Source organism: Sporosarcina ureae DSM 2281, from assembly GCF_000425545.1.
In the GTDB taxonomy this organism is placed as follows: domain Bacteria; phylum Bacillota; class Bacilli; order Bacillales_A; family Planococcaceae; genus Sporosarcina; species Sporosarcina ureae.
On record NZ_AUDQ01000003.1, the window covers coordinates 1 to 57,671 of the forward strand.

57 protein-coding genes and 1 other RNA gene (1 of these 58 running past the window's edge) are annotated in these 57,671 nt (G+C 41.4%); 12 read left to right on the plus strand and 46 right to left on the minus strand.

The window, feature by feature from the left end; all coding sequences use genetic code 11:
• The coding region (locus H605_RS0103815) for an ATP-binding protein (protein WP_029052301.1) at positions 1-261 on the plus strand (261 nt) is incomplete at its 5' end.
• Between the two features lie 59 nt (positions 262-320).
• On the opposite strand, the gene H605_RS17350 is transcribed toward H605_RS0103815, so the two are convergent.
• From H605_RS17350 to H605_RS17355, 6 genes are all read right to left on the minus strand, one after another.
• Positions 321-566, minus strand: a complete 246-nt coding sequence (locus tag H605_RS17350) for a hypothetical protein (RefSeq protein WP_155979468.1) — start codon at positions 564-566, stop codon at positions 321-323.
• 53 nt (positions 567-619) lie between these two features.
• Positions 620-814, minus strand: a complete 195-nt coding sequence (locus H605_RS0103825; RefSeq protein ID WP_029052987.1) for a hypothetical protein — start codon at positions 812-814, stop codon at positions 620-622.
• A 185-nt stretch (positions 815-999) separates the two neighbouring features.
• On the minus strand, positions 1,000-1,599 hold the full coding sequence (locus H605_RS0103830; protein ID WP_029052988.1) for a metallophosphoesterase family protein: 600 nt from the start codon (positions 1,597-1,599) through the stop codon (positions 1,000-1,002).
• Positions 1,600-1,605: 6 nt separating this feature from the next.
• Positions 1,606-2,430: a sulfurtransferase gene (locus H605_RS0103835; RefSeq protein ID WP_029052989.1), complete on the minus strand. Its 825-nt coding sequence runs from the start codon at positions 2,428-2,430 to the stop codon at positions 1,606-1,608.
• The gene (locus H605_RS19355; RefSeq protein WP_232321219.1) at positions 2,427-3,101 is read right to left on the minus strand and encodes a hypothetical protein; all 675 of its coding nucleotides are present in this window, start codon (positions 3,099-3,101) and stop codon (positions 2,427-2,429) included. The genes H605_RS0103835 and H605_RS19355 overlap by 4 nt, the downstream gene beginning before the upstream one ends.
• Positions 3,082-6,045: a dynamin family protein gene (locus tag H605_RS17355; RefSeq protein WP_232321218.1), complete on the minus strand. Its 2,964-nt coding sequence runs from the start codon at positions 6,043-6,045 to the stop codon at positions 3,082-3,084. Before H605_RS17355 ends, H605_RS19355 begins: the two co-directional genes overlap by 20 nt.
• A gap of 258 nt (positions 6,046-6,303) precedes the next feature.
• On the opposite strand from H605_RS17355, the gene H605_RS0103845 reads away from it, so the two are divergent.
• Entirely contained in the window at positions 6,304-6,762 is a 459-nt protein-coding gene (locus H605_RS0103845; protein WP_029052990.1) for a chemotaxis protein CheX, read from the plus strand.
• A 59-nt stretch (positions 6,763-6,821) separates the two neighbouring features.
• On the opposite strand, the gene H605_RS0103850 is transcribed toward H605_RS0103845, so the two are convergent.
• The 3 genes from H605_RS0103850 to rnpB form a co-directional block, all read right to left on the minus strand.
• The gene (locus H605_RS0103850) at positions 6,822-8,723 is read right to left on the minus strand and encodes an ATP-dependent DNA helicase (protein WP_029052991.1); all 1,902 of its coding nucleotides are present in this window, start codon (positions 8,721-8,723) and stop codon (positions 6,822-6,824) included.
• A 62-nt stretch (positions 8,724-8,785) separates the two neighbouring features.
• Positions 8,786-9,913, minus strand: a complete 1,128-nt coding sequence (locus H605_RS0103855; RefSeq protein ID WP_029052992.1) for a THUMP domain-containing class I SAM-dependent RNA methyltransferase — start codon at positions 9,911-9,913, stop codon at positions 8,786-8,788.
• Positions 9,914-10,054: 141 nt separating this feature from the next.
• Positions 10,055-10,430: RNase P RNA component class B (gene rnpB / locus H605_RS18575), an RNA gene on the minus strand.
• Positions 10,431-10,989: 559 nt separating this feature from the next.
• On the opposite strand from rnpB, the gene H605_RS0103860 reads away from it, so the two are divergent.
• Both H605_RS0103860 and H605_RS17360 read left to right on the plus strand, forming a co-directional pair.
• A complete protein-coding gene (locus tag H605_RS0103860) occupies positions 10,990-13,254 on the plus strand; it encodes an ATP-binding cassette domain-containing protein (protein WP_029052993.1) in 2,265 nt (754 codons plus the stop codon).
• Positions 13,255-13,297: 43 nt separating this feature from the next.
• A complete protein-coding gene (locus tag H605_RS17360) occupies positions 13,298-13,966 on the plus strand; it encodes a DNA-3-methyladenine glycosylase family protein (protein WP_037561599.1) in 669 nt (222 codons plus the stop codon).
• Between the two features lie 59 nt (positions 13,967-14,025).
• Here the strand turns inward: H605_RS17360 and gpsB are convergent, their stop codons facing one another.
• From gpsB to H605_RS0103885, 3 genes are all read right to left on the minus strand, one after another.
• Entirely contained in the window at positions 14,026-14,355 is a 330-nt protein-coding gene (gpsB, locus tag H605_RS0103870) for a cell division regulator GpsB (protein WP_232321217.1), read from the minus strand.
• A 47-nt stretch (positions 14,356-14,402) separates the two neighbouring features.
• Complete coding sequence (locus H605_RS0103875) at positions 14,403-15,677, minus strand: ribonuclease H-like domain-containing protein (RefSeq protein ID WP_029052995.1); 1,275 nt, start codon at positions 15,675-15,677, stop codon at positions 14,403-14,405.
• A gap of 281 nt (positions 15,678-15,958) precedes the next feature.
• Positions 15,959-16,180 (minus strand): hypothetical protein, encoded by a 222-nt coding sequence (locus H605_RS0103885; RefSeq protein WP_029052996.1) that lies wholly within the window; start codon positions 16,178-16,180, stop codon positions 15,959-15,961.
• Between the two features lie 125 nt (positions 16,181-16,305).
• On the opposite strand from H605_RS0103885, the gene H605_RS0103890 reads away from it, so the two are divergent.
• Positions 16,306-16,752, plus strand: a complete 447-nt coding sequence (locus H605_RS0103890) for a DUF4385 domain-containing protein (RefSeq protein ID WP_029052997.1) — start codon at positions 16,306-16,308, stop codon at positions 16,750-16,752.
• 48 nt (positions 16,753-16,800) lie between these two features.
• On the opposite strand, the gene H605_RS0103895 is transcribed toward H605_RS0103890, so the two are convergent.
• Positions 16,801-18,090 (minus strand): DUF2254 domain-containing protein, encoded by a 1,290-nt coding sequence (locus H605_RS0103895; RefSeq protein ID WP_029052998.1) that lies wholly within the window; start codon positions 18,088-18,090, stop codon positions 16,801-16,803.
• 184 nt (positions 18,091-18,274) lie between these two features.
• Between H605_RS0103895 and H605_RS0103900 the strand changes: the two genes are divergently transcribed.
• On the plus strand, positions 18,275-18,478 hold the full coding sequence (locus H605_RS0103900) for a helix-turn-helix transcriptional regulator (RefSeq protein ID WP_029052999.1): 204 nt from the start codon (positions 18,275-18,277) through the stop codon (positions 18,476-18,478).
• A complete protein-coding gene (locus H605_RS0103905; protein ID WP_029053000.1) occupies positions 18,478-19,158 on the plus strand; it encodes a DUF3169 family protein in 681 nt (226 codons plus the stop codon). The genes H605_RS0103900 and H605_RS0103905 overlap by 1 nt, the downstream gene beginning before the upstream one ends.
• Positions 19,159-19,231: 73 nt before the next feature.
• Here H605_RS0103905 and H605_RS0103910 read toward each other — a convergent pair whose 3' ends face one another.
• Positions 19,232-19,600: a DUF488 domain-containing protein gene (locus tag H605_RS0103910; protein ID WP_029053001.1), complete on the minus strand. Its 369-nt coding sequence runs from the start codon at positions 19,598-19,600 to the stop codon at positions 19,232-19,234.
• A 231-nt stretch (positions 19,601-19,831) separates the two neighbouring features.
• The gene (locus H605_RS17365; protein WP_051210460.1) at positions 19,832-20,185 is read right to left on the minus strand and encodes a hypothetical protein; all 354 of its coding nucleotides are present in this window, start codon (positions 20,183-20,185) and stop codon (positions 19,832-19,834) included.
• Between the two features lie 262 nt (positions 20,186-20,447).
• On the opposite strand from H605_RS17365, the gene H605_RS0103920 reads away from it, so the two are divergent.
• Both H605_RS0103920 and H605_RS0103925 read left to right on the plus strand, forming a co-directional pair.
• Positions 20,448-21,023, plus strand: coding sequence for a TMEM175 family protein (locus H605_RS0103920; RefSeq protein WP_029053002.1), 576 nt, complete (start codon positions 20,448-20,450; stop codon positions 21,021-21,023).
• A 75-nt stretch (positions 21,024-21,098) separates the two neighbouring features.
• Positions 21,099-21,647: a hypothetical protein gene (locus tag H605_RS0103925; RefSeq protein WP_029053003.1), complete on the plus strand. Its 549-nt coding sequence runs from the start codon at positions 21,099-21,101 to the stop codon at positions 21,645-21,647.
• Positions 21,648-21,847: 200 nt separating this feature from the next.
• Here the strand turns inward: H605_RS0103925 and H605_RS17370 are convergent, their stop codons facing one another.
• From H605_RS17370 to H605_RS0103950, 4 genes are all read right to left on the minus strand, one after another.
• Positions 21,848-23,149, minus strand: a complete 1,302-nt coding sequence (locus H605_RS17370) for an alpha/beta hydrolase (protein ID WP_037561575.1) — start codon at positions 23,147-23,149, stop codon at positions 21,848-21,850.
• Between the two features lie 1,232 nt (positions 23,150-24,381).
• Positions 24,382-26,577 (minus strand): 5'-nucleotidase C-terminal domain-containing protein, encoded by a 2,196-nt coding sequence (locus H605_RS0103940; protein ID WP_029053006.1) that lies wholly within the window; start codon positions 26,575-26,577, stop codon positions 24,382-24,384.
• Between the two features lie 171 nt (positions 26,578-26,748).
• A complete protein-coding gene (locus tag H605_RS0103945; RefSeq protein WP_029053007.1) occupies positions 26,749-29,013 on the minus strand; it encodes a DEAD/DEAH box helicase in 2,265 nt (754 codons plus the stop codon).
• Entirely contained in the window at positions 29,006-29,383 is a 378-nt protein-coding gene (locus H605_RS0103950; RefSeq protein WP_029053008.1) for a YppE family protein, read from the minus strand. Before H605_RS0103950 ends, H605_RS0103945 begins: the two co-directional genes overlap by 8 nt.
• A gap of 202 nt (positions 29,384-29,585) precedes the next feature.
• On the opposite strand from H605_RS0103950, the gene recU reads away from it, so the two are divergent.
• Both recU and H605_RS0103960 read left to right on the plus strand, forming a co-directional pair.
• On the plus strand, positions 29,586-30,197 hold the full coding sequence (gene recU / locus H605_RS0103955; protein WP_029053009.1) for a Holliday junction resolvase RecU: 612 nt from the start codon (positions 29,586-29,588) through the stop codon (positions 30,195-30,197).
• 24 nt (positions 30,198-30,221) lie between these two features.
• Positions 30,222-32,906 (plus strand): transglycosylase domain-containing protein, encoded by a 2,685-nt coding sequence (locus H605_RS0103960; protein WP_029053010.1) that lies wholly within the window; start codon positions 30,222-30,224, stop codon positions 32,904-32,906.
• A gap of 48 nt (positions 32,907-32,954) precedes the next feature.
• On the opposite strand, the gene H605_RS0103965 is transcribed toward H605_RS0103960, so the two are convergent.
• The 14 genes from H605_RS0103965 to H605_RS0104035 form a co-directional block, all read right to left on the minus strand.
• Complete coding sequence (locus H605_RS0103965; protein WP_029053011.1) at positions 32,955-33,290, minus strand: YpoC family protein; 336 nt, start codon at positions 33,288-33,290, stop codon at positions 32,955-32,957.
• Positions 33,287-33,934, minus strand: coding sequence for an endonuclease III (nth, locus tag H605_RS0103970; protein ID WP_029053012.1), 648 nt, complete (start codon positions 33,932-33,934; stop codon positions 33,287-33,289). The genes H605_RS0103965 and nth overlap by 4 nt, the downstream gene beginning before the upstream one ends.
• An 8-nt stretch (positions 33,935-33,942) precedes the next feature.
• On the minus strand, positions 33,943-34,650 hold the full coding sequence (locus tag H605_RS0103975; protein ID WP_029053013.1) for a DnaD domain-containing protein: 708 nt from the start codon (positions 34,648-34,650) through the stop codon (positions 33,943-33,945).
• A gap of 44 nt (positions 34,651-34,694) precedes the next feature.
• Positions 34,695-35,888, minus strand: coding sequence for a pyridoxal phosphate-dependent aminotransferase (locus H605_RS0103980; protein WP_029053014.1), 1,194 nt, complete (start codon positions 35,886-35,888; stop codon positions 34,695-34,697).
• A gap of 38 nt (positions 35,889-35,926) precedes the next feature.
• Positions 35,927-36,406 carry a cell wall elongation regulator TseB-like domain-containing protein gene (locus H605_RS0103985; RefSeq protein ID WP_029053015.1) on the minus strand — a complete coding sequence of 160 codons (480 nt, stop codon included), beginning with the start codon at positions 36,404-36,406 and terminating at the stop codon, positions 35,927-35,929.
• A gap of 72 nt (positions 36,407-36,478) precedes the next feature.
• Positions 36,479-39,304 (minus strand): ATP-dependent DNA helicase DinG, encoded by a 2,826-nt coding sequence (gene dinG / locus H605_RS0103990; protein WP_081657847.1) that lies wholly within the window; start codon positions 39,302-39,304, stop codon positions 36,479-36,481.
• A gap of 394 nt (positions 39,305-39,698) precedes the next feature.
• Positions 39,699-40,082 (minus strand): aspartate 1-decarboxylase, encoded by a 384-nt coding sequence (gene panD / locus H605_RS0104000; protein ID WP_029053018.1) that lies wholly within the window; start codon positions 40,080-40,082, stop codon positions 39,699-39,701.
• The gene (gene panC, locus H605_RS0104005) at positions 40,075-40,956 is read right to left on the minus strand and encodes a pantoate--beta-alanine ligase (RefSeq protein ID WP_335695468.1); all 882 of its coding nucleotides are present in this window, start codon (positions 40,954-40,956) and stop codon (positions 40,075-40,077) included. Before panC ends, panD begins: the two co-directional genes overlap by 8 nt.
• Positions 40,953-41,792 carry a 3-methyl-2-oxobutanoate hydroxymethyltransferase gene (gene panB / locus H605_RS0104010; protein ID WP_029053020.1) on the minus strand — a complete coding sequence of 280 codons (840 nt, stop codon included), beginning with the start codon at positions 41,790-41,792 and terminating at the stop codon, positions 40,953-40,955. The genes panC and panB overlap by 4 nt, the downstream gene beginning before the upstream one ends.
• A 245-nt stretch (positions 41,793-42,037) precedes the next feature.
• A complete protein-coding gene (locus tag H605_RS0104015; RefSeq protein ID WP_029053021.1) occupies positions 42,038-43,021 on the minus strand; it encodes a biotin--[acetyl-CoA-carboxylase] ligase in 984 nt (327 codons plus the stop codon).
• Complete coding sequence (locus H605_RS0104020; protein ID WP_029053022.1) at positions 42,999-44,174, minus strand: CCA tRNA nucleotidyltransferase; 1,176 nt, start codon at positions 44,172-44,174, stop codon at positions 42,999-43,001. Before H605_RS0104020 ends, H605_RS0104015 begins: the two co-directional genes overlap by 23 nt.
• Positions 44,171-45,310, minus strand: a complete 1,140-nt coding sequence (bshA, locus tag H605_RS0104025; RefSeq protein WP_029053023.1) for an N-acetyl-alpha-D-glucosaminyl L-malate synthase BshA — start codon at positions 45,308-45,310, stop codon at positions 44,171-44,173. The genes H605_RS0104020 and bshA overlap by 4 nt, the downstream gene beginning before the upstream one ends.
• A gap of 25 nt (positions 45,311-45,335) precedes the next feature.
• The gene (gene dapB / locus H605_RS0104030) at positions 45,336-46,136 is read right to left on the minus strand and encodes a 4-hydroxy-tetrahydrodipicolinate reductase (RefSeq protein ID WP_029053024.1); all 801 of its coding nucleotides are present in this window, start codon (positions 46,134-46,136) and stop codon (positions 45,336-45,338) included.
• On the minus strand, positions 46,133-46,465 hold the full coding sequence (locus H605_RS0104035) for a nucleotide pyrophosphohydrolase (RefSeq protein ID WP_029053025.1): 333 nt from the start codon (positions 46,463-46,465) through the stop codon (positions 46,133-46,135). The genes dapB and H605_RS0104035 overlap by 4 nt, the downstream gene beginning before the upstream one ends.
• 181 nt (positions 46,466-46,646) lie before the next feature.
• Here H605_RS0104035 and H605_RS0104040 point away from each other — a divergent pair, with 181 nt between their 5' ends.
• Entirely contained in the window at positions 46,647-47,519 is an 873-nt protein-coding gene (locus H605_RS0104040; RefSeq protein WP_029053026.1) for a YitT family protein, read from the plus strand.
• 34 nt (positions 47,520-47,553) lie between these two features.
• Here the strand turns inward: H605_RS0104040 and H605_RS0104045 are convergent, their stop codons facing one another.
• The 13 genes from H605_RS0104045 to aroB all read right to left on the minus strand — a co-directional run.
• On the minus strand, positions 47,554-48,222 hold the full coding sequence (locus tag H605_RS0104045) for a zinc metallopeptidase (RefSeq protein ID WP_029053027.1): 669 nt from the start codon (positions 48,220-48,222) through the stop codon (positions 47,554-47,556).
• 66 nt (positions 48,223-48,288) lie between these two features.
• Entirely contained in the window at positions 48,289-48,888 is a 600-nt protein-coding gene (lhaT, locus tag H605_RS0104050; protein WP_232321216.1) for a lipoprotein heptaprenylglyceryl N-acetyltransferase LhaT, read from the minus strand.
• 104 nt (positions 48,889-48,992) lie between these two features.
• Entirely contained in the window at positions 48,993-49,760 is a 768-nt protein-coding gene (locus tag H605_RS0104055; protein ID WP_029053029.1) for a menaquinol-cytochrome c reductase cytochrome b/c subunit, read from the minus strand.
• A gap of 51 nt (positions 49,761-49,811) precedes the next feature.
• The gene (qcrB, locus tag H605_RS0104060; protein WP_029053030.1) at positions 49,812-50,486 is read right to left on the minus strand and encodes a menaquinol-cytochrome c reductase cytochrome b subunit; all 675 of its coding nucleotides are present in this window, start codon (positions 50,484-50,486) and stop codon (positions 49,812-49,814) included.
• Between the two features lie 22 nt (positions 50,487-50,508).
• On the minus strand, positions 50,509-51,012 hold the full coding sequence (locus tag H605_RS0104065; protein WP_029053031.1) for a Rieske (2Fe-2S) protein: 504 nt from the start codon (positions 51,010-51,012) through the stop codon (positions 50,509-50,511).
• A 342-nt stretch (positions 51,013-51,354) separates the two neighbouring features.
• Positions 51,355-51,804, minus strand: a complete 450-nt coding sequence (locus H605_RS0104070; RefSeq protein WP_029053032.1) for a DUF2487 family protein — start codon at positions 51,802-51,804, stop codon at positions 51,355-51,357.
• 85 nt (positions 51,805-51,889) lie between these two features.
• Positions 51,890-52,450: a ReoY family proteolytic degradation factor gene (locus H605_RS0104075; RefSeq protein WP_029053033.1), complete on the minus strand. Its 561-nt coding sequence runs from the start codon at positions 52,448-52,450 to the stop codon at positions 51,890-51,892.
• Between the two features lies 1 nt (position 52,451).
• The gene (locus tag H605_RS0104080; RefSeq protein ID WP_029053034.1) at positions 52,452-53,714 is read right to left on the minus strand and encodes a tetratricopeptide repeat protein; all 1,263 of its coding nucleotides are present in this window, start codon (positions 53,712-53,714) and stop codon (positions 52,452-52,454) included.
• 27 nt (positions 53,715-53,741) lie between these two features.
• Positions 53,742-55,037, minus strand: coding sequence for a 3-phosphoshikimate 1-carboxyvinyltransferase (gene aroA / locus H605_RS0104085; RefSeq protein WP_029053035.1), 1,296 nt, complete (start codon positions 55,035-55,037; stop codon positions 53,742-53,744).
• Positions 55,038-55,052: 15 nt separating this feature from the next.
• Positions 55,053-56,165, minus strand: coding sequence for a prephenate dehydrogenase (locus H605_RS0104090; RefSeq protein ID WP_029053036.1), 1,113 nt, complete (start codon positions 56,163-56,165; stop codon positions 55,053-55,055).
• 12 nt (positions 56,166-56,177) lie between these two features.
• On the minus strand, positions 56,178-57,269 hold the full coding sequence (gene hisC / locus H605_RS0104095) for a histidinol-phosphate transaminase (protein ID WP_029053037.1): 1,092 nt from the start codon (positions 57,267-57,269) through the stop codon (positions 56,178-56,180).
• 14 nt (positions 57,270-57,283) lie between these two features.
• Positions 57,284-57,655 (minus strand): chorismate mutase, encoded by a 372-nt coding sequence (gene aroH, locus H605_RS0104100; RefSeq protein ID WP_029053038.1) that lies wholly within the window; start codon positions 57,653-57,655, stop codon positions 57,284-57,286.
• Positions 57,652-57,671, minus strand: partial view of a 3-dehydroquinate synthase gene (aroB, locus tag H605_RS0104105; protein WP_029053039.1) — the end only. 1,087 nt of this gene lie beyond the right edge of the window; 20 of the gene's 1,107 nt are visible here — the last part of the coding sequence; its start codon lies off the right edge, out of view — the gene reads right to left on this strand; the stop codon is at positions 57,652-57,654. The genes aroH and aroB overlap by 4 nt, the downstream gene beginning before the upstream one ends.

Below are 57,671 nucleotides of genomic sequence, written 5' to 3' on the forward strand. Positions count from 1 at the left end.
ATCATCGATGATGTCATGTATATGGCTTATGAGCCACAGGAGGCCCATCTATTCTTCCAATTCATTTACGAACTATATGACAGGGCAGCCTTTATTCTGACATCAAATAAGGGGCCAGGTGAATGGGGAAAGTTCTTGGGTGATCCTACTCTGACTACAGCAATCCTTGATCGTCTTCTTCATCGCAGCGAAATTCTTACATTTAGTGAAGAGCAGGATAGCATTCGGATGAAATACAGAAAAACCCTTTTTACAGAATGAAGTGTTGAGTCTTAATTGATGAAAACTGTTGAAAGTTATTTATCGAAAACTGTTGAATTCTACTTGACGGTTACAGTATTCTCTGTCGCTACTTCATCTTCTAACTGTATATGATTCGTATTTATCTTTCTAATAACAAACATATTGCCTTCATACTCGCCTTGGCGAAAGTTATCTAATGAAACAAAATCATATATAAGTTTAAATGTTTCGATGTCCATTATTTCATCATCGATAAACTTGCCAAAGATATTTGATAAAGTTAAATCATCATTACTCATCGCTTCATCACCTCGTATTCTCAATAAAATGGCCCGCTTAAGTATCAATTCAACTTCCACCACTGCACCTATTTACTTTATTCACTCTTCATAGTTGCACTATCATTTTCAATTTCAAAAATCAAAAACTCCTCATCTTCTTCAACTACTGCTTTTTCATATCTAGTCTCTTTGTCCATTATCATTTCAAAATAGTTCGTTTCGTTGTTCAATTCAAAAACTGGGCATTGGTCAAATCTAACATCCCCAATAAAAATTGCTCTTACTTTCATTGGACCTTCCTCCTTAAAGTTTATATAACAAAACGGCGCATGTATTAAACGTCAAAAATTCTTTAACTTCAACACCAGTATACCAAAGATATCCAAATATATTTCAAAAATAAAAAGCACCGCAACATGCGATGCTTTTATTTTCCTATTCACTTCTCAACTAAACGAGTTAGACATAAACCTATTTAGCCTTGTGACGCTTTCATAAATCTAACGGTTTGTTTTTCAGAATCGTATAACACCCATTCTCTAGAGCCCACGACAGCACCCACGTTGACAACAGTTCGTGAATTTCTCACTGACATCTCTTCTCTCCAGCTAATCGATACGGATTGTCCATTGCTTGTGAACGTTGAGCGATGCGTATGTCCGTGAAAGACTAGGTGCGATTCTGGTAGCTGCTCAGCAAGCCACGCCTCTGCTTCGTTATGCGGCCATTGGTGACCGTGAATGATGAATGCATTCTCAATTTTTAAAGTCTCAGGTAAGTCGTTCAAGAAGTCCCGTATAGGTTCCTCTTGCTTTGTCAGCAACAGAATGCGTTCTTCTTGATTGCCGTAGATGGATGGAAAAGTGAATAGCTCATCGATGCCATTCGGATGTTTGATCACTTCTTCGACAGTAGGGTAAATTTGTCCACGAAGGTCTTTTTTACTGACCGTGCATTCATATAAATCGCCTGTTCCAATAAGAGTTGCTTTAGGTGCTTCATCGGCAATTTGCGCCAGGACCGCCTGCAAATCTTCTCTAGATGAATGAATATCTCCCAGTAATGCGTATTGCATCGTGTTTCAACCCCTTATTGCGGTTTCGATCGGTGCGTCGTCTTTGGATATCCAGTCGCTGAAACTGCCGACATATAGTTTTACATTTGGATAGTCCAGTTCTTTAAGTGCTGCGAATAAAGGGGAAGCCGTTACACCGCTGCCACAGTAGACGATTACATGATCTTCAGGTGATATGACTTGTTGTAATTGTTCTTTCGCTTGCTGCACATCATATTGTCCGTCTTGCTTTAATTGTTCCCAATCAAAGTTTCGCGCTGTCGGTATATGGCCTGCTTTATGGTAAAGCGGCTCTTTTTCTCCGCGATAGCGAACTTCAGAACGTGCGTCGACAAGTTGTGACGCTCGATTGCCCGCCACCACTTCTTCGACTTCACTTCTACTTGCGTATAGATGCTCCTGCCACTGCGGTTCCACCGTTGAGCGTGCAGGCGTAGCAGAGTCACTTGTTACATCTACAATTTTGCGTAATTCAGCATACCCTTCTGTTACGACGTGCACATCTGTGAAACCTCCATACTGCAACATCCACCAAGCACGTGTTGCAAAAGGACTCCCACCGTCGTCGTAAATCAAAATCGTATCTGTACATTCCAGTCCACTTTTACGGAATAGCTCAGTCAAGTGTTCAGTAGAAGGCAACGGATGACGTCCACCTTCTAAAGATGTGCCAGATAGATCTTCTGCTAAATCCCAATGAATCGCGCCTTTTACGTGTTCTTTTTGATAATCAAGTTTGCCACGCTCTTCATCTTGCAATGAAAAACGCGCATCGATCCATTTCGCATGACTTGTCTCTATATCGTGAATCGATACGAATACTTGCGTCATTGAACCAACTCCTCTTGACGGATTTTTTCATACGTTTTCTGCCATTGTTCCAGCTGCTCAGAACCGTCAAGCAATGTACGCTCCGATTCGATTTGCACTAGACTTTCCTGTAACAAATGAACGCGTAGTGCTTCTGCTTCATCATCAATCCATAAGTCTGCCCACTTCTCAATACGTTCTTTCTGATCGCCAAGATAGCTGGACGCGTCTTTTTTCAATGTTTCTTCTAGCTTCGCTTTTAAAATATCGCGATCACCGCGCTCAAAGAACGACTTTTGATTTTTGAACGATTTATTGACTGCGCTGTATTTCAAAGGATCTTCATATGGTGTGTCAAATGACAGCATATCTTTGTCGTTCGGCTCATAAGGAGAAGGCACGATCGACTGGTCCATATCAGATAATGAACGAACTTCCATACGTTGACGTTCTAGCAATTGTTTCTTCATGTACTGGAGAATACGCAAATTCGTTACTTTTAATTCCTGTGTCAAATCAAAGCCTACCATATTGACTGTTTCCGCCAATGCGATTTTCAATGCTTTATCTGATGAGTTCTTTGCGAATGTCGACGGACTATATCCTTCTTTAAAGAAATCACCGAAACGCAAGAAGACACGTTGTAAAATATAGTAGACGAGTTCACTCAATTCATCTTGAGTGGAGTTCACTCAATTCATCTTGAGTGGATTTCACTAAGATCTCACTTGCACTCTTTTCGAAGCGTTCTTTAATTGCCTTTTCAGCAGTCGCGAGCTCTTCTAGTCTTTCCGCTTTACGTGAACGGTTCTGGATCGTTCTGTCAATCAATGATGCTAGACGATCGATTGTTTTCGTAGTTTCTTCTTCTAGTGCCTGCACGACTTGTGCACGTAGATCATGCTCTAGGAATGAATAAAACTTCTCTTCAAAATCGACCATTAATGGATTCGGTTGTTGTGTTAACTTGCCTTCCAATGCCTCAAGACTGGAAATACCGTGTACCCGTGGATTGCGGATTCCGAACTTCTGTAACTCACCCGCAACGAAGCCTTTTACTTCTTCGCCTTCTTCTTCATTCGAAGCCAGGTCGATTGCGTTGACGATAAAGAACATTTTATCGAGTTCGAATGCATCTTTTACACGGCCCAGCTGAATAAGGAATTCACGATCTGCACGTGCGAATGCGTGATTATAATACGTAACGAAAAGAATTGCATCGGCATTACGGATATATTCAAATGCTACGTCGGTGTGACGCGCGTTGATGGAATCCGCTCCCGGTGTATCCACCAATGTAATACCGTGGCGCGTTAACGGACAGTCATAGAAGAAGTCGATCGAGTCGACGAAACAGCTACGCTCCTCTTGTGCAACGAATTTCGTAAACTCTTCACGCTCTACCGTCAACGTCGTACCGAGTGCAGGCGTATACAATGGATATCCTCTCTGGAATGCGCTGATGAACGACTTATGGATGTGTAAGTTCTCGTCTTCAAGTGGTTGTTTCATTGCAGCATCCGTTTTATTGAAGGCATCTTCAAGAGAAGAAATATCGATACCGAGTGCACCGAATGACAACGCTACGTCTTCTGTCATCGTGGCTACATCCTTCAAGTGGATATCTGCAGTATTATGCACGTGTGTTTCACTTACTGGACGAATTCGGTTGATCGCAGCCGTTGTTGGATTCGGTGAAACAGGCAATACCTTTTCACCGATTAACGCGTTAGAGAATGAAGATTTCCCCGCACTGAATGCACCAAACAATGCAACTGTGAATTCTTGTCCTTTTAAGCGATCTGCTTTCGTCATCAAATACGATGCCGTTTCTGCAAATCCAGGAATGGCTTCGACTGATTCCGCGATATGCTGTGCATGAACAATCGCTTTTTCTGAATCGACAATTTGACGTTCCTCTTCCACTACTTCTTCTACTTCTTCCGTAGTCGTTTCTTGCTCTTCTACTTTCGCTACATAATCAATTGTTTCGATTTTCTTAGGCTGTTCCCATTCTCTCACGAGTTGGTCGCGCCCCATACGTGTCGGCGCAGACGGATTGGCGATTTCTTTATCGACCCATTCCATACGCTCTTGCCACTTATTCATTTCTTTCAGTGCATCTACTTTTTCTTGCAACACCGCAATGGTTTCAACAAGAGGTCCTGATTGCTCGCCGCCGGATTTTTTCGCGATGACAGACATATCTTGTTTCCATTTATCCGTTTTACGCTTATATACTAAATGAATAGCACGCTTCATTTGCTCTGCGTAATTCAAAATGGTTTCACCGGTGATTACTTCTTGAACATGCAGTTGCTCATCCACTTCGTCAAACGGTAGTGTCAGATCCATATTATCAATCTTAAGCGAACGCTCATCGGTTAAAATTCCTGCTTGTTTCAATGAACTTTTCATCAAAGACTTCATATAAATCTCAATTTGTGTGTGAGCCAGACCTGAAATATTATCATTTAACTTTTGACGACGTTTCTCGCGCTCTTCTGCCGTCTTCTTCGCACCAAATAGTAATCCGACTTTAAATTTCGGTGACTTAGCTTCCAAATGATCTTTCAGTAATTCTCTCGTTTCAAACGGAGCAAGGCCCGCGTTCGACAATAATTCATTGCGTTCTTTCTCGAAATTCACATAGAATTCGTCACCTGAGACTAGTTCTAGACGTTTTTTCGCATCTTTCAAATCTTGATTCAACTCTTCAAACTGATCCCACTCGGATTCGCTAAGGATTTCCGAATGGTTCTCCTTCAAGTCATCTACTTGTTGCTGAAGATATTTCATATGCTCATCTTTTAATTTCAATAAGGATTGCTCAATATTCTGTTCAAAGTTCTCTTCACGGTGTTCAATCGAACCATCAACGATCGCTTTAACTTTTTCAAAATCATTATGCGGGTGATCCAGTTGTTTCAATGACGTGTAGAAAATTCCTTTTGGCTCTACCCCCCATAACTTGAATGAATCTTCAACCGACTTTTTGAACTCATCGAATGATAATTCACTGTCACGATGCTTATCAATCTGGTTAATAATTAAATAAACGTTGCTATTATAGCGCATCAATTCTTTTGTGAAACGGAAATTCATTTCAGATTGTACATGGTTATAATCCATCGTATAGAATACAAGATCCGCTAAGTGCAATGAAGACTCGGTAGATAATCTATGTGCATCATCTGTAGAGTCGACGCCAGGTGTATCCATTACCGTAATTCCTTCTGGTAAATTGGATTCAGTATGACCAATTTCAACTAATGAAACTTCAGCCCCGTCCTTACTGTACGCTTTCACGCCTTCAGAGAAACCATGGCCGCTAAATTTCACTGCACTCCCATCGACACGGTGGATAATGGCATAATCCTCATCCGCTTTATGCACCTTCACAATATTTGCACTTGTCGGAATAGGACTAGATGGTAAAAGGTCGTCTCCTGTTAATGCATTGATTGTCGAAGATTTTCCTGCCGAAAAGTGTCCTGCAAAAGCAATTGTATATTCTTTGTCGATTATTTTATTAGCAAGTAATGTCGTCTTTGCTTTGCGTTCATCATCTTCATTATTTGAAAAAATTTGTCCATATGTAGCTGATTGCTGTAAATACTCATGATTTGTAGACATAATCGTCGTCCTTTCAATTTAAACTCATCTCATCATACCATTAATGCGTGAAAAAATAGATAGTTACTTTATAAGTATTGCTTTTATAATGGAGAAAGCATTATACACCTATTCTCTAGGTAATTATGTTAGCCAATTTTGAAGATTTTGATTGAACAGTGACAGTTTAACTATTCCCCGAAAATTTAACTAGTCTTTTGGACATGTTTGGTGATATGATTGAACTAACAACTTGTTCGTGAAAGGGTGTTCCTTTAGATGGATACAGCAACAAATGTACAAAAAGTGTTAAATGCAACGATTGCTTCCCTCACTACTGTAGTTCCATTAAAATTCCAAGTACTTTCTCCTGCCCTTATACAGCAACCGTATGAACAACGTGAAATCAGTGTATTGATCGGTCTAATTGGAAATATTAAAGGTCGTTTAATTGTAGAGCCTACACATTCCATTATCAGTGAAATTGGTCTAGCTATGTTCGGTATGCAAATTGAAGGAGAAATGGCTGAGTCATTCACTGGAGAACTTGGAAATATGATTGCAGGAAATCTTTGTACGGTATTGGAAAAGGATGATTTAACGTTAGATATTTCGCCGCCCACGGTCATGACAGGGCAAACTAAATTTTATGGCTTTAAGCAAGCTTTTAAAATTCCTGTGAAATTTGAAGATGGCCAGACATTAAATTTATTGCTCACCATTGACGAAGAACGATAACAGGCAAAAAGCGTGTAGATGTCGGAATTCCGACGTCTGCACGCTTTTATCTATCCTGTTCATGAGAATGGTACAGGCAGCACACGTTCAATCACCGGCAATAATTCTATATTCTCCGGTTTTACAAATAGATGAATCGAACCGTAATCATTGCTCGTTCGAATTAATCGACCAATTCCTTGTCGCAAACGCAACAGCATAAAGGGTAATTCTACTTCATCAAATGGATCTTCGGCATATTCTCTTCTAGCTTGGAATAATGGATCATGCGGTGGAAACGGCAAATCAAAGATGATGACACGGGTCAACGCTTCATTCGGCAAATCCAGACCTTCCCACAAATGATACGAGAAGAAGACATGTACTTTACGCTGCTGGAAATCTTTCACCAATGATGATAGGGAACGTTCCCCTTCATACGTCACCATGACGCTTTGTTCAAGCGGCAATTGATCGTATGCTTCCATCATGGATTGCTTGGAATTGAACAATACCAATGTCTGTTCCTCTTCTTCCAATAACTCGGAAAGGCGTGCGATGTTCTCATTCGTATTTCCTTGTTCCAAATGAATTTTCATGACATTTTCATAGTCGAATGGCGATGCGATAGAGAATGATTGATAATCTATAATACCTAAACTGTACGCCAAGTAATCAAATGATTTTTCAACTGACAATGTAGCAGATGAGAAAATAATTGGCATAGTTCCTGTAAATAATTTCTCTTTCAAAATGGACGTTACAAGTCTTGGCATAATGAGCAACGTACTTTCTTCGCGACGATTTTCAAGCCAATCTACCGCGTCGTTGTCGCCTGCAAATAGCTCCATTGAATATATATACTGCTCCAAATATTCTTCGACAATTTTTAAGTCATATTCAGGAATTACATATAATTCGCCTTCAAAAACAAATTCTTCAAGAAGCTCATTGGATAATGAGACGGCTGTTTTAGCAAGCTTCATCATATCTTGATTCTTTTCGATAGTGAGCCGTTCATTGTCATTTTGCGTAGCATTACTTTTCAACTGTTTGAAAAACAGTTCATGTGTCTCGAGTAATTGCTCCATTAACTGCAATGTCTTCTCTCGGATGCCATCTACCATAATACGTTCAAGCAAGTTGATAATCGTTTGTTCTTGCACCTCATACGTCAACGCACGCTGAGCGGAATACTCAAGTAAATGTCCTTCATCAAAGACGACCATCGATACTTCAGGTAATAAAGGCAATTGCCCTTGTCTAACACGGGATTCTTTCGTCCACAAATGCTCCATATAGAAGTCATGTGAGCAAATGATCAAGTCTGCAGCTTCACGATAATGATTACGATGAATCGTTTGTCCGCAACGATTACGAATATCACAAGCCGCACATTGCATGATCGGGTGGTAATTGATCATTTCCCACTCATTGTCAGCCAAATATGGATAATCTGAACGCTCGCCATAAGGATATACCGATTGCAATGAACGCTCCGCATGCACAAACTCTGGTAATTGATCTTCGACTAAATCGACAAAGTCTTCGTTCGTCTTCATGCTCGTTTCTTCCAGACGTTTTAGACAAATATACTGATTTCGTGCTTTCGCTAAACGGACGTCCACTGTCATATTAAGTGCCGTACTCAATTTCTGAATATCGCCTTCTTCTTTGATCAATTGATCGATCAGTGTTTCATCTGCACAGGAAATCACAGCTGGTTTACCTGTATAACGTGCATATGCAATAGCCGGCAATAAGTACGCAATCGTTTTTCCCGTACCTACTCCTGCTTCTGCAAGCAAGACGTTTTTTTCTTTCAGCGCTTTTTCTATTTGAAATGCCATATAAATTTGCTCATCACGGCACTCGAATCCTTTTTCTGTTAAATCATCATATAACGTATCCCCGAGCCAATCGTTGAGAGATTCATAAAATGTTTGACCTTTATCCAACTCAAATGGAATTTTTGTACTCATAGTAACTCCTCCTGAATGCAAGCGAAAGGAAGAGGGATCTTCTCCTCTTCCTGCCCGTCTAATTATGAACGCTGTCCCCAGAACTGATATAAATCAGTACGGATAAAGCCGTTGAATAGTTTACGTTTTTTTGTTGCACGTTTGCCGTACATCGTTTCATAGTTTTCAAGTGAAGATAAAATATATACGGACCATGATGGATATTGTTTCATAATCTCACCAAGTACCTCTGCAATATCTTCTGCTTCTTCCACTTCACCTAATCGTTCACCGTATGGTGGATTGGCGATCAAAACTCCATTTTGTCCTTCAAGTCTCAAATCACGCACGTCTCGCTGTTCGAATGAAATCAAATCTGTAAACCCGGCTTCCATAGCATTTCGCTGTGCCACAGAGACGATATTGTGATCTACATCAAATCCGCGAATATCGAGTTCTAAATCATACTTCGCAACGTCCTCTACTTCTTCGCGAACACGATCCCATACATCCGCTTTCATCCAAGGCCATTCTTCACTTAAGAATGAACGATTATAACCTGGCGCTAAATTTTGTCCAATCATCGCTGCTTCAATAGCAATCGTACCTGAACCACAGAATGGATCTACAAATGGACGGTTCGGATTCCACTTAGAAAGTTTCACGAGTGCAGCTGCCATCGTTTCTTTTAGTGGCGCATCCCCTTGAGCCATTCGATAGCCGCGCTTATGCAAGCCTTGGCCACTGGAATCTATTGTCAAAATTACTTGATCTTTTACTATAGATACTTCTAATTTGAAAAGCGGACCTGATTCACTTAAGAATCCAGTTCGTTTATATGCGCTATTCAATCGTTCCACAATCGCTTTTTTCACGATCGCCTGACAGTCAGGTACGCTGAATAATTTTGACTTGACGGATTTACCTGAAACCGGGAAAGCGGCATCTACCGGCAAGAACTCTTCCCATGGTAGAGCTTTCGTACGTTCGAATAATTCATCAAACGTAAAGGCTTTAAATTCGCCCACAATAATTCGTACACGGTCGCCCACGCGCAACCACATATTCGCTCGAGCGATTGCTTCCTCGTCACCCGTAAAATAGACTTTTCCGTTCTCTGTCTGGCAGTCATAGCCAAGATCTTTTATTTCAGACGCAACGATGGATTCAAGTCCCATCGCAGCGGTTGCTACTAATTTGTATTCACTCATGTTTCAACACTCCATTCTTTGCTTCTGGTCAATATGTTTCTTCCGTCATCGGAAAAGTATATGTATTCGTTCGTTTCTATAAAAAGAAAAACTCTCCCAAAACTGTAGGAGAGCTAATTGTAAGGTAAATGCCATAGAATATTCTGTAAGCCATGTTTTGTTCTTCGGTACTCAAACGGCTCGCGCCTCGTACTTGAAGTGGTAATCATCTATCTACAGACAATTGCCTGTTCCTTCCTCCATTGAATTCTTTCGGAAGAACGCCCCTACCATAATTTGGGTTTCTCACTCGTGGGGTTTACCCGTTCCACTCGACATGTTTCCATGCCGACTACGTCACTGTGGCACTTTCAGAGAATCTAGTCCATATCCGAAGACTTAGGAGTTATTCCCGCCATCAATGCAGATGCATTGCCCCGGCTTATTTTTTCACCGAGCACGAACACTACGGTCATCTCAGATCCGTGTGAGCATGGACTTTCCTCTACAACCGAAGTTGCAGCGATTACCTGAATACTCTCTATGGCACTCCTGAGTATACACCAAATCAGTTCATTATACAATGGATACGATTGGAATGAGTTAAATTAAATGTTTGGAGTGAAATGGAGAGTGATTTGGGATGGTTACATATAGATTACTTATTGGTAGTAGTAAGGGACTTACTGTTGTCTTAGAACCTTTTTGAGTTTGAGAGCAGATTGAGTTTGGAATCTGGTGTAGATATAGTGTGGATTGAGCGGTTGGATATAGTTAATGAGCGGTTAAAGTTTGATATAGAGCGGATACAAGTGAGGTATGAGCGCTTATTGTAAATTAAGAGCGGTTGAAGTGAAAGTATGAGCGCTTAAGCGAATTAATGAGCGCAGACGAGTTCTGACTTACTTTAATTCATCACCTTTCCAACTAAAAACAACTCAAAATTGATCGGATAGCATAAGCGGAACGTTGGGAGTAGCTATTTGCACTGCAACCTGTCTCTCCCCATCCATTTTCCTAAATTACATAGTGTAACTTCTGTAAAACAGGGAAATCACCTAGCAAGACTACTATTTACTGTTTGAAGGAGGGCTATTATGAAGGAAATCAAAGATGAGATTGTTTTGCGTGGACTACGAGAAAACAATTTGAAGGATATAGATTTAAATTTGCCGAAGGAAGAGATTACGGTGTTTACTGGCTTGTCAGGATCGGGCAAGAGTTCGGTCGTCTTTGACACGTTGGCGACGGAAAGTAGACGGCAGATGACGTTGAATTATCCGCTTTATGTACGAAATCAAATGCCTCGTTATGAACGACCACGTGCTGATTTAATGCAGCATTTGAGCCCAGTTATTGTGGTAGAGCAAAAGCCGGTTGGAGGTAATACTCGCTCGACGGTTGGGACGTATATGGACATTCATCCATTAATTCGTCTATTGTTCTCGCGCATCGGTACGCCAGCAATTGGCTCAGCTACTGATTTCTCCAGTCAAAGTTCCTTTGGTAAATGTCCAGAATGTAATGGGTTCGGTGAAGTAGTGTACCCTGATTTGCATAAAATTATCGACTTGGATAAGTCACTTCGAGAGTACGCTGTACAGTTTAAGCCATTGTCCCCTTCCGGTTGGCAAGGTAGATGGATGATGACAGGCGGATTATTCGACCCCGATTTACCAATTAAAGATTACCCGCAAGATCAGTATAATTTATTGATCTATGGACCACCTAAAGGGGAAAGAGTATTTGCGCCATTCCATACGAAAGATGGCCCACATGATCATGAGTGGGATGGTTTGTTACCTAGATTTGTACGTCTATATATTAATCGAGATATTACGAAACTCAAACAAACGTCACAAGAAGATGTACTGGCTGTATCGACACATACTTTATGTCCTACTTGTGATGGTTCAGGATTAAATCCAGAAGTATTGAAGTGTAAAATCAACGGTTTTAATATTGCTGAATACGATAAATTGGAACTGACAGAGCTTCTGCCAGAACTTAAAAACATACGAGATCCTTTAGGTGAGTCTATTGCACAACAGGCGATTCCCAATGTACAGCAATTGATTGACTTAGGACTTGGCTATTTAAGCCTGTCACGAAAAATGGGAACTCTTTCTGGTGGAGAAGCGCAACGAGTAAAAATCGCACGACATTTAGGAAGCAGCTTAAACAATATCAGTTATATTTTTGATGAGCCAAGTGCTGGTCTTCATCCAGAGGAAGTAGATATGTTAATTCAGATGCTCAAAAGTCTGAAAGCTAACCATAATACCGTCATTGTTATTGAACACGATTTATCGGTTATAAAGGTAGCGGATGAAATTGTGGAAATGGGTCCTGGTGCAGGTGCAGCAGGCGGTGAAATCGTTTATCAAGGGAAACCTGATGGATTAAAGAATGCTTCTGCATTAACAAAACTGGATCACAAATTAGAAATCAATCAGCACCCACGTCAATCAAACGATCATTTTGTCGTTACTAGGGCGAATAATAACAACCTCAAGGATGTATCAATTGATATTCCTCAAAACGTTCTCGTTTCTGTCTGTGGCGTATCTGGTTCAGGTAAAAGTTCTCTCTTGTTTGAAGCGTTCTCGGCAAGATATCCCGATATAATTAAAGTAAGCCAAGGCCGAATCGGAATTTCTAGCCGCTCGACGCTAGCTACTTATATGGGGATTATGGATGATATTCGACAGATCTTGGCGAAAGAAACAGGACAACCAGCTGGGTTATTTAGCTTTAATTCGTTAGGGGCTTGCCTAGTATGTGATGGGAAAGGAGTCACCACTCCAGATGTGGCATTTGCGGATCCGGTAACCGTTGTATGTGAAGCTTGTGGCGGATTGCGCTATTCGGATGAGGCTCTTTCCTATGTGTACCGCGGGAAAAACATCGCACAAATCTTAGAGTTGACAGTAGACGAAGCGAAAGAATATTTTGTTATGCCTAAGATAGTAAAAAGGATGGATATGCTCGATGAAGTCGGTTTAAATTATCTCACGTTAGGACAAACAACGAGTTCATTGAGCGGCGGGGAAATACAGCGACTTAAACTGGCGAGCCACTTGCAGAATGAAGGACAAATCTATCTATTAGACGAACCTTCATTAGGATTGCATATGAGTGATAATGGTAAGCTACTTGAATTGTTCCAGAAACTTGTAAACAAAGGGAATTCGGTCATAATCATTGAACATAATCTAGATTTCATTGCAGCTAGTGACTGGGTAATCGAGCTAGGTCCAGGTGGCGGAAAACGCGGTGGAACCGTTATGTTTGAAGGAACACCGCAAGAGATGCTGTCTGCTGATACATTGACGGCAAAATGGTTGAAGGATGGTGTCTGACTAACTCCCCCCAACTTGAAGACCAGAGGTGAGCGACTTGGAAATGCTTCATATAACTACACAGAATCCAGCAGTTCAATCTATTTGCGCAAAAGATCCAAAACTTAAGCAATTAATTTCACTGATTGGCGATATTGACATACCTTTACGAACAGATTATTTATCGTCTATTGTTCGATCCATGATTGGTCAACAGATTTCAGTAAATGCAGCTAGCGCGATCTATGCTCGTTTACTCGATTTGCTTGGAGGGCATATAACGGTTGACGGGTTGATTATGACGTCAAAGGAAGAGTTGAGAGAAGTAGGCTTGACTATGAGAAAGGCCGAATATGTCAAGGACCTTGCGGATAAAATAGTGAATCGTGATCTTGATCTTCACCATATCGCGGCGTATGATGATGACGCGATTCTCCAACAATTAATCCATGTCAAAGGCATTGGTAAATGGACAGCAGAAATGTTTTTGATTTTATCACTCGGCCGTCCAGACGTGCTAGCTGTAGACGACATAGGAATCCAGCGAGCTGCACAGTGGCTGTATGGAGTGGAAAAGTCAGAACGGCGTCAGCTACTCATTGAGAAATCACCGCTTTGGGCACCTGAACGTTCCATTGCGTCCCATTATTTATGGGAAGCCATTCATGTAGGCTTTGTTCAAGATTTTAAATCGCTAGAGGAATTAATCGAAATGAGAAATAAACGTAAGTAAATTGTAAAAGAACCGCCACATCCTTACTGTGGCGGTTCTTCTATTTCAAGTTAATGTTTTTACTCTTCAGGCTGAACCAGTTTGTCGCCAAAAACTTCTCTTTCAAGGTTCGCGATGCGCTGAATGATATCAATATTCGTCGTCTGAGGAGCTGGTGTTTGAGAGCGTCTTTGGGAAGAATTGACCTCCGACTTCAATCTCGTGTTCTCTTCTTGTAGACGAGCAATTTCTTTTTTAAATGTTTCATAGTCTTGAATGACATCATCCAAAAACCAGTCCACTTCTTCTTGTTTATACCCGCGAATAGCTTGCTTAAATTCTTTTTCTAAAATCGTTTTCGTATCCAGCTTTAATTCCATGACAAAACGTCCTTCCGTCTGTGATTCCATAAGGTCATTATAGCATATGTTGTCATTCCTTGTCTTACTGAAAAAGACTATTGTTCTTCTTGTGGCGCTTCTTGCGCTTGCCCAGGAAATAGTTTTCTATTCACTCGCATTTCTCGCTTTGCTAAAGACTTCTTCATCCGATTACTGAAACGTGATGTAAATTCATCGGATTGCTGCACTAGTTGAGCTGCACATAGTATGTGCTCATATGCGAGCGAGTAATCCTTTACTTGGTGTTCATATAATTTTGCTAGTTCCTCGTAAGCTAGCACCTGTTCCCTGCCAGTACCGTGCGTTGCGACGATTTCAAATGATTGAATGGCTCGATCGATTTCTTTATGGCGCTTTAGTAAAAAACCTAAATGAAAATGCGTCATAGGATAACTCGTCCCGTACTCTTCCGCAATTCGTTGAAGTTCCGTATAACTATGATCTTTCAAACCAAGATCTTGGAACCATTTGGCGATATTCGTTGCGATTTGAGCATTTTGCTGACTAGCTTCTTCCATGACAATATCAGTGGATAGACTAAACAGAGTCACAAGCGATAGGATATCCCATTCATTATGCCACATGACTTTCATTAAAATTTCTGCACGGCCATTTTTTACCGCATCTTGATAAATAATAGGTGCCATATGGCCAGGTATATCGTCTTTCCGGTGAAAGCCTAGCTGCGTTCGCTCTACTTCAGTCAACTTGAATGATTCCATCTGCCCTTTCCAAATTCGGCGCGATCCATGTAACAAATCGATTTGATGCGGGACAGGCAGTGGGGGCAACAGTTTCCGATGTAAAGACCAACGTGTTTGGAGTTGAGGGAAATCAAAGCTTTTCCCGTTATATGTGACGAGTGTAAGTCCTTCTTTCCATAATCCTGACGCATAAAGAAATGCCGCTTCATGATCTGGATTCGGCAACACGTACTGAGTCATGATGAATTCATCGGACTTTAATTCCAACAGTCCAATGAGAAAAATAACAGCTCCAGCGCCTTTCAAACCTGTTGTCTCCGTATCGAAAAATAGAAGCTTACCAGCATTTGGGGCTAATGGATGCATATAATCAGCTTCGGACCATTTCATTAGCTTTTGCTTCACATCTCCCAAACGAAAATCACCGTGCATCGTATCAAGCGGATAATGTATCACACGCTTATAGACAACACCAAATTCATTTTCAATTTTCTCCATGCCTGTTGTCAACCAGAGTTGTTCATAGCTTGGTGCTGGCGGAATATTGAAAGTCTCTTCCACTTCTTTCACAACTGTCGTCTTTTTCAACAGCGACTTCATCGCCATCAGTTTCTGCTCATATGACATGACGATTCAACTCATCTATCTGTTCCCCTATTTGTTGGCTATCCACTATATGTTGAACCCCTTGTCTATAGAACCAATGAACATTCACGTTCGGTACATCCTGGTCTATCATAATATCACCTCAGAAATGATCGTAATGCACTAAATTATACATGATAAATCTCGTTTTATATGAAATTTGATTTTCTTACGTTTCATTACTTCATACCTCAAACAACTTAAAAAGCGATGTATCCTACGAAACAGGACAAATCGCTTGAGTTCTTTCTATATGAATTCGACTAAACTATAACCTCTTCTTTCACTATTACAGGAACAACTGCTAGTACATGATCAATTAGGAAAGTTCGTTTAGAATTACGCAAAAAACAGTACGCTGTAAATGTTTTGCCATGTATATTCAGTACACGGATTTTTCGTTTGCTAATGGAACCGTCTTTCGCTTCATACATCACTTCAAGAATATCACCGTATCGTAATGCCTTTTCTAATGAACACCGCACACTCGTTCCCTCCCTTTGTTTCAGTATAAAGAATGTATGTTCTGTTGTAAAGTGTTTTATATAAACAATTTTCGCGTTTTTTACCATTCCATCCAGGGTACTATAGAAGAAAAGGATGTGAGTAAATGCCTTTCGATTATGATTTGGATTACAGTACGTTAGACTTACGCAAAAACCCCGAATTATATAAAGTAGGAAAAGGTGAACAAGGCGTGTTATTAGTTGAGCCTTACAAAAGTGAAATTTTACCTCATTGGCGTTTTAAAACACCTGACATTGCGAAAGAGTCTGCCGATCAAATTTGTCAGCTTTTTGAAGAATATCGAAAGCAAGATGACTTTGTTGGCATGGACATGGCACGTAAATTCATTCAAATGGGCTATACGCGCGCTCGTCGTTATGCGAATCATAAAAGTGGAAGGAAATATAATGAAGACGGAACGGTAAAAGAGCGCGATATGGATCCGATCAAAGCGGAGTCTGCAAAAATTTTCAAGGAACGATGGGACACAATTCGTGAAGATGAGGATTATATTAAGAGAAAAAAAGCGCATCAGAAAGCATTTGGATAATACTCAGTAAAAAGCGGTGAATACTTTAACAGGCATTCACCGCTTTATTTACTTCGTCAGTTCATCTATTACATGACGCTTCTTTTGCAACCTTGAGCTATCCAGTGGCTCGAGTACAGAATGATTGAAATGGTTCCACGCATAATTGGTCATTAGCTGAACAAGATTTTTCGTCTTTTCATCCTCCGAATTTCGGGCAATATACTGAAGGGCGTCCAATATAGCATTGAGAATACTCGCATCTTCTTTACCGTAATAACTAATTTGGCTGAACGCTGCATAGAAATAGTCTTCCGAACTTGGATACACTGTCACTACACACGGTTTGTTTTCCTTCGTATATGTCACCGCGATTCCTCCTGGTAACAGAGTAGCACGCTGCAACACTTCCCCTAACGAATGAATACAACGGATAGCAGTATGAGGGTCATTGATTCCTGGAGACAGCGCACGCAATGCGATTTCCACAATTTTTTCGATACCATACTCTACATCTTGTAAAATCGAGCGTTCTTCACCTAATACGAAATGCGTTGAAAGATTGTCAGTAGAAAGTTCTTTTTGAGAATACACGGTAGCCATACTCGTATGCGTTCCACAAAATGCGCCAATTGGCTTTACCACATCTACGATCGATTGATGATCAATCGCCCATTTCGTCAATTTCTCATACTCGATATATTGTATGTAGCCAAAGTTTTCACTCTTTACTTCCGTAACAAACGGAAAATTTTGCGCAAAGAAAGGTTTTTCATCGTTCCAGACGACGCGATTTTCTTTCATTCCATTATTTTCACTGTTTAACGAAGTGAGTACATCATCGGTTAATTCACGAATAAGTCGACTTACTTGAACCGAAGTTCCGACGTTATGTATGAAAAATGCGAAGAATGCTAAACAGATCACTGCAAGCGCGACGCCAACAGAAGCAGAAATCACTTCATGATTGATGGATGCTTTACGCATGAAGAGTAACGATAATATGGTATAAACAAAGCCCCCCATAAAGATTCCTAACACACGCTGAGTAGATGGTTTGTTCAAGAAATTCTGAAGTGCTCGTGGTGAAAATTGTGAAGAGTACATCGTCAACACGACCATGATCGTTGAGAACGTCACGGTTGTCATGGTGAGCAATGCGCCTGATAACGTACCTAAAATCGTTTGTGCTAAATCTACTGTCGTTCTAAAGTAGCTAGGGATGTGTTCTTTCAGATCGTTGTTATATTTTGTGTCGACTAATACTGTAAAAAGTGCAAAAATAGATGCAAGAATCGTATACACGCTTGGAATAAACCAAATGCTTTCACGCATCTTCAATAGTACACGTTTGAACATGGGCCTCTTCCCTCATTCCTTGTATCAAAATGAAACCTCTATTTACTATACCCTGTATAGCTGATTAAAAACCGCAATGAATACGTAGTAAACAGCATGAAAAGACTTGTAAAATAGTCAAAATGACAATTATAGTTGTCATAATGACTAAAACACGTTACAATACAATGAAGAGGTGAAGCTGATGCGGACAAGATTAAAAGAATTACGAGCGCGTGACGGGCTCAATCAAACGGAACTGGCCAAGTTGGCAAAAGTATCCAGGCAAACGATTAGCTTAATTGAAAGGGAAGAATTTGTGCCTTCCTTGCTGATTGCGAAACGGATTGCACATATTTTTGATGAAACAATTGAATGTATTTTTATTTTTGATGAGGAGGAACTATAATGAGAATGATTATTTGGACACTAGTCGGTGCTGCAGTCGGATTCTTTGGTATGTATGCTGCGTTATCTATTGATTTTAAAGCAGGCTTTTTGCCCATTGGATTTGAATTAAATATAGTGTTAATCGCCATCACTTTACTGCTCTTTGTCTTCATTGCGGTCAGTTCTGCGCAAATGAAAAAGAAAGCTGGTCTTACACTGACGGGTGTTGACGAAGACGAACGGGATATGTGGCAATATAAAAAATTCAGTGACCTGAACTTATGTAATACGATCGCACTGATTGTAAGTATTGTAGCAATAGGTGTCGCGATCATCACCGATCAGCCGGCATGGTTATTACTGACTTCCGGCGGGATTCTCCTTCTATCTATTGTGTTTTCCATGTTGGTACCCGGTTTGATGAAAGCCGTTTATCCTGACCGTGAGCTACCATCAGCTTCCGAAAAAAACTTTGCCAAGAAGCTGCTAGACGCTTCAGATGAAGGCGAGAGATTCGTTATGCTTCAAGGCTATTATAAAACGTTTAACACGATGAATCTGTCATTGATTATCGCATTGATGTTATTTATTCTGTACTCCGTAGGCACAGGTGACTCCCAGTTATTCTCTATTTTCATTGTAGGTCTCATACTGATTGTAACGAATGCACAGTATTTGCTAACCATTCGAAATAAATGATAAGTAGATCAATAGAATTATAATCGCTGTTCAAGTACTTGTTGCTTTGAACAGCGATTTTTGTATTCACTCATCACACTTGCTGACGATCCAAGATTTCTTTTAAGACTACAGATTGATTATTTTTTTCATCCTTTGCTCCAAACACGAGCGTTAAATTTTTCTTATGTTCTATCGTCCAGTCTGTCAACTTCTCTAACTCATCTTGCTGTTCTTCATTGTTCTCTAACTCTTCTTTGTACTGATCCTTGAATTGATCAAATTTATCGGGATCATGATCAAACCATTGACGAAGTTCTTTGCTTGGTCCAATTTCTTTTAACCATTCATCCACTTGTGCATCTTCCTTACTCATTCCACGTGGCCATACACGATCAACAAGAACTCGCATTCCATCTGCTTTCTTTGCTTCTTCATAAACTCGTTTAATCTGAACTGGCATATAGATCTCCTCCTATTCGTCTCTCTTATTTCATGTACCCTAATTTCTACGCAGTAACATGTTATTTGTTCGATTAAGTGGTATATAAAAAATGCAACGTCGAGATTCATCTCGACAATATCTTTATTCTTAATTTATTTATAGTACATTGGTTATTGGTTTGCCCAGTTCGGATCACTCCATTTGACCTTTTCGAGTACATCCGTCGTTTCTATTTGTGCCGCAATCGTTTCAATTTGAAACGTCCAGCGTACCATTTTGTGTTAGGAAGATCGATTTCGTATAATCGACGCGATACCATTTCGTTCTATCAATTTTCATTTTATTATACGAAGAATTAGAGATTAGATACCCTTGGGATTCTAAACTGTAAATAGTACGTCGAATTTTATTAAGTGACCAAAATGGGATTTCCTCTTTCCAATCTTCATACGTTTTGTACACCCATGTATATCCATCGCGTTTGTTTGTTGATATGAGTGAACGATAATGCAGATGCTGCAGTAAAAAAGCTTCGTTAAATCCAATCTCCATAACTATAGTCGTTTGCACTGTAAAAGATGGTTCATCGAGTAATAAATACATAATATTTCCTCCTAATGGCATCGAATGTAGAAGATCTATTTTCATCTCCTCACATGCTATATAGAGGCAAAATGTAGAAAGGATACACTATTAAAAAATATTTTTACTGAAAAAGTGCGGGCGCGTGTAAATGTAATGGATTCGGTTGATCGAGTGAGAAAATGAGTGACAGAGGTGCGATACAAAAAAATAACGTGATGACCGTTTGAAAGTGAGCAAATTTGTGAATAGAAAGAAGAAGGAAAAAAAGGGGTGTCACTACATGAAGACAAGTCGTATGGAAGCATTTAGTGATGGTGTACTAGCGATCATCATTACGATCATGGTTTTAGAGCTGAAGCCACCCACCGCCATTGATAAAGAAGCATTCCTCACACTCATACCGACCGTCGTCAGTTATATGTTGAGCTTTGTGTATGTAGGGATCTATTGGAACAACCACCATCATTTAGTTCATAAATTAAGTCGTTTGAACGGCCGCGTACTGTGGAGTAATTTGCATTGGTTATTTTGGATGTCGCTTATTCCGTTTTCTACCGCATGGGTAGGAATGAATCCGTTAGAGGCGGTACCGACATTATTTTATGGAGTGATTCTTTTCCTTTGTGCTGTGTCGTACTTATTCTTACAAAATCAAGTCGTTCAATGCGAAGGGATCGAATCAGATTTAGCGAAAGAAATAGGTTTTGACTGGAAAGGTAAAGTGTCCATGCTACTGTATGTCACTGGGGTAGTATTTGCATTTTGGATACCGACTGTTTCGTATATTTTGTATTTAGTCGTTGCGATTATTTGGTTCATCCCAGATAAACGAATCGAAAAAACAATTGTACAGTAACAAAAAACTTGACGTATGTAACTTTTATTCCACATAAACGGTCTAATCGAAAACAGGTAGAGAAGAGGAATGCATTTGAATAAGAAAAAGATTTTACTATCACTCATTTTCTTATTACTAGTTGCCTTGAACATGAACCCTGTTCCCGTTTCAGCTTGTTCGTGTGAAATGCCTCCAACTGCAGACATAGCATTAGACAATGCGGATGCAGTTTTTAGCGGAGAAGTCGTGAGCATTAACGAGCATATAAAAGAAAGTGGATACGTTGTAAAATTTAATGTACAACGAGTATGGAAAGGTTTAAATACGAAGACCGTATCGATATACACAGCAAGTAATTCAGCAGCATGTGGTGTCAACTTTAGCATAGGAGAAGAATATCTCGTTTATACGCATCGATATGAGGAAACAAGTGACGCGATGTTAACTACGACAGTATGTGATCGTACTGCTAGTGTAGCAAATATATCTGATGATCTTGCCTTAATTGGTAAAGGTGACATTCCAACAAAAATCGAAGCAAACGATGAACCTAGGAACAACAACATTTATTACTTCGGAATCTTAACAATTATCTTGACTGGAAGTTTATTCATATGGAGATACATTAAAAAACCGACTTAATTATCATCTCCCTGTCATTCAAACGATTCCACTTATACGAATAAAATGAGTGACAGGGATGCGATACAGTACGGACTTGCCAATAACAAAAGAAGGCGTTCGTTGACTTTTAATAAGTGTCCTTATACACCCAATGACCCCGTCAACGACTACCTATAAACTACTTACAAAAGTACATCGTAGAGATTTTTCACCTTGAATTACAACCCCTTTATAAACCCAACGATTCCCTCCATCAACCCTTGTGCTAATGGTAAATCCGGATTACTGTAGGTCGCAATATTCCCTTCGCGATCTTCGGGTGATTCTTTCAAGATATGATTCATTTTGTCCACAATCAGTAGCTTGGCGTCTTTTTTCGCATCATGTAACAGTTTCGCATCCTTGACGGGTACTTGGATGTCGCGATTACCATTCACTAAAAGGACTGGGACCTGTACCTTTTTCAACCGTTCAGTCGGATCAAAATCCAACCATGAAATCATATAAGGTTGAACGGATGGCCGGAAAAGGCTATGTAACTCTGTGCTGATAGTTTCTACTCGTTCACCTGCTTTTAACGCTTCTAAAATCGCTTTGGATTCTTCAAATAGATTAACTGGTAGCTGTTCCTTTAGTTGTTCTAAAAGGACTTGATCAATCGATCGACCTGCTCCTGCAATGGAAATAAACGCATCCGCATCCGCTTGTTCAGTAGCCACCATGCCAATTAATGATCCTTCGCTATGACCGATGATGCCGATCATTGAAAAACGTGAATCCGTTTTAGCGAATTGAACCCATGCTGCAGCATCGTCAATATAATGATCGAACCGCAAATCATCTTCTTTGCCGGATAATCCCATATTCATACCGACTCCACGCTTGTCATAGCGAATACTCGCCACGCCTTCCGCTGCTAAATTTTCTGCGAGCATTTTCAAACTATTATTTTTCCCTGGTAACCCTAGGGAATTGCCATCATGATCTGTAGAACCAGATCCTGCAATAATGACCATGAGTGGGAAAGGGCCTTCACCATTTGGTAGTTCCAACAGGCCATCCATTGCTCCATTTTCTACTGCAACTTGTACAACATCCCCTGTTTCAACGACTTCCTCTGGACTCCCTTTGGTTAATTCAAAAGGGAAGGATTGACCTTGTTGCGTAAATGTTCCAGTGATGTTGTCTTGGGCTACTTCTCCATCGAAGGTAATACGTTGTCCTTGAAGATTCATCTCGAAAAATACGTCGGTATCATGTAACGTCACGTTTGTTAGTGTGTAATCACGTAATCCTTGTGAGGGAATGCTTATCGTGCCACTTATCTTATTGAATGACAGAATAATAGGCAGTGGTTGATTTGGAACCAAAATAGAACCATTCCATTTACCTTCAATTGTCGCCAATGAACTCACCTCTTCTGCATTATTTTCTGGCTCTTCTTCTTTTTTCTTGCTACAGCCTACAATGACTAGCAAGAAACTCGTCAATAAACAAAAATAAATTCCCGATTTCTTCATATAAAACACTCCTACACCTGTTATATGTGAAGTATAACAGGTGTAAGAATAAAGAGTTTTGAGTGTTAACTTTGTTATTCGTTTCAAGAAAAGGTTCTTAATACCTAGCATCTTTTCATCAGAATTAATGAGTTTTCTGGACATCTATGTAAATTCTTCACCCAACCTACTATGAGGCGTGAAGCAAAATAAGATAGTGTATGGTTCATATTCACCTTTCCTCCCCTAAAGCCGTGGCAACAAAATGAGCCCGATTGCTTAACAGGCGCAAATCCCTGTTCAAGAATTTCACCCTTTTGATGGGAGGAGTGAAAAGAGTTACAATTCACTTCCGAAATTTACTTGGGTCCTCAATCCTTGTAGATATAACCTCTCCACAATTTAGGCAGAAGGTCAATATTTTATTCGATCCCATTGATAACTTTTTATCTAGTGGCTTAACTGCCATAAAATCCGTACCTTCACTAAATTCAGTACCGTTACATTTCGGACATACATTTTTATTCATTCATAACATCTCCCTTATATATAAATATACAACCGAGCTCATTAAACCAATCCAGAGTGCGACTCTAATGCAGGATACGCGCTCGTTATTTAATCGAATACCTAAAGCAAAACTCATTACTTTTATGCAGAATTCCTTTGTTTAATTAGTAAATCTGAAACTACAAATGATACTACCGGAACTAATGGCAACAAAATCAGCCAATTTCTGAAACCAAAATAAAGTAAGGGCGCAATAAAAGCAATAACGCCAAAAAATATAGTTAATCTGGATTTTCTCTTGAACCCGAGAAAAAGAAAGATAAGCGATATAAAAATTATTACTCCCAAGAAAACATGTAACAAAACATCCACCCTTTTCGCCTTTTGGTTCAGTTTGTTGAATAAACCGTCCTCTTATAATCTACTTTATCATAAAATACTTTATTCCCTTCAACGTTTTCAATTATTTCAGAACTATTAAAAGAAAATCATTCCAACCGTCAATTAACAAGCTGATCAGCAGCACAATTAACAAAGACATATAAACTTATATACCCTTGTTAATTTTTATGTTAATCGCGGCACAGATTTAACAATATGTGCATCAAAATGTTAATGCTAAGACAAAAAAAGGACGCCAATTCATGTGCGAATTGGCGTCCCCATTGGCTATGCTTTTTATGTTTTCTCCCCATGTCCCGAACCTATACGTTTAACTTCTAACTCTTTTTAATGACAATACATTACGTATTCAAATCGATAATTCGACCTTCAATTTCAGGCTTAACTGTTCCAAGTTTGATCATGTGATCGCGTAAGTTAACCCAGTCATCCAAACCGAGATCAGTCACTCGACCATTTTCATATGCTTCTTCAAGCACTTTAAAACCATCTCCGCCTCTTGCTGTAAAGGCATTTGTCGTGACAACGTATTCTTTATCCATTTCCACATCAACGAACTCGCCATTCATTTTTACTTGCATAGTCTGAATGCGTTGGCCCACTTCTTTACTGCTATCGAATGTTATTTTCATTCCTGACATATGCAAGAAACCGCCTTCTTCATTAGGTGAGTTTCGCACACTATGCTCAAGCGTATTTTTAATTTCTTCACCCGTGAGCGTAACAAGAGATAATGTATTTCCGAATGGCAGTACTTCAATTACTGCTCCGACCGTGACTTGTCCTTTATCCAAATGGTTACGGATTCCCCCACCGTTTTGCAGAGCAATTACCGCTTTAGGATCGTATTCTTTTGCTTTTTCCAGCATTCCATCCGTTATTAAGTTTCCTAGTGCTGTTTCATTCGCACGGACACTTTCCGTTATATTCTCTTCTCCACGACTTCTTGGATTTGGCAGATCCACTTCTAATGTTGCGCCAATTTCTTTACCAAACGTTTCATCAATTTTCCCAGAATATTTTAGAAGTGCTTCCGCTGCTTCTGCGTCATTCACTTTGTCTTTTAAGCTGATTAATTCGCCAGCATGTCCTGTTATGACACCTTGCTTATCAAATTCTACGTCTAACGTTCCCAGATGAGTCAAGTATTGATCAGCTTGAACTATGACTGTAGGATCTTTGCTTTCTCCACTAGCATTTTTGTCGACAATGACCGGTTCTGACAGTTTCGTATGTGAATGCCCACCGACGATAATATCGATGCCTTCAACGGCTTGAGCTAGAAGCAAATCATTTCCTACAGACGGATCACTATCGAATCCAAGATGATTTATCGAAATAATTTTATTGACTCCTTGGCTCTCAAAGTAGGCTACGGCTTTTTCAGCTGACTCTTTATAATCCAAAAACTCTACTGCTCCTGGACTAGCGACAAACGCTGTGCTTTCAGTCGTCAATCCGAAGATACCAACCTTTTCCCCATTCACTTCTTTGATTAAGCCTTTATGAATTTCTCCCAATGCCGGTGTGCTCGTAAATTCTGTTTTGCTTACTAGGTTTTTCAGAGCTGGGTCTTTAGAGAAATCAATGTTGGTGCCGATTACAGGGAAATTAGCGCCTTTCACAAAATTCGCCAGTGATTGGTGACCGTTTTTACTATCACCTAAATCAAACTCATGATTACCAAATACCATTGCATCCAGACCCATTAAATTCATCAGTTCTAGATCAGCTTGTCCTTCAAACTCTGAGAAATATAATGTTCCCGAGAACACATCTCCCCCATGAAGAAGCAATGCATCTGGCTTGTCATTTCGAACTTCTTTAATAGCGGTTATGGCTTTCGGCATTTCCGCAACGCGTGCATGCGTGTCATTCATATGCATCAATGATAAGGTGAAATCGCTTGGTTGTAGCTGGTTGGCACGATGGATGAATGAGGAGAATGCACCTCGTGTGACAGGCTCATTCGGTCTAAAATCACTCAGTTGATCCGTTAAACCAAGATTCGCAAGGATTTGCACACCTCTTCTGTGTGACTCTCCTACATTCGATAAGTTAATTTCCACTTTCTTGCCTGTATCGTATTTCTCAAGATCTAATGCATTCACTAGTACGTTTGCCATTTGCTGACGTGTCAGGGCGGCTGTTGGTTTGAAATTCCCATTTGAGTCCCCTTTAAATACATTGGCATTCGCTAGAGTTGCCATTTCTTTTGCATAGAAACTGTCACCAGAAATATCTTTAAACTTTTTTAATACATCCGCCACATCAGTTGGTTCTTCAAAGTCCCCTAACTTTGCCAAGATTAACGCTGCGTGACGACGCTCAATTGAATGCCCAGGCTTGAACTGATTTTCCGAATAGCCACGAATGATTTGTTGATCCGTCAACGCTTTAATGGCTTCATAATGAGTGTTGTCCTTTGATACATCGGTATACCATTGCTCAGCCGCATCTACAGAACCCCCCGCCAATACAATCGCGCTAGCGACAGCAAAAGTCGCTCCAAACCTATGCACTTTTCTTTTATTCATCTTTTTACCCCCCACTGTAATAGTCTGATAGTTGTACATATTCATACTACCAGAATATACCCCCATTTTAATAGAGTGTCAGTATTTTTTTGGAAGTTTTCAATGAACGTACTTGTTATTTTATCTTTACCCATAAAAAAACGAGTCGAAGTGATTCGCTTCGACTCGTTATCACTTTGCCAACTCTGCTAGTAAGCTATGTGCACGATGTTTATTATTCGTCTGTCCTGCTTCCTGCGCTCCAATACAAACAGGACAGCCATATTCACAACGACATTCCGCTACATGGTCCGCTGCAAGCATCAATAAATCTTTCCAGCGGCTGTAAATGTTTTCACTCAAACCAATTCCACCTGGATAGCTATCATAAATAAAGAATGTCGGCCGCTCCATGTGAATCGCTTTCACTTGCGGTACGACATGGATATCACTTCGATCACATTTGATGAATAGCGGCACCAGTGATTGAATTGCATACGCTGCAGCTGTCATCGCGTCAGTCAAGTCGGATTTCTCCCAACCTTCGGGTACATCGAACGTTAACCACGTGCCTGACGTATGCATTTCTTCCGCAGGCAACGAGATCGGACCTGAACCAATATTGTCATGCGTATCAAATTTGATTTTCTTAAAGATTGTCGGAATGGCGAGCACCGCTAAGTCTCCATAAGCTAGCGTACGCTCCCCATCTTCCATTCGCTTATCTTCACTAATGACTTTCAGTTCAACCGCGAGATTTGCATCGGTGAAATAATCGACATCGACGACGGTCACGTACGCTTTCTTTTCTTCCCAATCCAGTTCCTCTACTTGATACTGCGTTCCTTGATGTAAATAGATCGCCTCTTCATGCAGCAATGTCATCGCACTGAAGCGGTCCATCTCCCCAATGACGCGAGTTTCTTTCGGAAATGATTGATCAATGATGATGACGTTTTCTTGTGAAGCGGAACGTAAACTGATTTCTCCAGCGGGAAAACGATCCGTCATCCAATGCCATTTATCCGATGTTTGTAACAACACACCTTCAGTTTGCAAAAACGCCAGTAATTCCTGTACTTCAAATTCGCCATATATCTCAGTAGAGCTAAATGGTAGTTCGAATGAGGCGCATTTCAGATGATCCATCAATATCAGCATATTGTCCGGATGAATATGGATTTCTTCCGGCTGCCTGCCGAGCAAATATTGCGGATGTTGAATAATATATTGATCAAGCGGCATCGATTGCGCTACATAAATGATCAGCGCGTCTTCCTGGCGTCTACCCGCCCGACCTGCTTGCTGCAGTGCACTCGCAATATTTCCCGGGTAACCTGTCATGATACATGCTTGTAATTGGCCTATATCAATACCGAGTTCCAGTGCATTTGTACTGACGACAGTGCGAATATCACCATTTTTCAGTCCACTCTCGATGGTTCTACGTTCTGATGGTAAATAGCCTCCACGATAGCCCATTACAGTCTTATCGAATAATTTTTTCTTTGTTAGTTCTTTCATATACGTTACGAGCATTTCTACGCGCACTCGACTTCGCGCAAAAATGATCGTTTGAATATGCTTTTGATATAAAAATGCGCCTAAATCACGAACCTCAAGCACTGCACTTCTCCGTATGCCAAACACATCGTGGACAATTGGTGGGTTATAAAAAACAAAATGTTTCTTGCCGCGTGGTGCTCCGTTTTGGTCAATCAACACCATATCTTTATTCGTCAGATTATCTGCCAATTCCTTAGCATTTGAAATCGTTGCAGACGTACAAATAAAAATTGGGTCACTACCGTAAAATCGACAAATACGCTGTAACCTTCTTAAAACATGCGCCACGTGACTGCCGAAAACACCTTTATACGTATGGAGTTCATCGACCACGATATATTTCAAGTTCTCAAACAATGAAATCCATTTAGTATGGTGAGGCAATATTGCAGAGTGGAGCATATCTGGGTTCGTTAAAATAATATGTCCGGATTTTCTAACTTTGGTCCGCAAGCCAGGTGCGGTATCTCCGTCGTAAGTGTGACTTAAAATCGTTTCGCCACTCGCTTCAATTAAATCATGCAAATCCGCTAGCTGATCTTGAGCCAATGCTTTCGTTGGAAATAAATACAGTGCACGCGATGATGGTTCATCCAAAATCGACTGCAATACTGGCAGGTGATAGCATAATGATTTCCCTGAAGCAGTCGGAGTTATGGCCGTAATTGAGTGACCTTCACGCACTTTGTCAAATGCTTGTCGCTGATGACTGTATAACTGCGAGATTCCCTTCGTTGCCAGCGCTTTACGAATCGACGCATGCAAGACGGGAGGAAACTCCGCCATGACGGCCTCTTGCTCTTTAAGCGTCTCGATATAGGCGATATTTGGACCGAAGCGTGAGTCAGCGAATAGTTCTTGAATGGTATCGGGTATACTATGTTTATTCATTCACATGGTCCTCTCCTCGATCTGCGTTCATTGCATCCAAAACCGTTTGCAAAGTATAGCGTGCTGCACGGATAGATAGAATAAAACGCTTTTTCCCAGTCGCTTTATAGAAAGACTGTACGACGAATTGAGTCATGGAATCCTTTAACGAATCCACTTGCACTTCATGCACATACCGTGGCTTTTCCTTCTGTATCCACACCTTCATCTCTTCGGCCCACTGCGCGATTGCCTGGTGACTAACATCGGCATACGGCTTCACTTCTTCAAAGAAATCTGGTTCATGATCCGTCTCTCTCATATGATAAAAACGCTGTTCACATTCATCACAAATTGTCAGCAATAACTTTGTGTCTTCTATCTTACTCATTTATATAAAACTCCTTTAGTATTTCATTGTGATAAAACATCTTATCCTTTATTTTATCAGATATTCAACTACAGCTCCACTTTCTACGAACAAACATTCCAAGCCGTCACGAATTTGACTACTTTTAACTCGTTGGAAACTTTCTTTTTGGTAACTCGTCTAATAGTCGGTATGATATGATGTAGAGTACGAGGTGGTCACATTGGCGATACGTTATCCAAACGGAAAAAAGTTCAATCCTTCCGTGTCTTCTACGAAAAAGAAATCCTATGACTACTCCTTCAGTAATCGGGGTAAATCATTAGAAGACGAACTTAACGACACAAATGAATACTATTTGGCACATGGTCTTGCCGTCATCCATAAAAAGCCGGTCCCCATACAAATCGTCAATGTTCGCTATCCTGCAAGAAGTGCTGCAGTGATCACTGAAGCGTATTTCCGTACGCCTTCGACAACGGACTATAATGGTGTGTGGAATGGATATTATGTGGACTTTGAAGCGAAGGAAACGAAAAATAAAACTTCATTGCCACTGCAAAATATTCATATGCATCAAGTGCAGCACATGAAGCAAGTAATCGACCAATCCGGACTTGCTTTTTTTATTGTGAACTTTACATTGTTAGATCGATATTTCTTACTGCCATTCGAGGAATTTTATCCTTTGTGGCAGCGCATGGAAGAAGGCGGAAGAAAGTCCATTACGCTTTCTGAAATAGAAGAACGATCTATCGAAATCAATACCGGTTTTCATCCACGGTTAGATTATATACAAGCCGTGGCGGATTGGATCAAGCGCAAGACAGATTAATGAAAGCGAAAGGCAGGAAATATTATGAGTGATAACATAAACTCGAGAACGGCAAGAAGGAAGAAACAAGTGACGGAGCAACCAAAGCGTCCGCAAAAAAAGCTCCCTACTGAATTATGGAAGAAAATACTTCTAGGAATTGCGGCGCTTTTCCTTTTAGTGCTAGTTGGCGGGGCTTCTTTATTTGCTTATTATGCAAGTACAGCACCCGACTTAGATGAAGAGTTGTTGAAAGATCCCCTCACCTCTAACTTCCTAACAAAAGACGGCGATATATTCATGAAGTTCGGTGCAGAGAAACGGGAATTCGTGCCATATGAGGAAATCCCCGAGCAAATGAAAGATGCGATTCTTGCTACGGAAGACGTTCGTTTCTTCAAGCATGGTGGGATCGATTTTTATCGTCTTGGAGGAGCGGTAATTGCTAACTTCCGCAGCGGTTTTGGATCACAAGGTGCTTCGACATTAACACAACAAGTCATCAAAAACTCATTCTTGAAGAATGAAAAAACGTTGAAGCGTAAAGCACAGGAAGCTTGGCTTGCGCACAAGTTGGAAAAAGAATATACAAAAGAAGAAATTTTCGAGATGTACTTTAATAAAGTTCTCATGTCAGGTACTCGCTACGGTATCGGCACAGGCGCAAATTTCTTCTACGGTAAAAAAGTAGGCGAACTGGACTTACCTGAAATGGCCATGCTAGCGGGTATGCCACAGTCTCCAAACGGCTATAATCCGTTTAAACATCCAGAACGTGCAGAAAAGCGTCGTAATATTGTCCTCACACTTATGGAACGTCATGGAAAAATCTCCACTGCTGAAATGAATGAAGCAAAAAAAGTTCCAGTCACTTCTACTCTATTGGCTGAAGAAGATCGTGAAGTGTTCGGTAAATACCCAGCTTATGTAGATGCGGTACTGGATGAAATCGAAGCAGCTGGTTTCACCGATCTCTTATCTGAAGGAGTTACTGTACAAACCGCTTTGGATCCGAAAGTTCAAGAAACAGTAGAGGCCGCAATCAATGATCCAAGCTATTATGAATCGGATGAAATGGAAGCCGGTATGACAGTGTTGGATACGAAAACAAGTGCGATCGTGGCTATTGGCGGCGGACGGAATTACTCGGGACGAAACTTGAATTTTGCTGAAGTCAAACGTGCGCCGGGTTCTAGTGTTAAGCCCATTTTATCGTATGGCCCGGCTATTGAAGAACTAGATTGGTCTACAGGCCAAAAGGTAGTGGATGAACCTTACAGTTATAAAGGTTCAGGTACAGCGATCGGTAACGCAGATGGAAAATTCCTCGGTACATTGACTATGCGACAGGCACTGTATTGGTCCAGAAACATACCGGCAGTCAAGACCTTTGAAAAAGTAGGACCGAAGAAAGCCGAAGCCTTTGCTAAGAAGCTTGGGTTTACGTACAAAAATATAGATTCTTCCAATGCGCTTGGTGGCGGGGATGAATTCTCCACAGTGCAAATGGCAGGTGCTTATGCTGCTTTCGGTAATGGCGGTATTTACACCAAACCCCATGCTGTTAAAAAGCTTATATTGCGTGATGGCAAGACGGAAAAGAATTTACGTCCGGACCCTGTAACGGCAATGAAAGATTCCACAGCTTACATGATTACAGATGTATTACGTGATGTACTTACCGAGTATGAAGCAACAGGAACTCGAGCAAATATTAGCAATATGGACATTGCAGGAAAGACAGGTACAACAAATTATTCTGCTGATAGAATGAAGAAAGATAATATGAAAAGTCATTATGTACCCGATACGTGGTTCACAGGCTATACAACGGAGTACACTATTTCTACTTGGGGAGGTTACGGAAATTACTCACCGATTAAGACCTATGACCAAGGACGCTACGTACCACAAAATCTATTCAGAACTGTGATGAGTAGCATTGCAAATGATCCAGGGACATTCGTACAACCAGACTCAGTCGAAGAAGCGGCAATTGTGAAAGGTAGCGACCCGATCATGCTTGCCAGTTCATTCACTTATAGTAATCTCGTCAGTAATGAATTATTTGTCAGAGGTACATTACCTAAAAAAACGTCGATTCCTGAAAAAATTTCCATTCCAAGTCCGGATGGATTAACTGCACAATTCGATGCAAATTCCAATACGGTTCAATTACAATGGAATTATGATGTACCAGATAAATACAGCAGTCTCGGAAGTCCTACATTCAACGTAAGTGTCTCTGTTGATGGTGGTGCAGCACAAAGTATCACGACGACCTCCGATAAACAAACGACATACTCTGGTGTGGAATACGGTAAGAACTACACATTCTATGTCAGTGCCAACATGGGCGGGTATACAAGTGGCTCGGCTACAGCTTCCCTTTTGATAAAAGGCGCTGATGAACCGGTTATTGAAGATGAGCCAATCGTTGAGCCCGATGAAAACCCAGATGATCAAAATAATATTGAAGATGAGCCATCAGACACTGACTCAAGTGATGGCAATGACTCCGATAATGAAGATCCAAATCAATCGGAACAAGACGGCTCGAACAATCAAGATGGCAATAACTCCGCTAATGACCAGAACAACCAAGACCAGAATCAGGACCAAAATCAAGGTCAGCCTAACCAAGGACAAGGAAATCAGGGGAACCAAGGGAATCAAGGACAAAACCCTAACGATGCCGGTGAAACGTCATCTGACTCCTCTTCCAATTAAAAAAGAGCGATTTTACACGCAAACTACGTGTAGAATCGCTCTTTTTATTTATTGTTGAACGCGTAACCGCGCTGCTTTCTTTTTCATTTCATCATATAGCATGGTTAATTGAATGACAGCATAATGACTGTTTTTTTGATGTTTAATGAACTCGATTCGTTCTTCGTAATTATTTGGCGCAAGTACATGATGCCGTGTGCCTGTGTGTGGATTTTCCATCTGTTCACTTTGCTCAATTAACGATTCGAGCTGAATGATGGCCGGCTGTATTAATTCCACTTTACGTGGATCATTTACAGCATATATTTTTTCTAATTCAGGTTGTTGCTGTTCCCATATATCGAGTACTTGTTGTACGTTTTCCTTTAATTGTTCATACGTCATTTCACTTTCATCCTTTTTCGGCCTTCGCGGCATAAATCCAATAACGGACATTCTGGACAGTTGGGATTTTGCGCTTTGCAATGATAGCGACCAAAGAAAATCACTTGATGATGAGTTTGAGTCCACTTTTCCATCGGTGTCCACCGCATGATTTTTTCTTCTACATCAATCGGGCGATCTTTCCAGCGATTCATACCTAGTCTCTTCGCTACGCGTTCGACATGTGTATCGACAGCTAATGCCGGCACGCCGAACGCATTCGACACGACGACATTGGCTGTTTTCCTACCCACACCTGGCAGCGTCATCATGACATCTCGATTAGGAGGTACTTCCCCACCAAACTCTTCAATCAACCGAAGGCTAAGCGCTTGGATATTTTTTGATTTATTACGGAACAAACCGATCGAACGTATATCTTGCTGTAATTCCTCAATGGGAACGGCCAAATAATCTTCTGGTGTCTCATATTTCTTAAACAGCTCTGCAGTCACTCGGTTGACTAACACGTCCGTACATTGTGCAGATAAAAGTGTCGCAATCAGCAATTCAAAAGCGTTCTTATGAACGAGTTCACAATGCGCTTCAGGAAACATCTCGTCGAACGTTTGCAGGCATGTTTGCCACTGTGTTTTTGTCAGCATCGTTTCACCTACTCCCGTTCTTCGAGCCAATTATAGAAAGGCACATCTTTAACCGCTGTTTTCACTTGCGGTGTTGTTGCTATCGTTGTTGGACGAAACGCTTTCGTTTGTTTTTCAACATCACGCATCGTTTTAACATTTTTCTTTTTCCATTCAAATAAAATTCGGTCTATGTAGCGCAAACTCATTTTCTGTGCTAATACGGCTTCTCTTAATGCCGCGCGAATAATTTCAGTTGAATGACCATCTTTATCAATCCACATACCGATTGTTTCAAATTCCATAGGGGATAAGAAGCGGCCGAATTCTTGCTCGAACAACGAGAAGATTTCTCCCTCTTCTTGCTTGACTACTTCCTCCTCGGTTTCCATCGATTGTTTTTCGACTTCATCTATCAATCGTTTCCATAAAGGATAAAAGGAAAATTGTTCATGCAATACTTTATTTTCATCGGTACTTTGCTCAATAGAAAACAATCCTTTTTGCATCATACGTTGCAGACAATTTGTAACCTCTTTCTCTTGCAGTTGCATACGATTCGCGATATCGGTAGGGGTCGGGAAATAGTTCCCAGCTCCTTGAAATGCGATTAAATGCAATAATACCATGGCGTCACTATCTGAAATCAGCAGTTGTTTATAATGTTGAAAAAAGAGCTGAGAAATAGAAACATTTCCCTGCTCCATCCAAATTTTCAGCCGCTCATCTTGTTGCATATTTGAAACTTCCTCTCATCAGCAACTTTTCGGTTGCTTCTGTTTTACGCTTTCCAATGATCTCTTACAAATTGATCGATACGTGCAATACCTTCTTCCAACTGATCGATTGATGTTGCGTAAGAAAGGCGGATTGTCGTATCAGAACCAAATCCAGTACCTGGAATGACCGCTACTTTAGCTTCTGTCAATAATGCTTGTGCAAAATCATCTACGTTTGCATAGCCCGTTTTCTTAACTGCTTCCTGTACGTCAGGCAATAGATAAAATGCACCTTGTGGCTTCAATACATCAAAACCTGGGACAGCAGAAAGTTTAGGGTACGCCTGATTTAAACGGGATTCAAAATCTTTTCGCATGACTTCTACAGTGTCTTGAGATCCGTTATATGCTTCAATTGCTGCATATTGCGAAGTCGTCGTCGGATTGGATGTAGAATGGCTTGCAAGATTCGTCATCGCGCCAACTACTTCTTCATCACCTGCGATATATCCTATTCTCCAGCCTGTCATTGAATGGGATTTCGAAACACCATTAATAATGAATGTGCGATCTTTTGCATCGTCTGAAAGCTGCGCAATCGATACATGTTCTTTCCCATCATAAACAAGCTTCTCATAAATTTCATCTGAAATGATCCATACATCTTTTTCACGGCAAACTTCCGCAATCGCCGTGAGTTCTTCTTTCGAATAAATCATACCTGTTGGATTACCCGGTGAGTTGATGATGATGGCTTTTGTTTGATCCGTGATGGCATCTCTAATTTGCTTGGCTGATACTTTGAACCGCTCTGCAGCTGTCCCTTCAACGAACACAGGAGTACCTTCTGCAAGTTTCACTTGTTCAGGATAACTGACCCAGAATGGCGAAGGAATGATCACTTCATTACCTTTATTAAGCAGCACTTGGAAAAGTGTATAGAGCACGTGCTTCGCTCCAATACCGACTAACACTTCCTTGCGCGTATACGTCAATCCTTGGTCTCTTTTCAATTTGTCAATTATGGCATCCTTTAGTTGCGGAAGACCACCGGCCGGAGTATATTTCGTCTTCCCATCCTGCATTGATTGATACGCTGCTTCTAAGATGTTTTTAGGCGTATTATAATCCGGTTCGCCAGCTCCGAGTCCAATCACATCGATACCGGCTGCCTTCATTTCTTTTGCCTTCGCTGTAATCGCTAATGTTGTAGATGGTGATAAAGTATTTACTCTGGACGCTAATTGCTTTTTCAAATTGACCGCTCTCCTTTTAGTCCTAATTCCATTTTTCTCTATAATTTTGAAATTCGCTTTAACCATTTTCCATCGGCAAAATTCAGATACGCGTAGTTTAAGAAATCCTCGTCATCCAGATAACTGACTTCCCAAAACGGGGTGTCATTTTCCATACCTAATGAGGCATTGAGGACTTTTTTAACGTTCTTCTCTTTTTTTACGATGTCCGTGGCTTTCGGCTTAGTAATACCATCTTTAATGGATACAGCTTTCAGAATTTTCGTCGTCTTTTCTTCCACAAAGATGATTTTTTCATGGTTATTTTTATCTGTACCATAGACGGTAATCCATGACGTCTTCCCATGAAAATGATCCATCTTGTCAACTTTTTCAAGAACGTTATTTGCCAATACGGCTTTTTTCACTACTTTTTCAGATGCAGCAAACGGTTTCTCTGCTTGATAGAAAACGATACACGTAATCGTGAACCCGAGCGCGAGTAAAAATAGGAATAGAAACTTAATCCAGTTGAGCATAAGTGCCACTTCCTATCGAATGAACCGCTGATTTTTTTCGATTCATTTTCTAACCTGCTTTCTTTTTGTACATCAATCATTATAACAATTTTCGATCTCGTTAACTAGACCTTCCAAAGATACTTTTTTTACTGATGACGTAGGTAAAGCTTGTAAAAAGGATGTACCGTAGGATTTCGTATCTATGCGTCGATCCAATATGATGAAGAATCCTTGTTCATCTGATGAACGGATCAATCTACCAAATCCCTGTCTGAAACGCAGTATAGCTTCCGGTAAACCCAGATGGATGAATGCATTTTTATGCTCCGCTACTAGAGCCTTTGAACGAGCTTTAAATAAAGGTTCCTCAGGTGAAGTAAACGGTAAACGAACGACTACCACTGCCGATAATTGTTCACTCGGTACATCGACACCTTCCCAGAAGCTTGTCGTGCCGAATAATACGGCTTTCTTTTGCTGTTTAAACGTCTTCAGCAACTTATGACGGCTTCCGGAGCTGACACCTTGTGCAATGAGCATGTATTCTTCCTGTAATGACTCGCTGTCGATTACCGCTTGATGCGTTTTCTTCAACATGTCGTGAGACAAGAACAATGCAAATACGCGTCCTTCAATCGCAACCGCTGTTTGAATTAACGCGTCTGCCACCGCTTCGATGTACTCTTCATTTGAAACTTGCTGAATATCAGGCATATCTTCCACGATCAAAGTATGAGCACCTTCATAAAAGTTTGCTGGAGCATCAAATGTGTATAGCGGCACGCTGGAGGGCAATCCTGCCTGGTCTAGTACGAAGCGGTCCTGTAGCCCTGCGGTTAACGTTCCGGACGTCCAGACGATGCCTGCCTCTTCCTCAAACGTATCCACAAAATCACGGATCACTTCTGAACCGTTTACAGGACTTTTCTTGATCTGTAAACTACCAGGTAAACTTCGGCTGTCTTTCTCCATCCAAATGGTGTTGTTTGATTTTGGCTGTTCCAAAAATAATTCAATCCACTCGCCAGCTTTGATTTTCATTTCATTGACCCAATAAAACCATTCATTTAGTGCTGCTTGCTCATGTAATGTCAATTCATTCGACAAATTTTGAATGGGCATTGCATAGTTTTCGGTTACACTAATATATTCATTCATCTTACGTAACACTTTGTCGAAAATTTCATTCGACCGCAGACGTTTGGACAATGGCTTCACCGTTCTTGTCGACTGCTTATTGTCATAATTCGAGTTGGAATTCATCAGTACAAGCATTGACTCATCGAATGCGAACATGAATTCATTGAATGACTGTTGAAGCCGTTCAGTAGAAATTTTATGATTGAAACGAAATCGTTTTAAGATATCTTGAATATCAAACAATAGTTGGCAGCTACTAAAGCCGTTCAACTGACTCATTACATATTTCCATTTCGTATAGGAAAACACTTGTTGGTGCGTCCGTATTGCCGCTTGATTCATTTGGTGGGCTTCATCGATCACTAACCCACTGATCGAATGAAACAACGGATCATAACGTTGCTGGTCGTTCACCAACATCGAATGATTCGTTAATAGCACCATCGACTGCTGACAGTTCTTTAATGTATGCGTATAAAAGTCCGCCACTCGTTCGTCCTTCTTCACCCGCATCGAACGCTTACGGATGCGGTCGATAAACAGCTGACCGCCACCTGATACATTGACCTCGTCTAAATCACCAGTAGTCGTTTCTGTTAACCAAACCAATAACTGCATGATGGTAATCGAATCGTCATACACTTCATCATTAAAATGCAAGAGTTCCTCAAATTTCCCGAATGAAATATAATTCGCCATGCCTTTAACCACAGTCGTTGGAATGGTCATTTCCAAAGCTTTTTCAAGCTTCTGGACTTCTTCTGCAAGTGTGTCGACCAAGTGGTTCGTATACGTACTAATGACAACAGGCTGCTTCGTTTCATATGCACGAATTAAAGCAGGCACTAAATAACCGATCGTCTTGCCAGCGCCTGTTGGAATCTCCACAGCGATTTGCTTCTTCTCAACAAAAGCTTGCCATGTCAAATCCATTAACTGTGCTTGGCCTTCTCTAACGTGATACGACGGATGAATTTTCTGCATGATGCGATCTTTCGCCATATTATCTGCTGGAAATTCTATCGGCTCCGGCCATGAGGTAGTGGCTGGTTTTGATTTCAAATACGGGATTCCACGAAATAGCGCATAGTCATTGGACGTTTCCTTTCCACGTACATGCTTAAGCGCTTCATAAAATAATGTCGATACATCAGATTTCATTGCGAATGAACGCTCATGCATACGATTCAACGTCTCTTTAGGCAAGGTTTTAATTTTCTCAATGGCCTTCAACAAAAACAATGCGGTCGCTTCTGCATCATCGTCCGCTCGGTGTGCTTGCTTTAACGAAATGTTTAATGATTCGGCAATATCTTGCAAACGATAGCCAGGTAAAGTAGGATACATAATCTTCGCCAATTCTACAGTATCAATGGTCTTGCCATGCCATTTTGACACACCACAACGAACCAGTTCTTTTTGTAGAAAGGATACGTCAAAGTCTGTATTGTGCGCGACAAAAATACATCCCGCAAGCAAATCCGCCACTTCTTCCGCAATCTTTTCAAAAGGAGCAGCATCCTTCACCTCTTCATCACCAATGGACGTCAGTTGGTGAATAAAAGGCGGAATCGGGCGCTGCGGATGCACGTAACGCATATATGTATCTATTATTTTATTATTCTCAATAAAAACAATTGCAATTTGAATGATCCGATCCCCATTTGAAGGCGAATGACCAGTTGTTTCCAAATCGACAACTGCATATTTGCTTGTAGACATACCATCATCAACTTCCTCTTTGGTTTCTAATGCAAATTGTATCACACTTACCATGACGACTCACGTCTTGCATCGGCGTTAATGGGAAGAAAAAAGAAAGGGCTAGTTGGAAAGTGGTTCGGGATCGAAGCTCCAGCTGGGGGACGCTTTCCGGGAGGCGCAATCCCAAGGTGTCACCCCAGCTGGAGTTTCTACCCTACCTTGAAAGTGGTGGGACTTGAACCACTCACTGTAGTTAGTATGGTAATTATTCTTATCTTGAAACTTGGTTAAGTCTAAGTTCAAATTCCTGTAAATCCTCATTACAATCTCTAATTCAATAAGCTTCGGAGGGGTCACTTCAAACGCGTCCCCTCCGAAGCGCCATTCCCCACCCCAACAGCCTATTCCATGTTTTCATTAAACAAACCCCCATTTGAATAACTCTCAAATGGGGGTTCAGTACTCTTTAGAATATAGCGACGCCTGGTTTTTCCGTGATAACTTCCTTCACACGATTCTGCTCATCCATGATCAACACAGTCGGCTGATGAGTACGAGCCTCTTCATCTGACACGTACACATAAGAAAGAATGATAACAATGTCACCCGGCTGCACAAGACGTGCTGCAGCTCCATTGACACAAATTACTCCACTGCCTGGCTCTCCTTCAATAATATACGTTTCGAAGCGGGCACCGTTATTATTATTGACGATCTGCACCTTCTCATTCGGCAACATTCCGGCAGCCTCTAATAGCGCTCCGTCGATTGTAATGCTCCCTACGTAATTCAAATCGGCTTCCGTAACAGTAGCACGGTGTAATTTTCCATTCATCATCATTCTAAACATTTTTCTCATCCTTTATAGTTGACATAATAATATTATCTATCAATCTTGCGTGAGTAAATTGTACTGCTGCTGCCAAGATTACTTCATCAGTATCATCGATATTCTCTTCCAATGACGGATACGCAAGTACGTCGACATAATCAATCGTACCGGATGTTTCTTCTTCAATCGCTTTGCGCACAATCTTCGCTACTTCTTGAAGTGGAACGCCTTCATAATAACTGCGTTTCCCCTGAGAGAGTGCACGATTGATTGCACTCGCTTCATTTCGTTCATGTTCAAGTAATCGCACATTACGTGAGCTTTTCGCAAGCCCGTCTTCTTCACGCACAGTAGGTACACGTGCGATCGATGTGCGGAGATTAAAGTCTTGTACAAACGTTTCAATAATCGCTAGTTGCTGCGCATCTTTCATTCCAAAATATGATTCATCCGGATCAACAATGCTGAATAACTTCAACAGCACTTTCAACACTCCGTCGAAATGCCCTGGTCTTGAAGCTCCGCAAAGACGCGAAGCTTGTTCTCCAGGCAAAATGCTGATACCGCTCTTACGAGGATACATTTCATCAACAGAAGGGATAAATAAATAGTCGACTCCTGCTGTGGAAGCCAATTCTGCGTCATGTTGCTCATCGCGTGGATATGCATCGTAATCTTCTCCCGGGCCGAACTGCGCAGGATTGACGAAAATACTCATGACGACAATATCATGGTCTTTTCTAGCTTCTTCTACCAATTCCATATGACCTTCATGAAGGAAACCCATTGTCGGTACGAAACCTACAGTGCGTCCTTCACGTTTTCTTGGATTTAGAATATTTTTCAATTCGGCGATCGACCGGACAATTTGCATGGTGGCACTAGCATTCATAGCGTCTTGCCTCCGTACAATGCTTCGAGTTCTTCTTCCTTCATCGTAAAGCGATGGCTTTCAGAAGGGAACGATCCGTCCTTAACGGCCAAATTATAAAGTCTCATCGCACCTTCAATATCTTTACCTACTTCCGCGTAGCTTTCGACGAATTTCGGTAGTTTATGATTGCCGTAGCGCACCATATCGTGGAATACAAGTACTTGGCCATCTGCTTCAGCACCCGCACCGATTCCGATGATAGGAATAGATACTGCCTCCGCAACTTCTCTCGCCAATTGGAAAGGAATACATTCCAGTACAATCATAAACGCACCCGCTGCTTCACAAGCTTTAGCATCTTCAATCAACTGTTTAGCTGCAGCGGCCGTTTTCCCTTGTACTTTATATCCGCCACTAACTCCAGCTGACTGCGGAAGCAATCCTAAGTGTGCACATACTGGCATGCCAGCTGTCGTCATCAACTTGATTTTATCGATAACTGCTCCACTGCCTTCGACTTTCAGTGCATTCGCAGACGTTTCCTGGAATAAACGTAAAGCATTCTGTAACGTGGTATCAGCAGATCCGTGATACGTACCAAATGGCATGTCTACGATAACGAAAGTATCTTTCGCCCCTCGTCGAACCGCTTTACCGTGGTGACTCATTTCATCAAGTGTTACATGTGCTGTCGAATCATAGCCTAGCACGACCATACCAAGAGAATCTCCGACAAGAAGTACATCAATTTCCGCTTGTTCTGCAATTTGCGCTGTCGGATAATCATATGCAGTCAGCATACTGATCTTTTCACCATTTGCTTTCATTTTCGAAAAATCTGTTGTAGATTTCATTGTTCATCTTCTCCTTTACGTCTGATTTCAGCAGGCGTTTGGTAGGCAAAAAACCAAAAATAAAACCCTACTGATCCAAATTTGGACAGAAGGGTTGCGTAAGCGTTTCATTATGCTTCCTCCGTCCCTGTCTAAATAGATCAAGGCAGAACTTGTATAGAATTCATTTGCCAAACAGGTGCAGCTCTCAAATCGATACCGCCCTATGCGTACACTATATCAAAACAGTAAGTTTATGTATAGTTTTAATTCTTAATTTCAATGTCTGCGGAATAAATTCCACGTACAGTGCCGTCTGCAAGTTGTAGTTCTAGCATACCATCATGGGAAATACCAAGTGCAATACCTTCAACCGTTTCATGGACCATACTCGCCTTGATGTTCTTACCCGTTATCGCAGCATAGCTCTCCCATAAAATTTTAATCGGCGCAAATCCTTTTTCGACATATAAATCTGTATATTGTTCAAGATACTTAAGAATGGCCGCCACTAATTGTGCACGGTCAATCATTTCCCCTTTTTCAATGCGTAATGAAGTCGCAATCATTTGTAGTTCTTCAGGGAAATCAGACTGCTGCTGATTGGCGTTGATCCCCATCCCTAAGATAATCGCTTTGACGCGGTCGGGATCGGACTGAAGCTCTGTCAGGATACCTGTCACCTTTTTGCCATTGATTAAAATATCATTTGGCCACTTAATAACTGGTTGAATATCCGCCACTTCTTCAATTGCTCGTACAATTGCGACCGCTGCAACCAAAGTCAGTTGCGGTGCATATTGAGGTGCCAAATCAGGGCGAATGATCAGACTCATCCAAATTCCTCGATTTGCTTTTGACGTCCAAGGTCTAGCCAAACGTCCTTTGCCTGCTGTTTGTTCTTCCGCAATAACTAACGTGCCATCCTGCGCTCCGTTTTGCGCGTCTTCATGTGCAATGGTCTGTGTAGTAGGCACGGTTGTGAAATATTTAATGATCCGACCATAGCGTTCGGTCGTTAAATATTCAGTGATATTCCCTTGATTCACCAAATCGGGTGCATCGATTAAGTAATAACCTTTTTTACGCTGTGACCCGATTTCATAGCCCTCTTCTTCAAGTTCTTTAATATACTTCCAGATCGCTGTGCGCGAAAGACCGAATTCATCGGCAATATCTTGCCCAGATATAGGCTCACCTTGTGCGGCAAACAATCGTTTCAATAATTCACTTTTCACAGGAGATTTCATTTATAAACCATTCCTTTATCGCCAGTGCGTCATTTTCAATTTGTCCGTAGACAACTGCTCGTTCAATTTTCATAATCCAATCACTTGTCCATTTGCCACCACTTTTTCCTGACCATTTCAATAAGTCGTTCCCAGTGAAAGCCAAGTCTGTGCGTTGCAAAATCGGTAATTGATTTTTATGTTGTTCAATTTGCTGATTGCTTATTTCATGACCTTCATGATTCGTACAATAGATTTTTTCCACTACTTCCAGTACGTCGGTTGGATAGCTATAGAAATCCCATGGATCAAACGCCCGTTGTGTACGTATTGCGAGGGCTTCTTCACACTGTTTCAAAAAACGTTTTTCCTCATTAGATAATTTGAAGTACCTAGCCAGTTCTGTTGCTGACGTATCCGTTACTGCTAGCATCGCCGCGAAGCCGTGGCGCGCGTGAAGAAATGGTGTATAGCGATCCAGTGAATCAAATGCTGCAAACAACTCGGGAAACCGTTCTGGCAAACCAATTTCACGTCCGTAATGAAACGCTCGAGAAGGATTCTGCCCTTGAAACAATTTATCCATTTCTGTTTTGATCCGTTCAATCGCAACATGACGCAACGAAGGAGCTAATGTTTCCATCGTATGCAATGTCTCTGACTCGATTTCAAAATTCAGGACAGAGGAAAAACGCAAAGCGCGGAAAATACGCAGTGGATCTTCCTTCAAACGTTCTCCAGGGTTTCCGACGGAGCGAATGATTTTTTGCCTCAAATCCTTCAGTCCATCAAATACATCAATCAATTCTCCGTCCACTGTCTTAGCGAGTGCATTGATCGTAAAGTCACGGCGTTGCAAATCCGCTTGTAATGATGGTACGACGGGATGACGAAGGTCGCTGTCTGTAGCTTCTGTACGGTATGTCGTCACTTCAATCGGTTCACCATGCATCAGCACAAGGATCGTACCGTGTTCAATGCCTACATCAATTGTGTGTCTAAACACTTCTTTGACTTGATGTGGTGTGGCGGAAGTCGCAATGTCTATATCCAACGGTTTTTTACCAAGCTGGGCATCACGAACTGCACCGCCAACAAAGACGGCTTCATAGCCTGCCGCGTGCAATTCTATAATTACTTGACGGCTCGCTGCAGAACCGAATGAAGTTGTCATTTCATCGCCGCCACTTCATAATATAATTCTTCATATTGCGCCACGATTGATTCGGAACTGAATTCTTTTTGTACCGTTCGCATAGCATTTCTTTTCATTTGTTGATGCATATTGGGATCATTCAGCAGCTGTGTCACACGATCAGCGACGGCTTGTACATCGCCTAGTTCTACTAAGAATCCGTTGACCCCGTCTTCCACAACTTCTGGGATCCCACCGATCGCATTTGCTACAGCTGGCACTCCACAAGCAAACGCTTCAAGCAACACGAGACCGAATGCTTCTTTTTCAGAAAGCAGCAACATCACATCACTGATGGATAATAATTCCGGCAAATCATCGCGCTTACCTAGGAATAAAATATCGTCTTGCAATCCGTTATCCTTAACATATTTCTCCAAATCAAATTTCTCCGGGCCTTCACCCACTAACAACAATTTCGCTTTATGTCGCTGATCCAGCAAACGGAAACTTTCAATAATATCGGGAATACGTTTGACTTTACGAAAATTAGATATATGGATTAGGACTTTTTCATCTGGGGCAATGCCGAGTTCTTTCCGAAGATGTCCCACATCACGTGGATAATACTTTTCTTCATCGATGAAGTTATAAATTGTTCGAATTTCTGTCGTCGGTTGCAACAACTCGATCGTTTCATTGCGTAATGAACGAGATACAGCCGTTACACGATCGGATTTATTAATTCCATAAGACAATGTGTTTTTTAATGCAGGGTCGTGACCGAGAATCGTCACATCGGTGCCATGTAGGGTCGTGATGATACCAATAGATGATTGCGCCATATCTTTCGCCAGAATAGCAGAAATTGCGTGTGGCACTGCGTAGTGGACATGCAGCAAATCCAGCTGTTCCGATTGGATGACTTGCGCGATGCGGTTAGCAAGGGCAATGTCATACGGAGGATACTTGAATACTGCATATCCTTCAATCGTCACTTCATGAAACTGGATATTCGGATGGATATCTAAAAATCGAAATGGTTTACTCGATGTAATATAATGCATCTCATGACCTTTAGCTGCCATTTTAAGCCCTAACTCCGTTGCCACTACACCTGATCCTCCGAGTGAAGGATAACAAATGACACCTACTTTTAATTTTCTTTGTTGCATACATTAACCGCCTCACTGCAAAAGTTTAATCTATAATTTTTTCAAGGCCGTAGATGAATCGTGGAGTAGAAACAGATTCACGAACCGCCAGTAGTATACCCGGCATAAAGGACTTCCGGTCGAATGAATCATGACGAATCTTGAGCAACTCCCCTTCACCACCAAGTAGTACTTCTTGATGTGCGAGTAATCCTGGTAAACGAATACTGTGTATTTTCATACCTTCAATATCTGCCCCGCGTGCACCTTTAAGTGTCTCTTGTTCTTCTGGATGACCTTGGATGTGAGCTGCACGTACTTCACGGATCATCTCAGCCGTTTTGACAGCTGTTCCGGACGGTGCATCTAATTTCCGATCATGGTGCATTTCGAGTATTTCAACGTCTCCCAAATAACGAGCAGCTTGTTGAGCAAATTTCATCATAAGAACGGCACCTATCGAGAAGTTCGGTGCAATGATACAGCTTTTCTGCTGTTCATTAGAAAGGTTCTCTAAATCTGTGAGCATTTCGGCAGTCAATCCCGACGTTCCGACCACTACGTTCATACCTAGTGACAATGCTTCGCTTGCGTTAGCGAATACCGCATCAGGATCTGTCACATCGAGTAATACATTCGGGTGGTGCGCAGCATGCAACGCTGCCAGTGAAGTATAAATTGGTATCCCTTCTTTTGTATCTGTTATGGCTCCATTATGTAGATATTCTCCATCGTGTTTATAATCAAGCACTGCTACAATCTCCATATCTGTTGCTTCCGTGCCTGCCACTATAGCAGTCCCACCCATTCTTCCACGTGCACCTGCTATCGCTAATTTAATCGTCATTCTTTTTCCTCCTTTTTCGTCCAGCGGTCTTTATCTCTAGTGTTGAATTTAGTCAATACAGTATCAAGCGCTTCCGATAAATCGATTTGTTGTGAGTTAGCAAAACAGATGAGGACGAATAATAGATCACCCGTTTCTTCCTCCAAAGTTCGTACGGCTTCAGTAGATTTTTTCTTCTTCATACCGTAGCGATCCTGCACTTCACGGGATAGTTCCCCTAACTCTTCTGTCAGCCGTGCGATAAGTTCCATCGGAGGGAAGTATCCTTCTTTAAATCCAGTTATGTATGTGTCCACATCTTGTTGCAATTGTTCCATCGTTTTAGTCATCGCAATCAACTCCCCTTCCTATCGTATGCATTCTTCTGGCTATTGTCAAAATATAATATTTAGCACATACTATGTATATTGCACGTATCGTTGAATGATAATACGCGCATACATGGGACATGCTACATAGAACGAGAAGCTCAATTACATCAAGAATTAATTAACGGGAGGAGTTTTGTGTTTGTTCGCTGGAATTCGTGTACGTAATATTTTATTGATTATGTTCGGTGCTGCGTTATTTAGTTTCGGACTCGTGAACTTTACGATTCAGCATGAACTGGCAGAAGGCGGGTTTACTGGGATTACCTTGATCTTGCTGTTTGCTTTTAATTGGGACCCTGCTTTACTGAACTTATTGCTAAATATCCCAATGTTTTTAATTGGATGGAAGATGCTCGGCAGACGCTCCTTTATTTATACCGTCATTGGTACAGTGGCCGTGTCGATTTTTATTAAACTCTTCATGAAGTATCAAGCGAATATCCATATGGAAGGCGATCTGTTCCTAGTGGCATTGTTTGCCGGCGTATTCATTGGTGTCGGATTAGGTATTATATTTCGAAGCGGCGGGACGACAGGCGGCTCTGATATTATTGCGAGACTCGTGCATAAGAAATATGGAGTTACGATGGGGAAAACAATGTTTGTGTTTGATGCCGCGATCATTTTATTATCATGGGCTGTCTATTTGGATTACCGCTCGATGATGTATACATTGGTTGCGTTATTCGTCGGCGCACGTGTCATTGATTTCGTACAGGAAGGAGCCTACTCTGCGAGAGGTGCATTCATCGTTACGAGCTCTCCGGATGAAATCGCTAGTAAAATTGCAGATTCAATGGAAAGAGGCGTAACAGTATTTAAAGGGTACGGTCATTTCTCAAAAGAAAATCGCGAAATACTCTATTGCGTAGTTGGAAAAAATGAAATGATTCGATTAAAAAATCTCATCACCTCTGTAGATCCCGAAGCATTTGTCTCCATGATGGAAGTACATGATGTAATGGGTGAAGGATTCACATTGGATGAACAAAAGCGGCCTATCGTTGATTAAATAAATCCTTCTGCATGAGCAGAAGGATTTTTTATTAGTCGCGGTTTGTAAAGATTAAAATCAAACGAACTAGTTCAAGTACAGCTACTGCAGTTGCGGCAACATATGTCATCGCGGCTGCACTCAATACTTTTTTCGCCTGTGGTTCTTCATCATTACGGATAATGCCTAGTTGAACGATTTGATCCATCGCACGTGATGATGCGTTAAACTCTACTGGCAATGTGACAATTTGGAATAGTACCCCAACTGCCATCAACAGAATCCCGATACCTAGCAAAGAGTTCATGCTAGAGAAGATGATCCCGATCATGATGAATACCCAAGATGCGTTAGAAGTTATACTTGCGACTGGCGCCAATCTGTGACGGAAACGCAAGAATGAGTAAGCCTCTTTGTCTTGAATAGCGTGGCCAACTTCGTGCGCCGCTACTGCTGTACCTGCTACAGATGATTCATGATAGTTACTCGTGGACAATGCCACGATTTTTGTCATTGGATTGTAGTGATCCGTTAAGAATCCTTGACTTTCCACAACTTTTACATCATGTAGCCCATTTTGATCCAGAATGAGTCTTGCTACTTGAGCACCGGTCATCCCAGAAGTAGAACGAATCTTTGAATACTTTTTATATGTGCTTTTCACTTTAAATTGCGCATAGATAGGAAGCAATAAAATGATACCAAAGTATATCCAGAACACGTCTATCTCTCCCCTTTCTCTCTACCCTTAATTTTATAATGTTTACTTGCTTACTGCAACTTTTAACTATGCTTTCAACATCCGTAAATCCAGTCTTGACTTGTAATTCCACATCGCAATAGCAATACAAGCAATGGACAACCAAAATGTGAAATAACCAATCTGAGGACTGAATTGCGTCAGGTCATGGTAAATCGGCATTTGGCCGAAAACATAATCGATCACATCGTTATGAAGTGTCCAAATTGCGGCAATTGCAATATGCCAAGCGGTGAATTTATATTTTGGCAAGTACAAGATTCCTTGCAATGCCATCGCGAAGTGAGAGCCAATCAACATCCAGCCTACCCAGCCGATTGAACCCGTTACAACGAGTGTCAATCCATTCATAGCAACAGCCCATAAGCCATACTTTACTAACGTGATGAGTGCAAGAGCTTCCATCAATTTGATGTTTCGGTTGAGTAGCCAGCCTATTATAGCGATACAAAAGAACAGAGTAGCTGTAGGACTATCCGGTACAAAAATCCAGAATTTTGGTTCCGTGATTTCCAGTTGCCACATATACCAATCATAGCCGTAGACCGAGCCTAGTATATTAATAAAAAGAAGAATCCATAAGAATGATTTATGTGAAAGAATCATCCAAAGTTGCGTCCATGCCATTCGCAAAAACATCACCACTTCCATCGGAATATACTACTTTTATGTATAGTTTAGTTATAGATAAATATATAGAAAAAAAGAGTCAGTTTCCTGACTCTTTTTTCTTACTTCGTTTCTAGCTCAGCTATAAATTCAGCAAGTACTTGAAGATCCTCTTCTGAACCTTCCCATGTACCAGCAGGCATTGTACCTCGGCCATCATGAGCAATTTCGATGATTTCTTCAGGTGTCATACCTGTGTTAGTTAACGGTAATCCCAGTCCACCTTGGAATGAGTCACCGTGACAACCAATACAGGAAGAGCCCTGATAAATCTCATACCCTTCAGCAGTTTCATCATATTCTACTTCGTCCACAATAGCACCTTGAACTTTTGCTGCTTCCCAGTCGTGGTTTTCGACTGATTCCCAAGTCAAGTAGAAGATAGCTAAGAATGAAAGAATCATGAAACCTGTTGGTAATGGACGCTTAAATGGACGTCTTTCCTTTGTTGTATCCATGAAAGGAACTAGCATTAATGCCATAAATGCCAATCCTGGAATGACGATCGCACCGATCACGTTATAAGGACCGGATGCGAATTCATATTTTAATAATTGATACATGAATAAGAAATACCAGTCTGGTATCGGTATATACATTGTATCCGTCGGGTCCGCTTGACGCTCAAGCGGTGACGGGTGTGCAAGTGTGACAATTAGGTAACCGATCAAGAAGACCGCTCCAACCATCCACTCTTTCAATAGAAAGTTTGGCCAGAACGCTTCGGTTTTACCTGGATATTCTGAGTAGTCTTTTGGTGTATTCGACATCTTGCCTGAAGCCTTGATGCGCGAATCCCCGACAAATTTCATCCCTTTTCCGCGGTGCATGTTATTCCCTCCTTCTTAAATTTCAGATGACCCTAACCAAAAAATTGGTTCTTATAGTGGTCCGGAAATACCTTGTCTTCTGATCATGATAAAGTGTGCTGCAAGCAACCCAAGCAAAGCAGCCGGTAGGAAAAATACATGAATCGCGAAGAATCTCGTTAACGTCTGTGCACCTAGAATCGTGGAATCACCCGCGAGAAGAATTTTAATCTGCTCTCCGATGAAAGGTACTGACGCGGCAATCTCAATCCCAACTTTTGTTGCAAATAGAGCTTTCATATCCCAAGGTAGTAGATAACCTGTGAATCCAAGACCTAGCATGACGCCGAAGATCAATACGCCGACGATCCAGTTTAATTCACGAGGCTTTTTATAAGACCCTGTAAAGAATACACGCAAAGTATGTAGGAACATCATTACGATAACTAACGAAGCTCCCCAGTGGTGCATCCCGCGCACAAGTTCACCGAACGCAACATCGTTCTGAAGGTAGAAAACTGATTTCCATGCGTTTTCAATATCCGGTGTGTAATACATTGTCAGGAACATACCAGACAAGATTTGGATAACCGTTACGAAAAACGTCAAACCTCCGAAACAATAGATGAATGCAGAAAAATGATGTGCAGGGTTTACGTGCTCAGGTACTTCGTGGTCAGCGATATCTCGCCAAATTGGTGTGATATCTAACCGTTCATCCACCCAATCATAAATTTTATTTAACACTGCGGTCGTACCCCCTTACCCTTTAGACTAATGTGTTCGGTATTACTTCACCAAGATAGACAAATCCGTCGATGACTTCTACTTCAAACTCATCAAGCGGTCCAAGCGGTGGTGATCCTGGAATGTTATCACCATTTTTTTTGTAACGTCCAGCGTGACAAGGGCAGAAAAATTCGTTTTTATGCTCGTCCCCTTCCCAGTTCACTGTACACCCTAAGTGTTTACAGACTGGAGAAAGTGCTATGACCTTGTCGCCTTCTTTGTAGACCCAAGCCGTGTTAGATTCGTCAGAAGTATACCATGCATCTTGTCGATCTTTGATTGTATAGTCTACACGAACCGGTGTTTCTGTAAGATCAGCAGCTTTTTGCGGTGTTGGAATCATATCCGAACCACCGGCACTAGCCAGTACAGGATCAATTGCGAAACGAATCATCGGCATCAGCATTGCAGAGGCCATGAACCCACCAGTTCCCATTAGTGTATAACTTAGGAACGTGCGTCTTGACACTTTATTGCTCATCAGTAATTTCCCTCCTCTTACTCCAAAGTCAGTCCCACGGACATTCTTTTGCTAATTGTAATACTAGGACATATCTATGATATATCAATATGAAACTAAATTCAATAATGCTTTTAGTAGGCACTTAAGTTTGTGGACAAATATTAAGATTTGGTGACAAACGCCAATCTCCCTTTAAATACGTTTCAACTAGTGCTTGTACCCTTTAAAGGACGGTGTTTAGAAAGCGTCTGTACTGATAATGACATGAAACTCGATTAACTTCAAGTTCTATGACGAAATGGCGCTCTTATGTCACGAGGAACCTCCGTAGCGCAAATCACCTACCCCATACGAATCAACATCTTACTGCACGTTCCAACTTTCCATAAAGTGTGTCAGGACTTGCCGTAGCTGGTCTTCCATGATGGTCTGGCGTAGATGGTTGTCCATCGTTTCTAGAGGGATCGACGGCAGCCAGACGACTTTACCTTCCACCGTCACGCTCGTCCACTTAGCATCCGTCGTAAGATAGAAGACATGCGTAAAGGAGGACTTCTTCAAATCCTCTGACAACGTGTCCGCCATTTGCTGCAAGTCTGTTGACTGCGTGTACGAAACAGGCGGCATGAACATCATACGCCCTTTAAATTGCTTTTCTATGAACATCGACAGATTCATCAAGAACTCAGAAGAGGAAGCGCTGTTTTTCATCGTTTCAGGTCGTGTGTCTATAGCTATTAAAGGCACAACGACAGTATCAATATATTCTTTCTGATTTATATACGTATCAACATCTTTCGGAACCCAGTTCATTGTCATTCCTCCTTGCATCATTTAATAAAGTTTAGCCTATATTTTCGCACAACGCAAACCAATGATTCCACCGCGAAGGGCGAAATCATTGGCTAATGTCCTTATCTTTTTTCATCTCATTCAACATAGCTGTCAGGCTAATGAACAGCTCACGGTCACCGTTATCCAGCGCTTCATCAATCCTCTTCAGCAACATGTCATTCGTCGTTAATGTGAAGCTCTCTTCCAATAGCTTTTCCGCTATTTGTTGGTCTTTCTTTTTCTTCAACAAATCTTCCGGCAAATAGGGATTCTCTTCCGCCACACTCGCGTACTCAGGACATTTGTTGCTGTGTTTGAAATTTAGTTGGATGAACATATCCTCGTCAGGATGCAGTCTGAGATCATGAAATGACTTTTCCGCATCAGCTGTCATCAAATTACCCTTGTAGAAACGAAAAGGGATACTGTCTACCTCTGTAGTTGATATGATCATGGCGCGCGGACAGTGATGAGCTTCATTTGTAAAATGAACATTCGTTAATAAATGTTCGTTGCTGAGAAGATAATTTAAAATCCATACACATTCCCGCCGCTTTAATCGATAGCGCTTTAAAAACCACCTTAAAAATTCTTTCTTGGCAGCTACAGGAACCATGGCCTTCATCTTACCCCTCCTCTTCAGATTGCGCGATGAATGCTGTCCATTCCTCTTCATGCGGGGCGATTCTTACTAATTGCTGAATGATTGATAACGCTTCATCGCGCTTACCTTCTTCTAGCAAGAATCGTGCATATTGATCTAAGAACGCAGCATCCTCGTTCATCCCATCATATGCTTTGAAATACATTTCATACGCTTTTTCGTAATCTTCTACACGTTCATAGGCGTATGCAAGAAAAGCATGAAGTAAAGGGATTTCTAATTGATCTACTTCAGAGTACGTCAGCAAATCAATTAACGCTTCGTCTTCTTCTTGTTTTTCATACACCGAAGCAAGTGTTACAAGTGCATCGATATACTCTGGATCTAAAACAAGCGCTTCTTTTAAATGCTCTTCTGCTTGTTGTGGCATTTGCAGTTTCAAAGCAGATTTCCCTGCCGCTAGCTGTAATTCTTTATCGAACTCATCACGTTCAATACCTTTTCTGAAAAGCTCTAACGCTTTGTCGTCTTCATTTTGTTGCGCATAGCTTTGTCCTGCAAGCATATAAGCGGAGAAATAATCTGGATCCATTTCTAACAATTGCTCAAGACGTGTGACCGCTTCCGAGTAGCGTGCAGTTTGATAGTAAGCCAATCCTAATCCAAACAATTCTTCAGGGTTCGCTTCCTTGTCAAGTAATGCCTCATAGAAAGGAATGGCTTCCTCATACGCTGCTCCTGCACTGTACGCTTCCGCAAGCCGTGAGGACAGACGAACGCCTGCGATCTCTTCAGTTGTCTCGTGAAGCTTCTCATAAATCCTCACAGCCTCACTGTATCTTCCTGACTCCAATAGCAATTCTGCTTGCGCAAGTTGGATGACCGGTTCGTGTGGAGCCAATGTTGCGGCTTCACGCACTTTAGATAATGCTGTTTCGGCAAGTCCGAGCATTTGATAATAATCCGCTTGTGCAAGCAAAGCTTGTACATACTCTTCTTCGTCCGGTGAAACGTCCGTCAGTAATAATAAGGCTTCGTCCTCTTCACCAAGTTCCAGTAAAGCTGCGGCACGATCAATTTTCAACTGGGCTTCATCAGGGAATACTTGCATCAACTGAGAGAATATCTCGTCAGCTTGTCCGATGAATCCATATTCGATCAATAGATTTGCAACATTGTATAATGCGTCGTAGTCGTTTGCAGCTTGCAGTTTCTGTATTTTATCTTGTAGAGCATCTACATCCCCATCGAGTACTATTTGCTCTAATTCCTGCAATACATTCATTTTTTCACCTGAGCTTTCTATTCTACTTTATTGATTGACTAGCTCCGATAGATCTTCGAAAAAGTGTGGATAGGAAATCGCGATACAAGATGGATTGTCGATTTGAACAGGACTTGATGTAATCAATCCCGCTACCGCAGCCATCATGCCTAAACGGTGGTCACCGTATGATTGAAGTGTGGCACCGGTTAGTGGTGTCGGCCCATTAATAATCATGCCATCCGGTGTGGTCTCGATATCCGCTCCGAGTTTCCGTAATTCCGTAGCGACTGCCTCAATACGATCCGTCTCTTTGACACGAAGTTCTTCTGCATCTTTAATGATGGTCTTTCCATCTGCTTGTGTTGCCAATAAAGCAAGCACAGGAAGTTCATCGATCAATCTCGGAATCAAATCTCCGCCGATTTCGGTTCCTCGCAATTTCGAATGCTTTATTCGTACAGTGCCATAACGCTCTCCCGAAAACCCTTGTTCGTCTGAAAGTTCAGTTTCTACACCCATCGCTTCTAGTACATCCAGTATACCTGTTCGAGTAGGGTTCAATCCAACTTTCAGGAACGACACATCGCTGTTTTCAACTAATGCCGTCGCTACCATGAAAAATGCAGCAGAGGAAATGTCTCCTGGTACGACAACATCCGTTCCAGTCAGTTGCTGGCCGCCTTCGATCCGGATGACTTGATCTTGTTGTTCTAGCTTCGCACCAAACTGTACAAGCATACGTTCCGTGTGATCCCGCGAAACAGCTATTTCTGTAACGGACGTAGTGCCCTGCGCTTGAAGACCGGCAAGTAATACAGCAGACTTTACTTGCGCACTAGCAACCGGCATTAAATAGTCGATTGCGTGCAACGTTTTCCCGGTGACTGTCAGTGGTAAATAATCAGCTGTTCCTTTGCTCGTGATGTCTGCACCCATTTGTTCTAAAGGGTCCGTCACGCGTTTCATTGGACGCTTAGACAAATATTGATCTCCGCACATTTCAGACGTTACGGAAGAACCGGATAAAATGCCTAGCATTAAACGCGCAGTCGTTCCCGAGTTACCCGCGTCAAGTGCTTCAGTGGGCGTCTGCCAGTTCGCGATGCCAGGACTTTCTACAGTCACATCTGTTCCGTTACGAGTAATCTTTACCCCTAGCTGTTTAAACATTTCAATTGTGCTCAAACAATCTTCACCATCCAAAAATCCACTGATGGTTGTTTTGCCTTTCGCAATGGATCCCAACATAACCGCACGGTGGGAAATTGATTTATCTCCAGGTACTTGTAAAGCGCCGCGAAGAACCGGCTTTTCAAATGAAACCGTCTGTTGTTCTGACATTCCGCTCTCCCCCTCTTAAAGTACGTGCATCGAGTAGTCAGTTTCTGCTGTCAATACTTGACGAGCTCTCTTACGTTCAGTAGCTGACTGGAAGCTGACAACTAAAATACCGTACACATCTGTACGTGTTTCCACGATACGTATATTAGTTAAACTAATATTGGCCTCTGCAAGAATTTTTGTGATTTCAGAAATGACACCCGGATGATCCGGTACATCGATGTGTAAATCAAATGTCATATAGAGTGCCCCTTGAACTGCCCCTTCATTTGTAGAAGGAAGTTGATCACGGTAAGTTTTCGCCTGCGCAAAGAAATCAAAAATATGCTCAGGATTATTGTCTTCGAGCATAGCGCGAATGCTATTCATCTCGTCGAGCCAACCGTCCACTTGTGACAATAATTCTTCTCGATTTTGGATCGTAATATCACGCCACATGACAGGATCTGCTGAAGCGATACGTGTTAAATCACGGAATCCACCTGCAGCCAGTTTTTTCACAAATGGTTGTTGTTCTTCCTGGGCAGCCAAGCGGCCGACTAATGAAGAGGCTACAATGTGTGGGAAATGGCTGATGATCGCCGTCATTCGGTCGTGTTCTTCCGCTTGGAGGACAATCAGTTTGGCTTTTGTTGAAGATAACAATTTTTCAATAACATCGATTTGTTCTTCAGTCGTTGTTTCACTCGGTGTAAGAATGTAATACGCGTTTTCAAAAAGATGTTCCATCGCAGCGGATACACCACTTTTATGGGAGCCTGCCATTGGATGGCCACCTATGAAGGTGATTCCTTTTTCTTGTAAAACCTTCGCAGCATCCATAATCGGCTTTTTCGTACTTCCTGTATCTGAGACGATGACATGTTCTTTGAAGTCCCAGTTTACGGCTTCTTCAAAAAGAGCAACCGTGGTGTTGACAGGTGTCGCAAAAACAACAAAGTCAGCCTGTTCACAGGCTGATTTTGCGGAAGGGGCAACCGTGTCAATAATTCCCCGACGAAATGCTTCGTCAGCAGTCGCATATGAACGGTCAAAACCTACAATATGAATTTTTGGATTTCGCTTTAATGCTAGACCAAGTGATCCGCCGATCAACCCGAGTCCAATTATACTTACCGTCGTTTTCATTGTCATCTATCCTTATTGGTTAGTTAATAGTTGATCAAATGCTTTAAAGAAACCTGTATTTTGCTCGTGCGTCCCAATCGTCACGCGAACAAATCCTGGTGTGCCCAGCAGATTTCCGCTGCGGACAATATAACCGTTTTGCAATAACACTTCGCATGCAACATCTGCGTCTCCAGGTACAGCAATTAATACAAAATTAGTAGCTGACGGATAGATCGCCAATGCATGCTGTTTCGCATAGTCTACAAAACGTTTTCGTTCTTCGTCATTTTTAGTTACACACGCTTGAAGGAATTGCTGATCCGCAAGAGCAACTTCGGCCACCGCTAATGCGAGTGAGCTATTGTTAAAAGGATTCCGTACTTTATTGAGTTCGGATACAATACTTGCATTAGCCACGCCATACCCTATGCGGAAACTTGCCAAGCCGTATGCTTTAGAGAACGTCCGAAGAATTATTAAGTTAGTATAATCATGAATCCACTGTATAGTATCTTGCTGTGCTGGATCCGTCACAAATTCAATATATGCTTCATCGAGAACAACAAGCGCCGTTTCAGGTACTTGATCTAAGAAGCTTTTTATGGATTCACTCGATAATAAATTACCTGTCGGGTTATTTGGATTACACACCCAGATGACGGCTGTTTCTTCATCAGCCACTTTCAAAAAGCCTTCTAAATCATGATCACCACTTTCGAGCATAGCCACTTCACGAAGTTCAGCACCTTCTATTTTTGCATTATGTGCGTATTGCGGGAAAGTCGTAGAAGCCATGACCGTATTAGTCCCCGGTTGTAGTATTGCACGGGAAATAATTGAGACAATCTCATCTGAACCATTCCCGAAAAGAATTTCATTCGGATCGATTTGATGGAATTCCGCAAGCTTTCCACGTAATCCAGCAGTGTAAGCATCTGGATACATTTCAAATTGAGCTGCCTTTGAACGTAAATATTCTGCGACTTCTGGTGATGAACCATAAGGGTTTTCGTTTGAAGCGAGCTTATGTACTTCTTGCAGGTCATATGTACGCTTTATATCTTCTATTGAACGTCCGGGTGTATAAGCTTTCATCGTGCGTAAAATTGGTTTCCACTTCATTGGATAGCCCTCCCTTATTGTTGTTTTTGTAAATCAGGTCGTAATTGAACAGCATTATTTTGATAGATATGTTGTATTTCTTCCTGCTTTTTAGATGTATTGACATTCATCATGACGCGAATACACTTGCGCATAGAGCCAGGTACATCAATTTCATGTGTACACATGACCGGTACATACGTCCAGCCTTCAATCGAGCGGATCGCTTTTGCGGGAAATGCCGCTTTGACATCTACTGTAGTGGAAACAATTATAGAAACGATATCTTCCGGTTTGAATTGATTCGACTCTGCCATTTCGAGTACAAGAGATTCTGTCGCTTGTAACACTTCTTTTGCGTCATCATGTTCAACTGTTGTCGCACCCCTAATTCCTCTTACACTCATACAATTCCCTCGCTTT

Coding starts and splice junctions, on each gene's coding strand:
- H605_RS0103860 (WP_029052993.1), top strand. CDS start 10,990: ATGAAGGAAATCAAAGATGAGATTGTTTTGCGTGGACTACGAGAAAAC.
- H605_RS0103845 (WP_029052990.1), top strand. CDS start 6,304: ATGGATACAGCAACAAATGTACAAAAAGTGTTAAATGCAACGATTGCT.
- aroH (WP_029053038.1), bottom strand. CDS start 57,655: ATGAGTGTAAGAGGAATTAGGGGTGCGACAACAGTTGAACATGATGAC.
- H605_RS0103825 (WP_029052987.1), bottom strand. CDS start 814: ATGAAAGTAAGAGCAATTTTTATTGGGGATGTTAGATTTGACCAATGC.
- H605_RS0103830 (WP_029052988.1), bottom strand. CDS start 1,599: ATGCAATACGCATTACTGGGAGATATTCATTCATCTAGAGAAGATTTG.
- H605_RS17370 (WP_037561575.1), bottom strand. CDS start 23,149: ATGAAGAAATCGGGAATTTATTTTTGTTTATTGACGAGTTTCTTGCTA.
- H605_RS17355 (WP_232321218.1), bottom strand. CDS start 6,045: ATGTCTACAAATCATGAGTATTTACAGCAATCAGCTACATATGGACAA.
- H605_RS0103895 (WP_029052998.1), bottom strand. CDS start 18,090: ATGTTCAAACGTGTACTATTGAAGATGCGTGAAAGCATTTGGTTTATT.
- aroA (WP_029053035.1), bottom strand. CDS start 55,037: ATGTCAGAACAACAGACGGTTTCATTTGAAAAGCCGGTTCTTCGCGGC.
- H605_RS0103920 (WP_029053002.1), top strand. CDS start 20,448: ATGAAGACAAGTCGTATGGAAGCATTTAGTGATGGTGTACTAGCGATC.
- H605_RS0104075 (WP_029053033.1), bottom strand. CDS start 52,450: ATGAAGGCCATGGTTCCTGTAGCTGCCAAGAAAGAATTTTTAAGGTGG.
- H605_RS0103835 (WP_029052989.1), bottom strand. CDS start 2,430: ATGACGCAAGTATTCGTATCGATTCACGATATAGAGACAAGTCATGCG.
- H605_RS0104070 (WP_029053032.1), bottom strand. CDS start 51,804: ATGAACTGGGTTCCGAAAGATGTTGATACGTATATAAATCAGAAAGAA.
- H605_RS0104090 (WP_029053036.1), bottom strand. CDS start 56,165: ATGAAAACGACGGTAAGTATAATTGGACTCGGGTTGATCGGCGGATCA.
- panB (WP_029053020.1), bottom strand. CDS start 41,792: ATGAAATCTACAACAGATTTTTCGAAAATGAAAGCAAATGGTGAAAAG.
- H605_RS0103900 (WP_029052999.1), top strand. CDS start 18,275: ATGCGGACAAGATTAAAAGAATTACGAGCGCGTGACGGGCTCAATCAA.
- H605_RS0103910 (WP_029053001.1), bottom strand. CDS start 19,600: ATGCCAGTTCAGATTAAACGAGTTTATGAAGAAGCAAAGAAAGCAGAT.
- panD (WP_029053018.1), bottom strand. CDS start 40,082: ATGTTTAGAATGATGATGAATGGAAAATTACACCGTGCTACTGTTACG.
- H605_RS0103890 (WP_029052997.1), top strand. CDS start 16,306: ATGCCTTTCGATTATGATTTGGATTACAGTACGTTAGACTTACGCAAA.
- H605_RS0103905 (WP_029053000.1), top strand. CDS start 18,478: ATGAGAATGATTATTTGGACACTAGTCGGTGCTGCAGTCGGATTCTTT.
- lhaT (WP_232321216.1), bottom strand. CDS start 48,888: ATGGCATGGACGCAACTTTGGATGATTCTTTCACATAAATCATTCTTA.
- H605_RS0103985 (WP_029053015.1), bottom strand. CDS start 36,406: ATGCTCAACTGGATTAAGTTTCTATTCCTATTTTTACTCGCGCTCGGG.
- H605_RS0103875 (WP_029052995.1), bottom strand. CDS start 15,677: ATGTCATATGAGCAGAAACTGATGGCGATGAAGTCGCTGTTGAAAAAG.
- dapB (WP_029053024.1), bottom strand. CDS start 46,136: ATGACGATTAAATTAGCGATAGCAGGTGCACGTGGAAGAATGGGTGGG.
- gpsB (WP_232321217.1), bottom strand. CDS start 14,355: ATGGAATCACAGACGGAAGGACGTTTTGTCATGGAATTAAAGCTGGAT.
- nth (WP_029053012.1), bottom strand. CDS start 33,934: ATGCTGACAAAAACACAGTGGCAAACATGCCTGCAAACGTTCGACGAG.
- H605_RS0103975 (WP_029053013.1), bottom strand. CDS start 34,650: ATGCAACAAGATGAGCGGCTGAAAATTTGGATGGAGCAGGGAAATGTT.
- H605_RS0103945 (WP_029053007.1), bottom strand. CDS start 29,013: ATGAATAAACATAGTATACCCGATACCATTCAAGAACTATTCGCTGAC.
- panC (WP_335695468.1), bottom strand. CDS start 40,956: ATGAATGCTAGTGCCACCATGCAAATTGTCCGGTCGATCGCCGAATTG.
- bshA (WP_029053023.1), bottom strand. CDS start 45,310: ATGCAACAAAGAAAATTAAAAGTAGGTGTCATTTGTTATCCTTCACTC.
- hisC (WP_029053037.1), bottom strand. CDS start 57,269: ATGAAGTGGAAACCAATTTTACGCACGATGAAAGCTTATACACCCGGA.
- H605_RS0103950 (WP_029053008.1), bottom strand. CDS start 29,383: ATGAGTAAGATAGAAGACACAAAGTTATTGCTGACAATTTGTGATGAA.
- dinG (WP_081657847.1), bottom strand. CDS start 39,304: ATGGTAAGTGTGATACAATTTGCATTAGAAACCAAAGAGGAAGTTGAT.
- H605_RS0104055 (WP_029053029.1), bottom strand. CDS start 49,760: ATGCACCGCGGAAAAGGGATGAAATTTGTCGGGGATTCGCGCATCAAG.
- H605_RS0103965 (WP_029053011.1), bottom strand. CDS start 33,290: ATGACGTATGAACAATTAAAGGAAAACGTACAACAAGTACTCGATATA.
- H605_RS0103850 (WP_029052991.1), bottom strand. CDS start 8,723: ATGAGTACAAAAATTCCATTTGAGTTGGATAAAGGTCAAACATTTTAT.
- H605_RS0104035 (WP_029053025.1), bottom strand. CDS start 46,465: ATGACTAAAACGATGGAACAATTGCAACAAGATGTGGACACATACATA.
- H605_RS17360 (WP_037561599.1), top strand. CDS start 13,298: ATGCTTCATATAACTACACAGAATCCAGCAGTTCAATCTATTTGCGCA.
- H605_RS0103960 (WP_029053010.1), top strand. CDS start 30,222: ATGAGTGATAACATAAACTCGAGAACGGCAAGAAGGAAGAAACAAGTG.
- H605_RS0103855 (WP_029052992.1), bottom strand. CDS start 9,913: ATGAGTGAATACAAATTAGTAGCAACCGCTGCGATGGGACTTGAATCC.
- H605_RS0103940 (WP_029053006.1), bottom strand. CDS start 26,577: ATGAATAAAAGAAAAGTGCATAGGTTTGGAGCGACTTTTGCTGTCGCT.
- H605_RS0104015 (WP_029053021.1), bottom strand. CDS start 43,021: ATGAAATCTCCTGTGAAAAGTGAATTATTGAAACGATTGTTTGCCGCA.
- H605_RS17365 (WP_051210460.1), bottom strand. CDS start 20,185: ATGTATTTATTACTCGATGAACCATCTTTTACAGTGCAAACGACTATA.
- H605_RS0104020 (WP_029053022.1), bottom strand. CDS start 44,174: ATGACAACTTCATTCGGTTCTGCAGCGAGCCGTCAAGTAATTATAGAA.
- H605_RS0104080 (WP_029053034.1), bottom strand. CDS start 53,714: ATGAATGTATTGCAGGAATTAGAGCAAATAGTACTCGATGGGGATGTA.